This window comes from Falsiroseomonas oryzae (assembly GCF_027856955.1).
GTDB classification, from domain to species: Bacteria; Pseudomonadota; Alphaproteobacteria; order Acetobacterales; family Acetobacteraceae; genus Falsiroseomonas; species Falsiroseomonas oryzae.
Genome location: NZ_JAPSMD010000012.1, coordinates 1 through 43,904 on the forward strand (window position 1 = coordinate 1; position 43,904 = coordinate 43,904).

Sequence of the window (43,904 nt, forward strand, 5' to 3'; positions counted from 1 at the left end):
GCACGGGCGTGCAGCGGGTGGCCCCATTCCTGCGGCGCGACATCGCAGGCCGCGGCCGCGGCCAGCGCCGCCGAGGCGCCGGCGGCGCGCAGCACCTCGCGGCGCGGCGGTTGCGCATCCAGGTCGGCGAAGCGGGGCAGGCGTTGATCCGGGGTCATGCTCCGGCGTCGATCACGGCTGGAAGGGTGGAGGCGGTCGCCCCTGCCCTGACGCCGCGCGGTGCGCGATGGTTCCGCAACCGCCACCGTGCCGGGCACGTTGCCGGGCCGGTCCCTGCGCGGAGCCTGCGTTGCGTCGTGCCCTTCCCCTGGCCCTGCTGGCGATGCTCGGCGCCTGCGATGAGCCGTCCACACCTGCGCATCTTCGGATCGGCGATGCGGACGCCCGGCGTGGCCAGGTGGTGCTGCGCGCCCATGGCTGCGGCGCCTGCCACAGCATTCCCGGCGTAGAAGGCGCGGTGGCCTGGGTAGGGCCGCCGCTGATGGAGTGGGCGCGACGCGGCTATGTGGCGGGACGCCTGCCCAACGTGCCGGAGAACCTGGTGGCGTGGCTGCGCGATCCGCAGGCGATTTCGCCCGGTTCCGCCATGCCGAATCTGGGCCTGACGGAGCGCGACGCGCGCGATGCGGCCGCGTACCTGTTCACCCTGGGCGCGACGCGGGTGGAGCCCGTCCCGGCCGGCATGGTGCTGGGCCCAGGCGAGGGCGGGCTGCGCGCGGCGCCGCGCATCCGGCCGCGGCAGGACCGCCTGTCCGGCCATCAGCCGCAGCCCGGCAGCATCAGCGCCGGCGCGGCCTGGAACAGCACGGCCACCGCGGAATAGGCCGCCGCGGCGGCGGCGAACCAGGCGGTGAAGCGGGGCTCCGCCTCGCCGCCTTCGTCCCAGGGGCCAATGCGGAGATGCGGGCACGCGGATGCGAAGACCAGCGCCAGCGCGCCGAGCGCGAGGACAGTCAGCGCCAGGACGGAGGCCGGTGCCCAGGGAAGCCCGAGCACGCGCCAGGAGGCCCATTCCCGCTCGCACGCCAGCGCGTGGACGGCGTAGATGCCACCGAAATGCGCTGCCCAGATAGCCAGGCCTGCGGTGATCGCCAGCACGCTCGCGATCGCGCGCGGCTGCCGGGTCGCCGTGCCGCTCATGCCAGGACCCTGTGGAAGCCGTGCAGCAGCGCGAGGCCGGCAGCACCCTGGCCCGCCGTGTAGAGCCAGAACAGCATCGTGTTGTCCATGGTGAGCCGCCGTCGGCCATCCAGCTTGCCGGCCAGGGCGCGGGCGAGCGTGTAGGCCGCCATCAGCAGCGCGATGGCGACATGCGTGCCCTGCCAGGCGAACATCGTGAAGGATGCCGCGCCATAGGCGTGGTCCGTGGGACGTATTCCGCCCGCCCACAGCGACCAGCCATCCGCTGCGGCGCCGGCCGAGAACATCGCCATGCCCAGCACCAGCATGGCGCAGACCCAGACCAGCGAGGCGCGGCCAAGCAGCCGGGCCGCGACGAGGATAGCGAGGGCTCCGCCACCATAGAGCGTGAGTGCGAACAGGCCGGGCCATGGCTTCGGCAAGCCCTGGCCGGGCGGCGGCCACATGGCGTCACCGTTCACCAGCCACAGATACATCCAGCTGCCGAGCAGGCAGGCGAAGGCAGTGCCCTGCACGAGCATCAGGGTGACCATCGCCCACCAGGAGGTGGTGATGGGCCCCGTTGCATGGGTGGGCAGCCGGATCGCGTCGCCGATGTCGATGCTGCCGGGCTGGCTCGGTACCGGATCGCTGCCATGCCAGAGCCACCAGAGCATCCCGCCGAGCGCCAGCAGGAAGGCGACCGCGGCCTCCACCAGCAGCGGCACGGTGAGACAGAAGAAGAAGGCGCAGGTGCCGAGCGCCGCGACCACGTGACCCCAGCCGGGAAACGGCAGCACCGCGACGTATTGCGGGATCGCCTCGGCCGGGCTGGTCACCAGCGCCTCGCGATGGCCGGTTGCGGTCATCGGCAGGTAGTGGCCGCCGGCTTCGACCTCCCGACGCAGTTCGGGCTCCGACCACAGCGGATAGCGGTCGCGCACCCGCGGGATGCTGCGCGGGCCGTGGTTGTCGTTGTCGATCCATTCCAGCGTGCCGGCCTTCCACCGATCCGCCTGGTGCCCGCCTGGGCGGAAGTTCCGCGCCACGTCCACCAGCACCACCAGGAAGCCCAGCGCCGTCACGGCGGCGCCGACGGTCGAGAGCATGTTCCAGATCTCGAGGCCGAGGCCCGACGGATAGGTGTAGATGCGGCGCGGCATGCCCATCAGCCCGCTGATATGCATCGGGAAGAAGGTGAGGTTCACACCGCCGAACAGCAGCCAGAAGCCCCATCGCCCGAGCCGGTCCGACAGTGGCGTGCCGACGGAAGGCGCCCAGTAGTAGAGTGCCGCGAGCAGCGGGAAGACCATGCCGCCGATCAGCACGTAGTGCAGGTGCGCGACGATGAAATAGGTGTCGTGCGCCTGCCAGTCGAAGGGCGTGACGGAGACCATCACGCCGGTCAGGCCGCCCAGGACGAAGATGAAGAGGAAGCCGAGCACGTAGAGGGTGGGCACCTCCCACTTCACGCGGCCGCTGGCGAAGGTTCCGATCCAGGCGAAGACCTGCACTCCGGACGGGATGGACACGGCGAAGCCCGCGGCGGCGAAGAAGGCGAGGCTGAGCGCCGGGATGCCCGTGGCGTACATGTGATGCACCCAGAGCCCGAAGCTGATGAAGCCGGTGCCGACCAGGGCGAGCACGACCAGCGAATGCGCCAGCAGGCGCGCGCCCGCCATCGCGGGCACGATCATCGAGACCATGGCCGCGGCGGGCAGGAAGATGACGTAGACCTCCGGGTGGCCGAAGAACCAGAACAGGTGCTGCCACAGCAGCGGATCGCCACCCTGCTCCGGCAGGAAGAACGGCCAGCCGAAAGCACGCTCCAGCTCCAGCAGGGTGGAGGCAACGATGACGGCCGGGAAGGCGAACACGACCATGCCCGCGAAGACCAGCATGCCCCAGGCGAAGACGGGCATGCGTCCCAGCGTCATGCCCGGCGCGCGGCAGCGCAGGATGCCGACGATCAGCTCGATGGCGCCGGCGATCGCCGAGATCTCGATGAAGCCGATGCCGAGCAGGTACATGTCGGTGTTGATGCCCGGCGAATTCTCCTTGCTGGTCAGCGGCGGATACATGAACCAGCCGCCGTCCGGCGCCGCGCCGAAGAACAGCGAGGCGAAGAAGCACAGCCCGCCGATCGCGTAGATCAGGAAGGCATAGGCCCCGAGCCGCGGAAAGGGCAGCTCCCGCGTACCGAGCATGGCGGGCAGCAGCGTGATCGCCACCGCCTCCACGGCCGGGACGGCGAAGAGGAACATCATCACCGTGCCGTGCATGGTGAAGAGCTGGTTGTAGGTGGCGGCATCCACGAGCGTCAGCCCCGGCAGGGCAAGCTGCGCTCGCATGATCAGGGCCAGCACGCCGGCCAGCATCAGGAACAGCAGGGCCGTGCCGACGAAAAGGGGACCGATCAGGTTGTTGTTGAATTCGGTGAGCAGCGCGATGCCGCGCGGCATCCGCCAGACCTCCTTGAGCCGCTCCAGTTCCTCCTCCGGCCGCGGCAGGCGGTTCGGCGTGCGTGACTGGTGCGGGCGCGGCGCGAGGTCGTCCATCAGCGCAGCGCCTCCAGCCAGGCCGCCAGGGCGAGCAGGTCGTCGCCGTCCAGCGCGCGCCCATAGGCGGGCATCGCATTGCCTGGCTTGATGTCCTGGGCGCCGGCGATCCAGCCGGCCAGCGTGCCGCGATGGTTCTCCAGCACGCCCGCTGCGAGGGACAGGCGGGAGCCGACGCGCGACAGGTCGGGACCCAGCCGGCCCTGCCAGGCCGTGCCGCGCACCGCGTGGCAGGCGCCGCAGCCGGCCTCGCCGAAGATGCGCTTGCCCTGCACGAGGCGTGGATCGGTGGGCTCGGGCACCGGCGCCTGCTGGCGCGCCAGCCAGGCCTCGAAGGCGGCAGGCTCCTCGACGACGGCCCAGAACGCCATGAGGCCATGCTGCAGGCCGCAGAATTCCGTGCATTGTCCGCGCAGCACGCCGGTGCGCTGCGCGGTGAAGCGCTGGCGGTTCACGCGGCCGGGAATCATGTCCATCTTGCCGTGCAGGTTGGGGATCCAGAGGCTGTGGATCACGTCGGCGGAAGAGAGCAGCAGCTCCACCTCGCGCCCGACCGGCAGACGGATCTCGTTCGCGGTGACCGCGTCGGCGCCCGCGTCGGGATAGCGCACCTCCCACCAGTATTGGCGGGCGATGACCTCGATGCGGAGCGGGCGTTCCTCGCGCGGCAGAACCAGTGCGCGCGACACGCCGAGGGAGTGCACCAGCAGCGCCGCCAGCGTGATGACGGGAAAGGCGACGCCGCCCGCGAGCACGAAGGAGCGCGACCGCATCGCACCGCGCAGCGTGGCCGGTGCCAGCAGCGCCCAGGCGAGCAGGGCCATCACAAGCACGAAGATCGCAGCGCCGCCGCCGAAGAGCAGCCACGACAGATGCGCGATCCGCTCGGCCGCATCGCCATGCGGATTAAGGGGCGTCTGCACGCCCGTGCAGGCGCCTAGCGCCAGCAGCGGCAGCAGGCGCAGCACGGTCATCGCGCGGCCGGTTCGGCGCGCAAGGCACGTGCCAGAGCGGACAGCGCGAGAAGGGCGAAGGCGAGCCCGCCCGGCACCCACATCAACAGCCCGCCGAGCTGCTGGTCTTCCAGCGGCGTCAGTCCCCAGGGCAACGTCGAGAGCGCATGCGGCACGAAAAGGGGGCGCGGTGTGAAGGTGAGGAGGGCACCCAGCGCCCCCATCTGCGCCGCCGTGGCAAGTCCGGCCAGGATCGCGACCTCCGGGCGACGCGCCGCGCCCAGCAGTAGCCCGTGCCAGAGCCAGGTGGCGGTCGCGACCAGGCTGCCCTGCATGGCCCAGTAGGCGATGTCGGACCGGAAGGTGAGGGCGTAGGGGCCGGGCAGGTGCCAGGCCCAGAGCGCCGCGGCGAAGGCGGCCGCCGCGGCAGCCATGCCCGCCGGTCCGTGACGGTATATCGGAAGCGCCAGCGCGAGCATCGGCGCCGCGACGGCAAGCAGCACCAGGTGCTGCGCGACGCGCGCCGAGAACAGCGCGACCGAGAGGTTGCACAAGGGCGAGATCAGGGTCGAGGCGAGCACGATCCAGCCGACGGCCAGCCATCGCCGGTCGCCGGACGCCCCGGCGAGGCGCCAGGCGAGCAGCAGCCCGGCCAGGAGCGCTGCGCCCAGCATCGGATCGAGGTTCCAGGCCACGCCGCCCGGCGCGGGCGCGGTGCCGCAATAGGGTGTGCTGGCGAGTCCCGGCTGCATCCGTTGCCCTCCCGACATCGTCGCCAACGCGCGGGATGCGGAAAGTTCACCGGTGGCAGGTGGAACACCGCGTCAGCGGCGAGACCTCGATCCCGGCATGGAGGAAGCTCTCATCCGGCCGACGCGCCGCAACCGGCGGCTGCCGATGGCAGTCCAGGCACCAGCCCATCGACAGCGTCTCGGCCTTGACGGTGCGGGGCATCGTCCGGACGTCGCCGTGGCAGGTCGTGCAGTCCAGGCCGGCCGCAACATGCGCCGCGTGGTGGAACCGCACATGGTCAGGCAGCCGATGGACCGATCGCCAGACCACCGCGCCATCCAGCGCCAGTGCCGTCTGCAGCGGCGCGAACTGCGCCGTGACGTTCCACACGCGGTTGTGGCAGCCGAGGCAGGTCTCCGCGGTCGGCATTCCGGCAGCGGCGGCATGCTCCACCTGCGCGTGGCAGAACCGGCAGTCGAGGCCGATCCCGCCGGCATGCACCGCGTGGCTGAAGGGAATGGGCTGCGGCGCCGCAATCCCCACGCCCCAGGCGCGATCGGAGCGCACGAAGGCGAACCCCGCCGCGCCGGCCACGCCGAGGCCGATCGCGGCAAGCCCGAGGGCGATCCTCAAGCGTCGGTCGGCGCGGGGAGAGAACAGTTGAGGCATGCGCGGCCGTTGCGGGGTCGCATGGCGCAACGCAGCGAACCGCCCGCGGTTGTAGGGCCGTGGCGGCGGCCCGCGTCGTTCGGAACCGCGGGTTGAGGCCGCGCGGCACAAGGGGCATGCTCCTGCGGCGCAGCAAGGCGGAGACATGCGGGATGGCGACCTCCGAAGCCGGCCTCCTTCCGGACAAGCTTCCGGTGGTGGACCTGAAGGGCCTGGGCACGCCCGAAGGCGACGCCGCCATCGCGCGTGAACTCGACGACGCCTTCGGCGGCATCGGCTTCGCCTACTTCGCCAACACGCCGATCAGCCAGGCGCAGCAGGACGCGATCTTCGCCGCGTCGCGCGCCTTCCATGCGCTGCCCGATGCCGACAAGCGCGCCATCGACATGAACAGCTTCCACCGTGGCTACATGGCGCCCAAGACGTCGCTGATCCAGACATCCTCGGTGGCGAAGGTCACCAAGCCCAACTACTCCGAATCCTTCATGTTCATGCACGAGGTCGCGCCCGACGACCCGCGCTTCGGCCTGCCGCTGCAAGGCCCGAACCAGTGGCCCGCTGCCCTGCCTTCCTTCCGCGAGGAGGTTCTGGCCTACCAGGCCGCGATGGAGCGGTTCTGCAAGCAGCTGCTGCGGCCGGTCGCGCTGGCACTGGGCCTGCCGGCCGATCACCTCGCCCCGTTCTTCGACAAGCCCACCACCTTCCTGCGCCTGCTGCATTACCCGCCGCAGGCGCCCGACTCTCCGGAAGACCAGTTCGGCTCGGCGCCGCACACCGACTACGGCTTCCTGACCATCCTGCTGCAGGACATGTCGGGCGGGCTAGAGGTACGGAGGAAGGACGGCGTCTGGCTGAAGGCCACACCGATCCGCGGCACCTATGTGGTGAACGTCGCCGACATGCTGTCGCGCTGGACCAACGGACGCTGGCAGTCCACGCCGCATCGCGTGAAGAACCTGTCGGGCGGCGACCGCTATTCCTGCCCCTATTTCTTCGACATGGACATGGACGCGACCGTCGAGGTGCTGCCCAGCTGCACCAGTGCCGAGAACCCGCCGCGCCACCCGCCCGTCCTCTACGGCGACTACCTGCTGGAGCGGCTGAACAAGAACTACGCCTATCGTCAGCCGGCGGCTTGAGCCGTCCGCATCGGGGGCAGCCCGCGCACCCCAGCTTCGGCGGTTGCGATCGTGACCGGGCGTGCCGCCGTGCCGTAGGATGCGCCGATGGCGCATCCTTCGCTCGTGATCCTGACCGGCGCCGGCATCAGCCGGGAATCGGGCCTTGCCACCTTCCGCGACGCGGACGGCATCTGGGCGAAGGTCCGCATCGAGGACGTGGCGACGCCGGAGGCCTTCGCGCGCGACCCGGCCCGCGTGCACGCCTTCTACAACGCGCGGCGCGCCCAGCTGCGCGACCCCGCCATCCGGCCCAATGCGGCGCACCGCGCGCTGGCCGAGCTGGATGCGGCCTGGCCGGGCGAGTTGCTGCTCGTCACGCAGAACGTGGACGACCTGCACGACAGGGCCGGCTCGCGTCGGCTGCTGCACATGCACGGCGAACTGATGAGGGCCCGCTGCATGACGTGCGAGGCGGTGCATCCCTGGCCCGACGACCTCTCCACCGCCACGACCTGCCCGGCCTGCGGCCAGGCGGGCGGCATGCGCCCGCATGTGGTGTGGTTCGGCGAGATGCCGCTGGACATGGCACGGATCGGCGCGGCGCTGGACCGCTGCGACCTGTTCGTCGCCATCGGCACCAGCGGGCAGGTGTATCCCGCCGCCGGCTTCGTGGCCGAGGTGGCGGGCCGCGCGCGCACGGTGGAGCTGAACCTCGAACCCTCCGCCGTGGCCTCGGATTTCGACGAGGCCCTGCACGGACCGGCGACCGAGACCGTGCCGAGCTTCGTCGCGCGGCTGCTGGCGGGCGCATGACGCGCTGGGCGACGGCGCTGCTGCTGGCTGCGTCCTGGTCCACCGCGACGGCGGCGGAGCCGCTGCGCCCGCCCGGCATCGGCACCGCCGATCCCCGGCAGGCCGTGGATGTGCGGGAGGCGCCGTGGCATGCGCTCGGTCGCGTTCAGCGCGGCGGCAGCCTCTGCACCGGCGCGCTGGTGGCGCCGCGCACCGTGCTGACGGCGGCGCATTGCCTGGTCGGGCGGAACACGCGTGGCCTGGTGGAGCCGGAGGCCGTTCACTTCCTGCTCGGCTACCACATGGGGCGCTGGCGCGCCGAGGCGCGCGTCATCCGCTTCGTCGTCGGGCCGGGCTTCGACCCTGCACGGCGCCGGCCCGGGCCGGAGTGGGCGGATTGGGCCCTGCTGACCCTGGACCGCCCCCTGGCCACGCCGGACCAGGTGCTGCCTCTGATGGCGAAGGCGCCCGCCCCGCGCAGCGCGCTGATGATCGCCGGGTATCAGCAGGACCGCCGGGAGGTCCTTCTCGCCGATACGGGCTGCCGGCTCGTCGGTGTCGCGGAGGTCGCGCCCGGCCGGCAGATGCTGGTGCATGACTGCGCCGCGACGCGCGGCGCCTCCGGCGCACCGGTGCTGGCGCGCGGGCCGGATGGCCAGGGCTGGGCCGTCGCCGGGCTGCTGGTCAGCGTCGCGCGCGACATGGCACTCGGCTTCGCGGTGCCGGCCGCCGCGCTGCCGGCGCCGGAGTAGCCTATCCCTGGCCTTCCAGCCGGTCGATGTCGTCGTCCGAGAAGCCGAAATGGTGGGCGATCTCGTGAATCAGCACATTGCGCACCAGGCGGAACAGGTCCTCCCCGGTCTCCACCCATTCCAGCAGGATCGGCTCGCGGTACAGCGTGATGGTGTCGGGCTCCATCGGCGCGTCGAAGACGCTCTTCTCGGTCATCGGCGTGCCGCGGTAGAGCCCGGTCAGCGCCCAGGGGCTCTCCATGCCGAGCTCGGCCGCCGTCTCCTCGTCGGCGACCTCCTCGACCACGATGGCCGCGCCGCGCACCAGGTCGCGAAGCTCCTTGGGGATGGCGGCGAAGGCCTGCTCGGCCATCTCCACGATGTCCTCGAGGGTGGGGGGGTGGTGGAAGCGCGACATGGCGCATCCACCTCAGCCTCATCCATCCCGTCAAGCCGGAGTCCCCGCCATGGTCGATAAACTCGATGCCGCAGCCCGCGCCGCCCTGCCATCCACCCTGCCGAGATGGGAGGTCATGGAGGGGCGCGACGCGATCCGGCGGCAATTCCGCTTCAAGGACTTCTCCGAAGCCTGGGCCTTCATGTCGCGTGTCGCGCTGCTGGCCGAGGCGCAGGACCACCACCCCGAATGGTCGAATGTCTGGAACCGGGTGGACATCGTGCTGAGCACGCATGACGCCGGCGGCCTGTCTGAGCGGGACGTGAAGCTGGCCCGGGCGATCGACGCGCTGCTCTGAGGTGGTTCAGGACCGGTCGGCCGGGATCACGCTGATCGTCCCGTCGGCCTCCAGGACCGCCCAGCGGATCTGCTCGAGCCTTGCAATGCCCTGGCGCTCCCGCGCGGCCTGCAGTACGTCCTCGATGTCGAGCCGGGCGCGCCGCAGCCGGTCCTCCAGGGGCCGGCCATCGGCCACGAGTATCGTCGGCACGCCGTCCAGCAGGCGTCCCGCGGTGGCCGAGCGCTGCTTGAGCAGCGACATCCCGACATCCATCAGCAGCAGCGTGACCACCACGACGACGGCGTTGACCATTGAGAAGTCGTTGCCGAGCAACGCCTGCTGCGTCGCCTCGCCGATCACCAGCAGCAGGACGAGGTCGAAGGGCGTCGTCTCGCGCAGGCTGCGACGGCCGGTCAGCCGGAACAGCGCCAGCAGGATGGCGTAGAGCGCGACGGCACGCAGCACGCTTTCCATGTCACGGCCAGACGAGGACGGGCAGGTCGAGCGACTGCCCGTCCGCGACGATCCGCAGGCGGCGCGGCCCTGGCGCACCGATCGGCTCGGCATGCAACGCGATGCGCGCGACGCCATCGGCATCGCGGCCGAAGCGCAGCACCAGGCCTGCCCCTGCCGTCCCCGTGGAGAGTGGCGGCGGCGTCGTGTCGTGCAGGCGCCAGAGGCGCGGGAAGTCCCCGGCCAGGCGCACATCAGCGTCCCCGCCGCGGGACGGGAGGTCCAGTCGGATCGGGTCGGTCCGACCCAGCCGCTGCATGCGCGCCCAGCTCGCCTGGACATCGCCGATTTGGCGATCCTGGTCGGCGAAGGGGCCGCCGCCGCCGAACAGGCCGAGGCAGGCGGCGACGACCAGCGCGGCCATCGCCAGCCAGGCGACGCGCTGCAGTCGCCAGACGTGTCTCTGGAAGGCGATGTCCCGGTCGATCCGCGCGATCTCCGCCGGCTCCGCCATGTCGAGCCCTGCTTCCGGTCCGGCACCGCAACGCGGCTGGGCGCGCACTGTTCCCGCCCGGCGCGAGGCCAGCGGGCTGTTCCCAGCCGGGGCGATCGCAGGCTAGCCTCCTGCCCAGCGGCGCCGGAGGCGCCGGCAGCAAGGGAGATGAGGCATGCTGAAGCGCAGGACAGTGATGCTGGGGACGCTGGGCGCACCGGCCGTCCTGGCGGGCGGCCGCGGGGCCCTCGCCCAGGCCGGCGGGCCGATCCGTATCGCCACGGCGGGCCCGATGACCGGTCAGTACGCGGTGTTCGGCTCCCAGATGCGCGCCGGGGCGGAGATGGCGGTGGCGGACCTGAACGGCGCTGGCGGCGTGCTGGGCCGGCAACTCGCACTCGAGATCGGCGACGATGCCTGCGACCCGCGTCAGGCCGTCAGCGTGGCGAACCAGCTGTCCGGACGGCGTGTGGCGCTGGTGGCCGGGCATTTCTGCTCCTCCTCCTCCATCCCGGCGCGCGACGTCTACGCCGAGGAGGGCGTGCTGCAGATCAGCCCAGCTTCCACCAACCCCCGCTTCACCGACGAGGGCAAGTGGAACACCTTCCGCGTCTGCGGCCGTGACGACCAGCAGGGCCAGGTGGCGGGCCGCTACATCGCGCAGAACATGCGCGACCGGCGCATCGCCATCCTGCACGACAACACCGCTTATGGCCGCGGCCTGGCGGAAGAGACGAAGAAGGCGCTGAACGGCGCCGGCGTGCAGGAGACGCTGTTCAGCGCTTATACGCCCGGCGAGCGCGACTATTCCGCCGTGGTCTCCCGCCTGCAGCAGGCGAACATCCAGGTCATCTATCTCGGCGGCTACCACACCGAGGGTGCCTTGATCCTGCGCCAGGCGAAGGAGCGCGGGATGAACGTGACGCTGATCGGCGGCGACGCGCTGGTGACCAACGAGTTCTGGCAGATCAGCGGCCCGGCGGGCGAAGGCACGCTGATGACCTTCAGCTCCGACCCGCGCAAGCGCCCGACCGCGGCGCAGGTGGTGCAGCGCTTCCGCGCCCGCAACATCGATCCCGAGGGGTATGTCCTCTACACCTACGCCGCGATCCAGATCTGGGCGACCGCGGCGGCGCGCAGCAACGGCGTGGACCCGCGGCGCATCGCGGCGCTGCTGAAGTCCGGCGGGCCGTGGCAGACCGTGCTCGGCGACATCTCCTTCACGGACAAGGGCGACGTGACGGTGCCGGACTACGTCTTCTACGTCTGGCGGAACGGCAGCTACGCCGAGATGTGACGGGTCGCGCCGCCGCCCGGTTCCTTGGCAGGGCGGCGGCGCGGCATCCCCGGGTTGGCCGAGGGCCGCGCCGGTTCAGGCGCCGGCCCTCGCCAGCATCAGGCCGGCCTGGCCAGCCAAAGGCCAGAGCATGCCGAGCGCGAGCGCCGCGAGCGCCGCGCCGGCCGCCATGCAACTGGCGCGGTGATTCGCCAGCAGCAGGCGGCGTGCCGGCGGGCGGCTGAACACGCAAGCGACCAGGGTGCACCAGGCCAGCGCCTGGGCGGGAACCACCAGCACCGCCACCGCGGCCGCGGGGCTCCGACCGAACGGACCGACGAACTGCGCCAGCAGATAGGCAGCCGTGATCGGATTCGTCGCTGCCGTCGCGCAGCCCGCGACCATGGCCAGGATCGCGATGCGGCGCGAGGCCCTGTCCTGCTGCCGGTCGGGTTCGCCCGGGCGAGGCCGTGGCACGACTGCGATGCGCAGCGCGATCAGCAGCAGCATCCCGCCACCCACGGCGCGGCCGGCCTGCGCCAGGGCGGTGTCGCCCGGCAGGCCGGCGAGCAGGCCGCCCATGACCGTCAGCGTGCCGATCGCCAGCATGTTCGGTCCCGGCACCGCATTCACGGCGAGGTAGCCGAGCGAGAACTTGCCCAGCGGCAGCGCCCATGCGGCGACGCTCAGCGCGACCTCGCCCTTCATCGCACGGTTTCCTGACGCAGCGTACCGGCGAGCGGCGCGGCAGCCGGCATGTCGGCGCGCCCGCCCTCAGGCGCGACTCCGCGGCACGCCCTGAGGTCCGCGGTCCGCATCCGGCCGCAACCCAGGGGCCGGCTCATCGGCGCAGCGGATGATGCCCGGCGGCGCCACCGAAGACGCGCCCGACCAGCCAGGCAGCCGCCCGCCGGAGCGATAGGCCGAGCAGCCTCCAGCCATAGGCACGGCTCAGGCGCTCGACTTCCTGCCAATCGCCGGCGGAGGCGGCGCGATGCATGCTGCGGGCATAGGATTCCGGCGTCATCGTGCGGCACTCCGTTGGCCGGCGAGAAGCCGGGCTTCGAACCAGTCCGCGACCGCCTCGGCAGCGGCGAGGGTTGCGTCCAGATCGGCACGTGCGCGCAGGCGTCCCGGACCAGCCGGGTCCGGAAGTACCGGTCCGGGAGAGGGCCAGATTGCGCCGGGCGCGTCCCAGCCATGCCCGGCGCCCTGCAGCATCCGGATCTCGATCGCGGCGGGGGCGAGGTGTTCGTCGCAGCCCTGCGCCGAGTCGCTGCCCTGGACCACCAGCACGGCCGGTGCGGCTGTCGCGGGCAGTCCATGGCAGCCGGGATAGAGCGCGACCGTCGGCTGCGCGTCCGCGCCTGCGAGCGCCGCCCGGCCGCCGAGGCCGAAGCCGAGCAGGCCGATGCGCGCCGGATCGAAGCCGTTGGCGCGCGCCCAAGCGAGTGCGGGGCCGATCGCGTCGGGCGAGGCAGCCGGCTCGATGGCGGAGGCCGGGGTGTCGAGGTCCTCGCCGAGTCCGAGCACCAGGCTCGCGATGCCGCGCGCCAGCAGCGAGCCGACATAGGGCTCCGACCGTCCATCCTCCCCGAGCGCGTCGGGCAGCATGATCACGAGCGGTGCCGCGACGGTGTCCGGCGGCTGGATGAAGCGGGCGAGCCCGGCCGGCTCCGGCAGCCGGGGCAGTTCGGCCGCCGTCTCGGCCGCGGCTGGCGCGCCGCAGAGCAGCAGCAGCAGCGGAAGGACCCTGGACTGTGGCACCGTCGTGGCCTCCTGCACCGGACGGGTGCAGGAGAGCAGCGGGGCGGGATTCAGGTCCCGAAGCGCGCCCGAAACTTCTCCGAAAGCGCGCCGCGCGGGGCGTGCTAGTCGAGCCGCATCCCGGCTTCGCGGACCACGCGGCTCCATCGCGCGTCGTTCGCGGCGATGAAGGCAGCGGCCTCGCCCTCCGGCGGATCGATGCCCCAGCCGGCCAGGCGCTGGCGCGCCGCATCCGCGGCCACCGCTCCGCGCGCCAGCGCCGCCCAGTCGGCCATCGCCGCCTCCGGCGTGCCGCGCGGGGCAAACAGGATGTTGGCGATGCGCACCTCGAAGCCGGGAACGCCGGCCTCGATGACGGTCGGCACCTCCGGCAGCAGCGCGTGCCGGGCCGCCCCGGACACCGCGATCGCCCGCAGCCGGCCCGACCGCACGAGGTCCGGACCGCCGCCGATCGCCAGGAAGCCGGCGGCGACCTGGCCCGAGACGAGCGCCGTCAGCGCCTCCGCGTTGCCGCGCTGCGGAACGTGTTCCAAGGCCCCCGGCGGCAGGCCGGCGAGTTGCCGCAGGTGCTCCATCGCCAGGTGACCGGGCGAGCCGATGCCGCCGGAGGCATAGAAGGCAGGGTTGCGCCGCGCGCCGTCGAGGAAGGCCTGCAGCGTCGTCGCCGGCTGCGACGGATGCACCAGCAGCACCAGGGCGAAGCTGCCGAGATTGGCCACGGGCACGAGATCGCGCCGTGGGTCGAAGCCGACGTCGCGATACAGATGCGGGTTCACGGTCAGCGCGGTGTCGAGCGCGGCGAGCACCGTCCGGCCATCCGGCCGGGCGCGCGCGACGGCGGCGGAACCGATATTGCCGCCCGCGCCCGGGCGGTTCTCGACCACCACGGTGCCGCGCCCTTCGCGCATGGCGTGCTCCGCGAGCAGCCGGGCCGTTCCGTCGAGCGCGCCGCCGGGCGGGAAGTTCACGACGATGCGCAGCGCGTCGGACTGCGCCCGCACCGGGGCGGACGCGACCAGGCCGGCCGCGGCGAGGCCAAATCGGCGGCGAGTGGTCATCCGGCGCATCCCCTGGCAGTTTCCTGCGCGGGAGGATGCCGGGACATGTCCACGATCCGCAACGTGCTCTTCATCATGTGCGACCAGCTGCGCTGGGACCACATGGGCTGCGCCGGGCATCCCTATCTCCGCACGCCGAACCTGGACGCGCTGGCCGCGCGTGGCGTGCGCTTCACCCAGGCTTATGTCCAGTCCGGCATCTGCGGCCCGTCGCGCATGAGCTACTACACCGGCCGCTACGTCGCCTCGCACGGCGCCACGCACAACCGCGTGCCGCTCTCAATCGGCGAGGTGACGCTCGGCTGGCACCTGCGCGAGGCCGGCCGCACCCTGGCGCTGGCCGGGAAGACGCATGTGCTGCCCGATGCGCGCGGCATGAAGCGGCTGCAGATCGACGGGCAGCACGACCTGAAGGCGCTGCTGGACGAGGGCTGGTTCACCCTGGTGGACCGCCATGACGGCCACCACGCCGAGCCGGACAGCGCCTACGCGCATTGGCTGCGCGCCCAGGGCTACGACAGCAAGGACCCCTGGACCGACTACGTGATCGCGGTGGAGGACGAGCAGGGCCGCGTGCTGAACGGCTGGAAGATGCGCAACGCGCGCCTGCCGGCGCGGGTGCAGGAACGGCACAGCGAGACCGCCTACACCACCGATGTCGCGCTGGACTTCATGCGCCGCCAGGGCGGCGCGCCCTGGGTGCTGCACCTGTCCTACGTGAAGCCGCACTGGCCCTACATCGCGCCTGCCCCCTGGCACGCGATGTATTCCGAGAACGAGTGCCTGCCCGTCTCGCGCCACCCGGATGAGCGCGGCGACGCGGCGCATCCCGTGCTGCGCGCCTGGCAGGACGAGGAAGTGTCGCGCAGCTTCCAGGACGATGCCTGCATCCGCACCGTGCGCCCGGCCTATCAGGGGCTGATCTCGCAGCTGGACCACCATCTCGGCCGCGTGTGGGAGGAGATGGAGCGGCTCGGCCGCTGGAAGGACACGCTGGTGGTCTTCTGCTCCGACCACGGCGACTATCTCGGCGACCATTGGCTCGGCGAGAAGGAGTTGTTCCACGACTGCGTCCAGCGCATCCCCTTCCTGCTCTACGATCCCGCGCCCGAGGCCGACGCCACGCGCGGCACGGCGGATGACCGCTTCGTCGAGGCGATCGACGTGGTGCCGACCATCCTGGACGCGCTGGCGCTCGATCCCGCGTTGCACGTCGTGGAAGGTCGGTCGCTGCTCGGGCTGACGCGGGGCGGTGCCGCGTCCTGGCGCGACGCGGTGTTCAGCGAGCTGGACTGGACCTTCCGCGGAGCGCGGCGGCGGCTCGGTCACCCGGCCGGGCAGCACCACGCCTGGATGGTGCGCGATGCACGCTGGAAATACGTCCACTGGAGCAGCGGCTACCGCCCGCAGCTGTTCGACCTCGCGGCCGATCCGCGCGAGTTCCACGACCTCGGTGCCGACGCCGCGCTGGACGGCGTGCGGGAGGCGATGCGGGAAAGACTGCTCGCCTGGTTCTGCGGCCTGAAGCGCCGCACGACGCTCACCTGGGCCGAAGCCGAGTTCCGCACCGACCGCCACAAGGCCGCCGGCGTGTTCTACGGCGAGTGGTAGCGCCGGGGCGGGATCAGGCCAGCACGCCGACCGGGTGGTAGTCCCGCCCGTACCAGATCAGCGCGCTGGCGGCCGTGCCCTGGCGGATCGCCTCGATTTCGGCGAACAGCACGCTGTGGGTGCCCTTCTCCAGCACCTCGGTGATGCGGCAGTCGAAGGCGACCACCGCCGCGTCGTCCAGGACCGGCGCGCCGGTGACCAGCCGGCTCCAGCGCGCCAGGGCGAAGCGGTTGTCGGTGTCCAGCCCGCCGCGGCCGGCGAAGGCGTCCGACAGCGCGTGCTGGCCGGCGGCCAGCGTGTTCACGCACAGCACGCCATTCGCCTTCACCAGAGCATTCACCCGGCTCTTGCGGTTCAGGCAGACGAGCAGCGTTGGCGGATCGTCGGTCACAGAGCAGACGGCGCTGGCGGTGAAGCCGGCACGACCGGCAACGCCGTCGGTGGTGACCACGCTCACAGCCGCGCCCAGCCGGGCCATGGCGTCGCGGAAGTCGTGGCTGTTCACGGTCATGCAGGGAGAAGGCTCATGTCTTGCCCGCCGGAGATGGGGGCTGCTGTGCCCGTTGCAAAGCCGGGACGGGACGGCGGTCCTCAGCGGCAGGGCACCAGCCGGATGTTCTCCACCTGGGCATCCACCCGCGCGCCGGTGTCCTCGACATCGGTGGACACGACGATCTCCAGCATGGGCGGCACCTCGTGTGCGCCGAAGGCGGCGCGCCAGTCCGCGCCGAGGTCCACGCGCTCCTCCACCCATTGGCCGCGCTGCGACTCGGCCGGGCGCAGGACGCGGACCTTGGTGATGCCCGGAGTCCAGGGGCTGGAGAAGAAGCTGCCGGGCTGGCCGTGGCCCTCCCGCCCGGTGCCGCCCCAGACATAGGTCAACGCACTGCGCGGCAGCGTCACCTGGCCGGCCGAGGCCTGCGCCACGGCATGTTGCGCCCGCAAGGCGAAGCCGGCGGATGGCGCGAAATTCGCGAAGCCGATGGAGATCGCGACCGCCCGGTCGTCGCCGCCGCGCCGTGTCAGGTCGGTGGCGGGCGGACCGGCATCGACGCGCCAGCGCCAGGCGAGGCAGCCAGGGGGACCCTGGAGTGGGCGGGCAATGAAGCTGCCCTCGCCCTGCGCGCGCACCCGGACCCCGCCGGAGGGCGTCGCGCTGAACTCCGCCGGGCGGATGCCGTGCCACTCGACCTTCCGCCAGCCGATGGCCTGAAGCTCCGGCGGCGTATGCCCCGGTGCGGCAGCACCGCCGACCAGCGGAGCGAGGGTGGCGGCAGCGAGTGCCGGGCGCAGGCGTCGCATGAGGCTCCACTTGGGCGATTCAGACCTGCGTTGCAAGCATGACGTCGTTATCGAAGCGTTCATGCCGCGATCAGGCGCCAAGTCGGCTGGCGATCCAGCCGGCACGGTCGATCCCGTAGAGCAGGTGGGGCCGCAGCGGATGGCCCTCCGGCACGCGGGGATGGTCGAAGAGCCGGTCGCGCCGCATGCCCAGCTTCTCCATCAGCCGCCAGCTCGGTTCATTGGCGGGCGGCGTCCAGGCGACGATCCGGTCGAGCCGTGCCGGACCGAAGCCGTAGGCCAGGGCAAGGCGCGCCGCCTCCTCGGCCAGGCCGCGGCGCTGGAAGGCGGTCGCGATCCGCCAGCCGATCTCGACCGCGGGGGTGAACTCGGCCTCGAAGGGGGCCGGCTTGATGCCGACGGCGCCGACCATCCCGGCCCCGGGCAGATCCACCGCCCAGAACCCCCAGCCACGGCTGTCCAGGTCGGCAGCGATCCGGCGGCCCCAGTCGTCGCTTTCGGCACGGTCCATGGTGTTCAGGAAATGCCGCATCGCCTCCGGGTCGCCGTTGATGGCGGAGAGCGGCCCCAGGTCGTCGGGCAGCCGCCAGGGTCGCAGGGTGACGCGGGGTCCGGTCAGGACGACGGGCTCGGGCATGACGGATCCTCTAGCATGACCGGGCGGCGCTGCCTTGGCCTCGGCCGCCCTGGCCATTAGGGTCCGCCCCGGCAAGGAGCCCCGCATGACGCCGATCCCCCTGGAGGCCATGGCCGCAAGCGTGCCGGACGGCGCGATGCTGGCCCTGCCGCCGGACTACTCGCTGCCGCCCTGCGCGCTGGCCCGCGCGCTGGTCCGCCGGGGTGCCAGGAACCTCCGGGTGCTGGGCGTCCCGATCACCGGCTACGTCACGGACCTGCTGGTCGGGGCCGGCTGCGTGGCCGAGGTGGAGTCGAGCGCCGTGACGCTCGGGGAGGCCGGCTTCGCCCCGCGCTTCACCGCGGCCGTCCGGGCCGGGCAAATCCGCATGCGGGACGCCACCTGCCCCGCGATCCACACGGCGCTGCAGGCGGCCGAGAAGGGCGTGCCCTTCATGCCGCTGCGCGGCGTGATCGGCAGCGACATCCTGGCGCACCGCCCCGACTGGAAGGTGGCCCCCAACCCCTTCGCCGCAGCTGGCGAGGAGGATCCGATCCTGCTGGTGCCCGCAATCCGGCCCGACATCGCCGCGTTCCACGCCGTGATGGCCGATGCCCATGGCAATGTCTGGGTGGGGCGCCGCCGGGAAGTGGCGACCATCGCGCATGCCGCGCACCGCACCCTGGTCACCGTTGAGCACGTCGTGCCCGGCAACATGCTGGAGGATGAGCGGCTGGCGCCCGGCTGCATCTCCGCCACCTATGTCGAGGCGGTCGCCGTGGCGGCGCGCGGCACCTGGCCGAGCGGCCTGCTCGACGAACACGCCGCCGACGCGGCGCATCTGGCGGAATACGCCCGCCTGGCGAAGACCGAGGAGGGGTTCCGCCAGTACCTCGACCGCCATGTCCTGACCGCACCCGCGCAGGCCGCCGAATGACCATCAGGCCGGAAGAGCGCCTGGCGGCCGCGGTGGCGCGGCTGATCCTGGATCCCGCAGCGCCCGCGGCGCGTCACGCCGCCGTGGGCAACGCCTCCGCCATCCCGGCCGCCGCCTGCCTGCTGGTGCGCGCCCTCGGCCATCCCCTGCGGGTCTCCCTGCTGACCCGGCCACGCGGCAATGCCTTCACGGAAGGCTCGCGCGAGCTCTTCGACCTGGCGGGGCAGGGCCGCGTGGACCTGTTCTTCCTCGGCGGTGGGCAGATCGACGGGCAGGCCAACCTCAACCTTCTGGGCACCGGCGCCTGGCCGGGTGTCGAGACGCGCTTCCCCGGCAGCTTCGGCAGCGCCTTCATGTATTTCATGACGCCGCGCACCATTCTGTTCCGGGAAGAGCATTCGCCGCGTGTGCTGGTGCAGCGGGTGGACATGGTCTCCGCCCCCGGCGTCTCGCCGCCCGGCGTGTTCCGCCGCGGCACGGCGCAGGCGCTGGTGACGGGCCGCTGCGTCTTCCGCTTCCATCCCGACCGTGCGCGCTTCGCGCTGGAGAGCGTGCATCCCGGGGAGAGCGTGGCCACCATCCGCGCCGCGACCGGCTTCGACTTCGATGCCGCAGAGGCCGTCCCCGAGACGCCCGACCCGACGGAGGCCGAGCTGGCGCTGCTGCGCGGCCCGGTCTGCGACGAGATGCTGGAAACCTACCCGGAGTTCTGCGCCCGGGTCTTCGGAAGGAAGCATGCGGCATGACCGACGCCGTCCCCACCACCGAAGGCAAGGGCCTCGCGCTCTCGCCCGGCGCGCTGGCCGGGCTGAAGGTCATCGACCTGACGCGCGTGCTCGGCGGCCCGTACTGCACGATGATCCTCTCGGACCACGGCGCCGAGGTGATCAAGATCGAGCCGCCGCAGGGCGACGAGGTGCGGGACTGGGGCCCGCCCTTCCACGCCTATGGCGATGAGGGCGCAGACGCCAGCTACTTCATCGGCGTGAACCGCAACAAGCGGTCCCTGGCGCTGGACCTTTCGAAGCCTGAGGGGCGCGCGGTGCTGCTGCGCCTGCTCGACGGCGCGGATGTGCTGGTGGAGAACTACAAGCCCGGCAGCATGGAGAAGTGGGGCATCGGCTACGACACGCTGGCCCAACGCTTCCCGCGCCTGGTTCATTGCCGCGTCTCGGGCTTCGGCGGCGACGGGCCGCTCGGTGCGCTGCCCGGCTACGACGCGGTGATCCAGGCCATGGTCGGGCTGATGTCCATCAACGGCAACGACGAGACCGGCCCGCTGCGCATGGGCACGCCCATCGTCGATCTCGCCACCGGTCTCTATTCCTGCATCGGCATCCTGATGGCGCTGCAGGAGCGCGAGCGCAGCGGCCGCGGGCAGTTCCTCGACATGACGCTGCACGACTGCGGGATGGCCCTGCTGCATCCGCAGGCGGCCAACCACTTCCTGAACGGCAGGCGGCCGAAGGCGACGGGCAACCCGCATCCCAACATCAGCCCGTATTCGAAGTACCGCACCAGGACCTGCGAGATCTTCGTCGCCGTCGGCAACGAGCCGACCTTCCGGCGCTTCTGCGATTTCCTGGGGTTGCCGGACCTGCCGAAGGATCCGCGCTTCACGACCAACGCGCTGCGGGTGACGAACCGGCCGGAGCTGGATGCGATCCTGGATGCGCGGCTGGCGGAGGAGGACGGGCACGAGCTGACGGACCGCCTGCTGCGCAGCGGCGTCCCGGCCGGCCCCGTGCTGCATGTGGACGAGACGATGGCGGCCGCGCACACGGCGCATCGCCAGATGGTCACGGAGCTCGGCTGGTACCGCGGCCTCGGCACCCCCATCAAGATGAGCCGCACCCCCGGCGGCACCCGCGCCGCCCCGCCGCGCTTCAACGAGCATGGCGCCGCGATCCTGGCCGCGCATGGCTTCACGCCCGAGCAGATCGCGGAACTCGCCGCGAGCGGGATCGTGGTGGAGAAGCGGCGCTGAGCTTGATCCACGTCATGGGCGCCACGGCGGCCGCGGCGCAGAAGGGCGGCATGGACTGCGATATCGCCGTGATCGGCGCCGGCCCCGCCGGCCTGTCCTTCGCGCGTGCCCTGGCGGGAAGCGGCCTCGACGTCTTGGTGGTGGAGCGCGCGCCGGAAGCCGCGCTCGCCGATCCGGCCTTCGACGGGCGCGAGATCGCGCTGACGCATCGCTCGCAGGGCATCCTGGAGGAGCTGGATGCCTGGTCACGAATTCCGGCCAACGAGATGTCGCCCTTGTGGCAGGCCCGCGTGCAGGACGGCGCCTCGCCTTTCGTGCTGGACTTTGCGCCCGGTGGGGAGCGGCCGCTCGGCATGCTGGTGCCGAACCACCTGATCCGGCGCGCGCTGTTCGATGCCGTGCGGGAGGCCGGGTGCGCGCGCCTGCTCGCCGGTTGTGCGGTCGCCTCGGTCGAGACTTTGCCGCGGGGCGGCATGCTGCGGCTGGCCGATGGCAGGACGATCGCGGCGCGGCTCGTCGTTGCGGCCGACACCCGCTTCTCCGAGGCGCGGCGCCAGATGGGCATCGCGGCGCGGATGCGAGACTTCGGCAAGTCCATGCTCGTCGCCCGCGTCGCGCATGACAGGCCGCATGGCGGCGTCGCGACGGAATGGTTTGGCCGCGGCCAGACGGTGGCCATGCTGCCGCTGAACGGCACGCTCTCTTCCATCGTGCTCACCCTGCCGCCGCGGCAGATCGAGGCGCTCATGGCCGCCTCCCCGGAGGACTTCGGGGCCGAGGCGACGCGCCGCACCGCCGGCCGCTGGGGCGCGATGCGGCTGGTCGGCTCGCGGCATGCCTATCCGTTGGTCGCGACCTATGCCCAGCGCTTCGTGGGCACCCGGTTCGCATTGATCGGCGATGCCGCCGTCGGCATGCATCCTGTCACCGCGCACGGCTTCAACTTCGGCCTGGCCGGCGCGCAGCGGCTGTCGGCCGAGATCCGTTCGGCACTGGCCCGCCGTCGCGACATCGCCGATCCCGGCGGCCTGCTGCGCTACGAGATGGCGCACCGGCGCGCCACCTTCCCGCTCTTCACCGCCACCAACGCGATCGCCTCCCTCTACACGGACGACCGCGCCCCGGCCCGGCTGGTCCGCGGCGCGGTGCTGCGCCTGGGCAGCGCGCTGGGACCGGTGCGGCGCCTGGTCACGGCGCAGCTGATGGAGGCCTCGCCCGCCTGAGCGCGCATGGCGCAGGCCGCCTGGACGGCATGGCGGCTGCGCGCAACGGACGGATGGCGCCCGCGGCCTGACCCGGGCGAGACAGGGTCATGCCCGGCCCGATGACACCGCGAATCTGGGGGGTGCTGATCGCGCTGTCCGTCGTCTGGGGCACGTCCTTCTTCTTCGCCGCCGTGTCGCTGACGGGCTTTCCGCCCTTCACCATCGTGCTCGGTCGGGTGGCGATCGCCGCGGCCGTGCTGGCCGTTGCCTGCCACATGCTGGGGCTTGGCCTGCCGCGCGGCCGCGACGCCTGGCTCGCCTGCGCCGGCATGGGGTTCCTGAACAATGCGCTGCCTTTTTCCCTGATCATTGCGGGGCAGCAGCACATCCCGTCGGGTCTTGCGGCGGTGGTGAACGCGACGACGCCGGTCTTCGCCGTGCTCTGTGCGCATGCGCTGACGCGGGACGAGAAGCTGACCGCGAACCGGCTGGCCGGCGCCCTGACCGGCCTGGCGGGCGTCGCGCTGCTGGCTGGGCCGGCGGCCTTCGCGGCAGGGCATGGGTCGGAGCTGCTGGGCATCGCGCTATGCCTCGGCGCCTCCCTCTCCTACGGGCTGTCGGGCGTCTGGGCGCGGCGCGTGCGGCGGGCCGGGCTTGCGCCCATCCCGGCCGCGACCGGGCAATGCGCCTGCTCCCTGCTGATGATGCTCCCGCTGGTCCTGGTCTTCGACCGGCCCTGGCAGCTACCCGCGCCGCCGGGCGCCGCGGTGGCGGCGCTGATCGCCTTCGGCCTGCTCTCCACGGCGCTCGCCTATGTCCTGTTCTACGCGATCATCGAGAAGGCTGGCGCGACCAACGCCATGCTGGTCACGCTGCTCGTCCCGGTCACCGCGCTTCTGCTGGGCACCGCCGTCCTGGGAGAGGCGCTGGCGCCGCGACACCTGGCGGGCATGGGGGTGATCGCTCTGGGGCTGCTGCTGATCGACGGGCGCGTCTTCAGGGCCAGGTGAAGCTGCGGGCCATGGCCTGCTGCGCCTCGGTTTCCGCGGCATGCGGCAGGTAGTGGCGGCGCACGTAGTCGAGGGCATCGCCTTCCACCCCTGCGGCACGGGCCAGGCAGGCCAGGAACAGGCCGGTCCGGCCAATCCCGGCGCGGCAGCCCACATGGACGGGCCGCTCCGGCTCCGCCGCAAGCTGTGCCAGCACCGCGGCCACGGCCTGCTTCAGGGCCACGGGGTCCGGCAAGCCGAAATCCGGTGTGGGCAGCGGCACGTCGGCAAGCCAGGCCTTGCTCGCCGCCGGTTCCAGGCAGACGCCGAAGGCGCCGTCCGGAATCGCGTCGAACGCGCCGCCGGTGATTGTCACCGCGCGGCCTGCGACGACCAGCGGCAGGCTACCCTTCACCCTCACGGCAGCGACGGGATGCTGCGGAGATAGGCGACGAGGTCGGCAAGATCCTGCTGGGTCATGTTCCGGTAGGCCCAGAACGCCATGGGCGGCGCGAGCTGGCGGCCGTCGCGCGAGATCCCCTCCGTCACGGCGCGAACGATCTCGGTATCCGTCCAGCCGCCCAGCCCGTTCGCATGCGGCGTGATGTTGCGCGCCACCGAGACGCCCCAAGGGCCCCGGAACTCCATGCCGCCCGCCCCCAGGCGGGTCATGTCGGCGTGCCCGCCCTGCATCGGCGTATGGCATTCCATGCAGTGCGCCACCGCCCCCGCAAGATAGGCGCCGCGGGCGACCGGGTTGTCGGCGGGGGGAGCGACGCTCGCCACCGGCGGGCCATAGGCGGGCGGGAGCTGGATCCGGTAGACGCTGCGCTCCGCAACATTGCGTAGCGCAGGCACCGTGCGGAGATAGGCGACCATGGCTGCGATGTCGCGGTCGGAGAGTCCACGATAGAACGCGAAGGGCATGGGCGGGCCGATCAGCGTTCCATCAGGCCGGATGCCTTCGCGAATGGCTCGGGCGATCTGGGCGTCGGTCCACCGGCCGATGCCGGTCTCCGGGTCCGGCGTGATGTTGGAGGCGACGGCGCGGAATGGCGGCTCGTCGAAGACCGTTCCGCCGGCCAGGTGGCGTCCCGGCAGCGGGCCCTGCGGCCCCATCGGCGTGTGGCAGTTGCCGCACGCACCGGTCACCTCGACCAGATAGCGCCCACGCTCCAGCAGGGCCAAGTCCTGCGCCATGGCAGGCGCAGACAGCCATAGGGCGGCCAGCGCCGCGCACAGCAGACGGTTCATGCTGGACCTTCCTCATCCTGTTGCGCCTGGGGCGCCGCCAGGATGCTGCAACACTGTAGGAAGGTCGGCAACGTTGCTGCGCCGGAAGGCGGGTTCCCGAGCGTTGCGACCGGCCCCCCGCGTCGGTCGGCAAGCGGCCCAGGACCGCGGCCGCTTGCCGGCCGTCAGGGGGCGTTCGCGGCGGCCTTCGGGCCCGGCTCTGTCACCTGCTCGATCATCGCCTCGGCTTCACGTCGCAGCGCCAGATAGGACCGCACGGAGAAGGGCAGCATGCCGAGATAGATGATCCCGGCCGCGGCCAATGCCGCCCAGGGTTCCGCGACCAGCAACGCGACATAGGCGCCGACGCCCAGCAGCAGCGGCAGGATGGCGCTGCGCGGCACCTTGAAGTTCTTGAAGCTCCAGGTTGGCAGCGTGCTGACCATCAGTCCGCCGACACCGACCAGGACGATCCCGACCAGGACCGGGTGCCGGATCGCGTTCGCGAAGCCCTGCCAGCCCCATTCGCCGAAGGCGATGGCGGCGAAAAGTGGGAACAGCGCGCAGCCCGCACCCGCCGGGGCCGGCACCCCGGTGAAGAAGTTGTAGGCATAGGCCGGCTTCGGCTTCTCCAGCCCAATGTCGATCGAGGCGTTGAAGCGCGCCAGCCGCAGCGAGGAGCAGACCGCGAACAGCAGGCACGGCACGAAGCCGAGCGGCCCGACCGTCTGCATGGTCCAGAGATAAAGCACCAGCGCCGGCGCGACGCCGAAGGAGAGGAAATCGGCCAGGCTGTCGAACTCCGCGCCGAAGCGCGACGTGGCCTTGAGCAGCCGCGCCAGCCGTCCGTCCAGCCCGTCGATGACCCCGGCGACCACGATGAAGGTCGCGGCCTGCGGCCAGCGGCCATCGATGGCGAAGCGGATCGCCACCAGCCCGGCACAGAGGCCGAGCATCGTCAGGATGTTGGGGATCAGCCGGTTGAAGGACAGGCCCTCGAAGCGGGGCCGGGTTCGCGGACGCAGGCGCCGGCGGAGCCGGTGCAGCGGCTGCGCCCGGGCCTCGCGAACGGGCCGGGCCGCCCCGCCATGGCCGGGAGCTTGCGCCGCCGGGCCACGGTCCGATGGGGGCGCGCCCTCGCTCATCGGGGCGCCACCAGCGGCGGGAGTTCGGCGATCACCGTCTCGCCCCCGATCATCGTCTGGCCCTCCGAGACCAGCGGCCGCACGCCTTCCGGCAGGTACAGGTCGGTGCGGCTGCCGAAGCGGATGATCCCGAACCGCTCGCCCGTCGTCACCCGGTCGCCCTCCCGCACGGAGCAGACGATACGGCGCGCGATCAGGCCGGCGATCTGTACCACCGCCAGGTCCCGCCCGTCCGTGGTGCGGATCGCCATCGCGTTGCGCTCGTTGTCGTCGCTTGCCTTGTCCAGCGCCGCGTTGAGGAAGGCACCGTGGCGGTAGGCGATGCGGGTGATCCGGCCCTCGATCGGGATGCGGTTCACATGCACGTCGAGCACCGACAGGAAGATCGCCACCCGCCAGCGCGGTGCATCGCCCAGGCCGAGTTCGGTCGGCGGGACGGCGGGAGCGACGGACACGACCCGGCCGTCCGCCGGCGCCACGACGGCGTTGTGGCGCGTCGGCACCACGCGTTCCGGGTCGCGGAAGAAATAGAGGCAGAACCCGGTGAACAGGGCACCCAGCCAGAACAGCCAGGAACCGAGGAACAGCCACCCGATCAGAGCAGCGGCCACGCCGCCCCAGATGAAAGGTTTGCCGACGGGATGCGGCTTGGCGAGGACGAGGCGGACGGTGGAGGCAAGGCTCATGGCGCCGGTTATGGTCCCTTCACCCATCCTGGACAACATTCGGGCATGGACGCCCTGGCCGTTGCTCCCCCCACCCTTCCCAGGACGCCGGATGGAGCGGTTCCGCATGGGCCCTTCCTGATCACGGCCGAAGGAGAGCTGCACCCGCAGCGCGTCCCCGCCCTTCGCTTCGCCTGGCGCGGGCGCAACTGCGAGGCGCGACTGGCCGATGGCACGGTCCGGCTTTCCGCGGGGGGCGGCGCCGTTCCCTACACCGCCGAGCGGCAGCAGGATCGTGCCGCAGCGCTTGCGGAGGTGGGCCGGTTGCGGGCCGACTTGGCCAGCGGCTGGCGGCTACGGGTGATGCCGGATCTCCGGCTGTGGCTGGAGGCCGACGCGCCCTGCCCGGATCCCGTCACCGCAACGGGACTGGTGGCGGCGATGGTGGGCTTCGTCCTGGCCCTGGATCCCTACCTGGACCGGTTGGAGGCAGCCGGAGTCCCCGCATCGCCCGTCGGCATGGCGAAGACCTGACCTGGGAAGATCAGGTTCGGGTTGCGGATCTGCTCCCGGTTCGCCTCGTAGATCACGGTGAAGCGCGTGCCGCGCCCATAGGCGGCGCGGGCCATGCGCCACAGGTTGTTGCCCGGCTGCACCACGACCCGTCCTTCCGGCACCATCCCGTCGGGCAACTGGTCGCGCTGGAACGGGAGCTCGATCCGCGCCGCGACCGCGCCAGCTGCCGCCAGCTGATCGAGCCGCAAGCGGTGTCGGCCGACGGCGATCGCCTCCTCTGGCGCCAGGGCCCAGCGGCCCTGGCCATCGGCGCGCGCGTCACCCGCATGGCGGTCGTTGACATATACCCGGACCGTGGCGCCCGGTGCTGCGCTGCCGGCGAAGCGGATGGCGCCGGCGTCGTCATAATCCACTTGGCCAAGCGCGAGGCCCTGTTGTGGTGTCGGGCCCTGTAGCACGCGCGGCGGCGCAACGCTGGAGGGCAGCAGGACGACCAGGGGTTGTCCCAGAGGAGGGGCCGCATCCCCGCTTCGCGCTGACTCGCCACGGGCGACCTCGGTGACAGCGGGGTCCTGGCGTAGCACGGCGGGCGCCGAGGCGCCGGATTGGACGGAGGTGGTTGGTTCGGCGCGCGGGCCGTTGGCGCCTTGCTGCGCCTCGGTGACCATGGCCGGCGGATCCGGCACCAGCACGACAACCACGTCCGGTCCCGACAGTTCGGCCCCGCCGAGACGTCCAAGCAGCGTGAACTGCCGCGAGCCCGGCCGCAGCGGCTCGGCTGGGAGGATGACCCACTCGCCGCGGCCATCGGCACGCGCCCGTCCGATCTCCCGCCCATCATCGAGCAGGGCGACCTCGGCGCCGGGCGCGGCGCGCCCTGCCACCACCACGGCACCTCGCGCGCCGACCCGCACGACGTCGAACCGCGGCGGCTCGACCGCGGGTGCGGCGGCCTCGGCCGCAGGGGCCATGGGCGGGGACATCGACCCTGCGGAACGAGGCTCGTTCGCGACCGGAGGCGGCGGAAGGGCGATGCGGCCGGGCGCCGGTGCCGCGGGGGCGGCCAGGAAGCGGCTCGCGACGAATGCCGCGAGGCCGGCGGAGACCGCCACGACGATGAGGAGCGCGCGCGCGCTGGCCGTCATGGGCTCGTAACTAGGCAGTCCTGTCGTGAGACGACAAGGTGCCAGATCAAATCACGCGGCGTCATGACAGCGCCCCGGCAAGCGCCGCCGCCGCCCCACCCGCCAGTACGGCACCGAGCGGCGGTCCCAAGCGCGTCGCCACCCGTCCCCCGAGCGGTGCCCCGACCCAGAGTGCGGCAATCGGGGCGGCTGCGATGGCCCAGTCGGCCGGTGTTCCGCGCGCCATCACCGGCAAGGCGGCGACCGCTGTGAGCGCGCCGGCCAGAGGCAGTGCTGCCAGCGGTGGGGGCAGCGTGCTGCCCCTCGGCGGCGGAACCATCGCCGCAGCCGCGGCAGCGGCCAGCGCTGCCGTCGCGAGCACGAGCTGCGGTCCTGGCGCCGGCACGAAGGCCAGGCTTGCGACCAGCGAAGCGGCTGCGACCGGTGCGGCCCAGCGCGGCGTGCCTCCGAAGGCGAGCAGCGTGGTTGCCGCGGCTGTGCCGATCAGCACCGGTGCCGCGCGTTGCAGGTCTGCCGCCACTGTCGGCGCGCCCGACATCCACCAGCCGACCCACAGGGCGCAGGCGGCGACGGCTGGCAAGGCCAGAACGCGCCAGCGCGTCGCCAGCGCGCCCAGAGCCGGAACCAGCATGACCAAGACGAGCATCAGCAGCGGCAGGCGTTCCGGCAGCTGCCGCGGCGTCGCGGTCAGCAGGCCGAAGGTGAACCACCATCCGGCCAGCACGCCGATCCCGGCCGAAACGCCGAACAGCAGGCCGCGGCGCAGGTGGCGCGCGGCCAGAGCCGCTGCGACGGCAGCAAGCAGGCCGACGACCGCACCGAGATGGGGCATCAGCGACTCGGGCAGATCCATGTTGCCCTCCTGCCGTGCACGGGCGTCCGGGCGCAACCGTCACAGCCGGAAACTTGCCTGCTCCCGACCGGCGCCGCCAGATTGCGGCTGGACAGGATGGATGGCGACATGACGATGCTGGAGCGAGGCGTCTCGGGCGGACGGCTGAAGGTGTGGGATCCCTGGGTCCGTCTGACTCACTGGGCGATCGTCCTGCTGCTGCCGTTCTCCTGGTGGACCGCGGAGACATCGCGCTTCGACCTCCATTTCCTGTCCGGCTACGCCATCCTGTCGCTGGTGCTGTTCCGCATCGCGTGGGGCATTGTCGGCTCTGACACCGCCCGCTTCGCCCGCTTTCTCAAGGGACCGGTCGCGGCGATGCGGCATCTCGCGCATCTGCGTCGCCGCGAGGCGCCGGTGGACATCGGCCACAACGCGGCCGGGGGATGGATGGTGCTGCTGCTGCTCGGCCTGCTGCTCGTGCAGGCGATCGCCGGGCTGTTCTCGGACGACCTGATCTTCACGCGCGGGCCGCTGGCACGGCGCGTGGACGAGGCCTGGAGCAGCCTCGCCACCTCGGTCCATCTGCGCGTGTTCTGGGTGATCGTCGCATGCGCGGTGCTGCATATCTTGGCGGTGGTGGCCTATCGCGTCCTGCTCGGCAGGAACCTGGTGCGCCCGATGGTGACCGGGGTGTTGCAGGCGCCCGGGCTCGACCGCGCCCCGCCGCCGCGCATGGGAAGCCCGCTGCTGGCTCTCGTCCTGCTGGCCGGCGCCTCGACCTTCAGCTGGTGGATCAGCACGCTCGCGCCGCTGTCGGCCTTTTAGCCGCAGGACCGCTTCCTGCGGCCGCGGCCGCCCGCCTCTGGACAAGCTTCGCGTCGGCGACCTAGTGCGGGCGCATGTCCCGCACCTGGATCGCTCTCGGCGCCGTCTTCGGACTCGTCTCAGTGGCCATGGCAGCCTACGCCTCGCACGGCCTGCCGCCTGAGCGCGCAGGACTTGCGATGACGGGCGCCTCGCTCGGGGCGTGGCACGGGCTTGCGCTGATCGGCACCGGCCTGTTGGCCGAGCGGCGAGCCGGGCGCCTGGTTCACGTTGCGGCGCTGCTCTTCGTCGCCGGATCGCTGATGTTCTGCGGCGGTGTCTTCCTGCGCGCGCTGGGCGACATATCCCTCGGCCTCGTCACGCCGGCCGGCGGTATCGCTCTGCTGACGGGATGGGGCGTGCTTGCCGCGGCGGCGCTGGTCTCGCCCGCGCGATGATCGCCAGCGCCTACCTGGCGGCCGCCGGGTTCGAAGCGGAACTGGCGGAGGAGTTGCGTCGCAGCGGCCGGGCCGTGTCGGCATGGCATGGTCGCCTGGCCCTGTCGCCGGACGGTCCCGGGCCCGCGGCCTGGGCCCTGGATGTCTGGAGCGATCCGCGGGAGCTTCCGGCGCCTTCGGTGAAAGCCTCGGCCGACGCCTTGCGGGCCATGCAGCGGAACTGGGCCGGCTACACGGTCGCCCATCATCGCCGGAGCGCGCTGATTGCGGAGCGTCTCCCGCCGGTCAGGGCGCGGCCGCTGGCCTTCCCCGAAGCGCCCCCGGCATCGCATCTCGGCGCCTGGACACTCCTTGCGGCGGATCGGCTGCTGGCGTCGCCGACCAAGACGAGTCCCTTCGTGAATGGCGAGGTCGCGTTCATCGAGGACCGGGAGGGACCACCCTCCCGCGCCTATCTCAAGCTGTGGGAGGCGCTGACGCGCCTCGGCCGCCATCCAGGGCCGGGCGAGCGTTGCCTCGACCTCGGCGCCTCTCCTGGCGGCTGGACCTGGGCGCTTGCCCGGCTGGGGGCGCTTGTCGAGGCGGTGGACAAGGCGCCGCTCGATCCGCGCGTCGCCGCCATGCCGGGTGTCTCCGTACGGGCCGAGAGCGCCTTCGCGCTGGATCCGACGAAGGAGGCCGCGGTCGATTGGCTGTTCAGCGACGTGATCTGCTACCCCGCGCGATTGCTGGCCCTGGTGCGGCGCTGGATCGCGGCGGGCGCGGCGCGCAACCTTGTCTGCACGGTGAAGTTCCAAGGTGCGACGGACCATGATGTCGTCGCGCAGTTCGCCGCGATCGAGGGCGCCGTGCTGTTCCACGGGGCCCACAACAAGCACGAGTTGACCTTTGCCCGGCTCGCCGCGTGACCTATAGCCGCAGCGATGCGGCCCGCCTGGCGGAACGGTAGACGCAGCGGACTTAAAATCTGTCGCCCTTGCGGGTGTGGGGGTTCGAGTCCCCCGGCGGGCATCTTCTCAGCGCTTGCCGATCAGCCGAGCCGTCAGCTTCTCGGCAATCGGCCGGCGTGGCAGGTCGAACAGCCGGGAGAGGCTCCAGCGACCGTGCCGCACACGCGCGCGCATGTCCGAGAATTCCAGGAAGCCGGCGCGGCCGTGGTAGCGCCCCTGGCCCGAGGCGCCGACGCCACCGAAGCCCAGCGCCGGGAAGGCCGCGTACTCCACGGCCCGGCCCGTGACGATCGCACCAGACCGCGTGGCCAGGGCCACCCTGTCCTCCTCGGCCCGGCTGGCGCCGAACAGGTAGATGGCGAGCGGTGGTGTGCGTGCGTTGATCCAGGCGAGCGCAGCGTCGAGGTTCGACACGGCCTCCACGGCGAGGACCGGTCCGAAGATCTCCTCGCGACCGAGTTCCGAATCCGGTGTCGTCTGCGCCAGGGTCAGCGCACGATGCCGCATCGGACCGTCCGGGCCAAGCGGTGTGAGACGCGCGCCCTCGGTCAGGGCAGCAAGCCGCTGCATCTGCACGTCCGACGCAACGGCCCCCTCGGGCATCGCGATCCTGCTGTCGCGGCAGGCTGCCGCGAAGGCCTCCGGCGCATGGCCGACCAGCAGCACGGTGTCGGGCGCGATGCAGGTCTGTCCGGCATTCACCGCCTTGCCGACCAGGATGTTGCGTGCCGCCGCGGGAAGATCCGCGCCGGGCAGCACGATGGCCGGACATTTCCCGCCGAGTTCGAGCGTCACCGGCACCAGGTTGCGCGCCGCCGCCTCCGCTACCTTGCGTCCTGTCGCCGTGCCGCCGGTGAAGACGAGATGATCCCAGGGCTGCGCGGCGAAGTCGGCGGCGACGGTCCGGTCGCCCTGGACGGTGCGCGCGATGTCCGGGCCCAGCGCCTCCTCCAGCACGGCGGCGACGAGCGCTGCGGTGCGCGGTACCGCCTCGGAGGGCTTCACGGCCACGCGGTTCCCGGCGGCGAGGGCATCCACGACAGGCCAGAGCGCCAGTTGCACCGGGTAGTTCCAGGGCGCGATGATGCCCACCACGCCCTTCGGTACCGGCTCCTCCCATGCTGAAGCCGGCCAGAACGGGAAGGGCACGTAGGCGCGCCGTGGCCTCGCCCAGCTGCGCAACCGCCGCCGGGAGTAGCGGGCGGCGTCGGCGACGACGAGTACATCCGCGAGCAGCGTGTCGAAACGCGAGCGGCCACCATAGTCTGCGTCCAGTGCGCCTGCGAAGTCCTCGGCCCGCGCCAGCAACCGCTGAGCCAGACGCGCGAGCAGGTCGCGCCGGCGCTCAAGGTCGAGCCGGCCATCCCGCATCTCCGCGGCGCGGAGTGCAGCGAGCGCCGCAGCGGGGGTCACTGGTCCCTCGGCAGCGGCGCGCTGAGCAGGGCCGCGGCTGCCGCCTCGCCGGACCGGATCGCCGCCTCGATCGTCGCGGGCAGTTCGGGCAGCGTCCAGTCGCCGGCCAGTGCCAGGTTGGTCAGCGGCCTGCGGGGCGGCCGCGGTCGGGGCGACAAGGTGTGTCGCGGCGTCGCGCGCCGTTCCCGCACCGCGCGCGCGGGCGGCGGAGCGACCGGCCATGTGCCCGGCAGGCCGAAGCGGGTCGCAGCTTCCCGTACCTCTGGCCAGATGCGCACGGCCGCGGCCTCCTCCGAGAGGCTCACGGCATTATCGGCCGCACTCACCGTCACCGAGATGCCGGCGGGACGCACCAGCACCCATTGCGCGAGGCCGCCGAGCAGACCGATGAAGCGAACCGGTCCTTCCGTTTCATGCGCGAAGTGGAGGTTGAGGATCGGCGCGTGCACCTGGGGCGTCTCGATCTCCGGCAGGAGCCGCCCGGTTTCCCAGGGTGGGACGGCGAGCAGCACGGAGTCCTCGGGTTGCAGTGCCATCACCTGCTCGCCGAAGTCGAGTGCGGCGACGCGATCGCCCTCGCGCACGAGGCCGCGCAGGCGCAGTCCGGCGCGGACGGTCGCGCCGTGGCACCCAAGCGTCGCCACGGCGGGGGCGACGAGGTCAGGCCCCAGCCCGCGCATCGCGACGTAGAGGCGGGCGGCACCCGGACCGGCAAGCCGGCGCAACACGTTGCCGAGCAGGCGGGCCGAGGCTTCCTCCGCCGGCGTGTTCAGCGCGGCGACGGTCAGTGGTTCGACGAGGGTCCGCAACAGCGACGGATGAGCTGCGAGGGCCGCGGCCACGGTGCGGTCGGCGCCCGGCAGCGCGAGACGTCCGAGGGCGAACAGCCCGCCCAGCGTCAGGCCTACCGGCCGCCTGGCGCCGCGGATCCAGCCGAAGGGCGACAGCGCAACCTGACGTGCCGTGTGATCCGCGAGGTCAAGCACAGGCAGGCCATCAGGCTCCGGCTCGATCCAGGCGTCACGCGCGCCGATGGCGGCCAGGAAGCGCAGCGCCACGCGGTTCGCACCGAGCAGCGCATGGGTGCCGTTGTCCGTGCCGTCCGGTAGTGCACGTGCGCGGCCGCCGGGTGCCGGTGCGGCTTCGTAGAGCGTCACGCGATAACCGCCGCGCGCCAGCGCGAGCGCGCCGGCAAGCCCCGCCACGCCACCGCCGATCACATGGAACGTCATGCCGGCGCCATGGCGACGAGCGCCATCCGAAACCGCTCCGCCGCGGTCAGCCTGGCGCGCTCGCGCGGCGCCTTGAAGCCCCGGCTCAGCATGCGGTCCAGGAGCCGGCGGTAACCCCACATCATGACCTTCGCCGGCTTCAGCGCGCGGCTGTCGTGGCGTGCAAGGTCGGCATCGGCCTCCGCGAAGCCCTCCAGCGCCTGTCGTGCCAATGCCTCGCAGCAGGCCACGAAACCGGGATGCGCCACGATCGCGGCCGCGTCGTCGGTCGCCACGCCATGCCGATCGAGCAGACTGCGCGGAACATACACGCGATCGATCGCCGCATCCTCCTCCGCATCACGGAGGATGTTGACAAGCTGGAAGGTGCGGCCGAGCGCCAAGCCGAAGCCTTCGGCTTCGGGTGCGCCGAAGATGCGCACGGCCATGGCGCCCACGCTGCCGGCCACACGACGGCAATACAGGTCGAGCGCGGTCTCGTCCGGCAGCCGCACCCGGCCTTCGGCATCCGTCTCCATGCCCGCGATCATCGCCGCGCATTCGCTGACCGGCAGAGCGAATTCACGACAGGCCCAGGCGAGTTCGACCGAGAGCGCACAATCCGGTGTCGCCAGCTTGCCGCGCCACTCGGCCAGGAAGCGACGCTTCTCGGCAAGAGGCATCGCGGCATCCGCGATGTCGTCCACCGCGCGGCAGAAGCCGTACACCGCGAAGAGTGCCCGGCGCCGTTCGCCCTTCAGCACGGCCATGCCGCGCGCGAAGGACGATTTGGCGCGCGCTACCTGCGCTCGCACCACGGCTGCATCGGATGGCGGTCGGAAGACCAACGCGGCGAAGGCCGATGCGAAGTCGGAGCGGTCCAGTGCGACGCGGCTGTGCACCGGGTCGGCGGCGCGCAGGCGACCCAGGAGCTTCCAGGCCAGACCGAGCGTCACGGCCGACTGGTGCCGAAGCCGCGAGCGGAGAAGACGCGGCAGTGGCGCTGCGACGTTCAGCGTCGCTTCCACCCTGTCCAGCGCGGCATCCAGCACCGCACGGCGCCGCGGGTTGTCCGTGGCGAAGAAGGCTGACTCGCCGCCGGCCAGCGCTATCCAGGGCTCCGGCAGGTAGATACGGTCGAGCGTGTCGCGATCCGGCACAAGATCCTGCAGATGGTTCAGGATTTGCAGGGCGGTGCACAGCGCGTCGGAAGCGCGGTATGCCGCCGCGCTCTCGCCGTGCAGCCGCAGCAGCATGCGACCGACCGGCTCGGCGGAGCGGCTGCAATAGGCTTCAAGCTCCGCCCAGTCCGCGTAGCGGCGCTGCGTCGCATCCTGGCGAAAGGCGGACAGCATCGCCCGCGCCTCGTCGGTGCCCACATCGGCCAGCGTAACGTCGAGCGTGGCCTCGAGCGCGTCCAGGCGCCGCAGCTTCTCCTCGGCCGTCAACGACGCGGAATCGGCGATGTCGTCGGCGGTCCGAACGACGCCGTAGAAGGCAAGCACCTTGGCGCGTGCCGCGCGGGGCAGCAGCAGCGAGGCGACCGGGAAGTTCTCTGAATCGTGGTCGCGTGTGGGCGGGCCGACCGCGATGGCCGTGGTGCCCTCCATGCGGATCTCAGGCCGTTCCATCGGGCTGGTAGGCGCGGCCCTTCCAGCCGGCCGGCTTGCCGAGCAGGCCGCGCACCAGCGCCGTCCACTGGATCGCCAGCGCCACCGCGACGGCGGCGGGGTGCAGGGGAATGGTCCACCACGGCTCACGCACCCGCAGCGTGACCGCCGCGCGCAGTGCAAGACCGAGGGCGAGGGCGAGGAAGGCCCAGGCTTCCGGCAGCAGGGCGATGGGCCAGAGGAAGGCGCCGGCCAGCATCACGGTCCAGATCGGCAGACCGACCGGCGTGGCCATGCCCTCCCGGGCATTCTTGATGAAGCCGGCCCAGCTCTGCGCGAAGCCTGCATACATGCGGCATGTGGCGAGGGATGCGCCCTCCACCACTTCGGTGCCGAAGCCGGACGCCCGCATTCTGCGCGAGAGCTGCAGCGCATCGTGCAGGACGCCGCGGATCGCCGCATGACCGCCCGCGGCTTCGTAGGCCTTGCGCTCGACCATCATGAGTTGCCCGCAGGCCGCGGCCATGTCGGGACGCCGGGTGAAGGCGCGCCCGCCGCCAGGCAGGTAGCAGAACAGCAGGAAGTTGATCATCGGCACGGTCACTGCCTCGCCGAACGACCCGATCTCCTGCCGCGGCACGCCGGTGATCATGGCTGCCCCGGTGCGCGCCGCATGACCTGCCATGGTGGCCGCCGCGTCGGGCTCCAGCCGCACATCCGCATCGATGAACAGCAGGTGGGTTCCGCGCGCGGCCTCTGCCAGCCGCGCGCAGGCATGGACCTTGCCGGTCCAGCCAGGGGGCAGGGCGGGGGCCGTCTCGAGCCTCACGCGCGGGTCGCGCGTGGCGAAGCCGCGGACGATCTCGGCCGTGCGGTCGGTGGAGCCGTCGTCCATCACCACGACCTCAACCTCCACCCCGCGCGCGGCCAGCGCATGTTCGAGGCAGGTGGCGATGTGGGCTTCCTCGTTCCGCGCCGGCACCAGGATCGACACCAGCGTGCCGCCTGCGGGTGTGCCGCGCGGTGGACGCACGAAGAAAAGGTTGGCGACAGCCATTGTCGCCGGGAAGGTCGCCAGCAGCAGCGCGATCCACGCCCAGGTGAAGTCTAGGTCCATCAACCGGCCTCCTGCCGGGGGTCGTGACGTGGATCGTAGCGCTCGCCACGAAACGTCGCGGTCACGCGACGCCAGAGCTGAAAGATGCCGCCCATGCCCTCGCGGCCACGCAGCAGCGTCTCGAAACGCGCCGGGTCGCGCGAGATCGCGTCCGTGGCAAGCCGGTCCATTGTGGCGCCGAGCGCCGCCGAAAAGGCGTCGGCGCGCGCTTCGCGGTCGAGGGCTGCCAAGTGCGTGCCCTCGATCGGCTCGCCGAAGGCGCACAGCATCTCTGCCTTGCGCTCGGTCCAGAACGGGTAGTCGAGGGCGAGCGGGAGGAAGACCGCATCGGGGGCGAACTCCGGCAAGCGCGTCATCCCCGGCGCGATCGGCACCGGACGCTCCCGCACATCGGAAAAGCGGCCGGGCGCGTTCATCCAGAGCATGCGCCCGGGGTCGGAAAGCACCTCCTTCGCCAGGCGCAGGAAGGCGATGGCGCCGCGCGGCGTGCCGGTCTCGACGCCGAAGACGCCGAGCCTGCGCATGAAGGGATAGCGATCCAGCGCCGCCTTATCCATCGGGATATACATGCGGCGCGACCGGAACAGCGCCTGCGACAGCAGCATGAAGGCGACGCCGTCCCACCAACCCGGATGGTTGGCGAAGACGACGAGCGGGCGATCGCCGTAGTCCCGCGGCATGCCCCAGCGCGCGATCCGCACGGCGCGCATGTGCTTGCGGAAGAAGCGCGAGAAGATGAAGTGGAAGAACGCCATGCGCCGCGGATCGAAGCGGCCGACGGGGTCTTCCGTCGGTGGCCTGGTCTCCTTCGGCGCGATGGCGTTCACGGCATGGCTACTCCGCCGCCGCGGCGAGTTCCGCGTCCCGCCGCCCGGCCTGCCGCGCGCGCTCGCTCATGCCACGGCCGCCGGCATCCTGATCCATCGAGTCTGCGGCGATCCAGCCGGACATCATCACCATCGGCATGCCCGGTCCGGGATGTGCGGCGCCGCCGCAGAGATAGAGACCCTTCACCACCTTGCTGCGGTTGCCCGGCTTGAAGGCGCCCATGAAGGTGCCGTGGCTGGCAAGACCGTATATCGCGCCATCCAGCACCTTGTAGCGGTTGTGGATGTCCACCGGGGTCAGTTGGCTCTCCACCACGATCCGCTCCTCGATGTCCTCCATGCCGCCGGTGCGCTTCAGCTTGTCGAGGATCTTCTGGCGATAGGGCGCGAACATCTTCGACCAGTCGTGGTGCGGACGCAGGTGTGGCGTGTGCACCAGGACATAGAGCGCTTCGCCGCCCGGAGGGGCGGAGGTGTCGTCGCTGCAGGACGTGGCGGCGAGATAGGCGGTGGGATCGGGTGCGGGCTCGCCCTTCTTGTAGATGGCGTCGAACTCCTCCTCCGCGTCGCGGGAGAAGACGAAGCAGTGATGCGCCAGGTGGTCGTAGCGCTTCTTCAGCCCGAGATAGAGCACGACGCCGCTGCAGGCGGGCTCGAAGCCCTTGCGGTCGTATTTCCGCGCCGGTTCGCCGCCGACCAGCTCGCGATAGGTGCGGATCGCATCCATGTTGGAGATGACGGCATCGCAGGCGATCCGCTCGCTCCCGGCAATGACGCCCTTCACGGCGCCATCCTGGATGTCGAAGCCCGTCACCTCGACGCCGGGCCGGAGATCGGCGCCGAGGTCGGCGGCGAGCTTGGCCAGTGCCTCCGCCACCGCTCGCGTGCCGCCGACCGGATACCAGACGCCCTCCGTCGCCTGCATGTCGGCGATCGAGGTCAGGACCGCCGGCGCCAGGTAGGGCGAGGACCCGACATACTGGCAGTAATGATCGAGCATCTGGGCCAGGCGGGCGTCGGGCACGTGGCCGCGGATCACCTTCGCCACTGTGCGGCCCATCTTCAGGCTCAGCACGTCCTTCAGCGTGTCGGGGTTGAGGTTCGCCTTGAAGTTCAGCGTGTCCGACATGCCTTCGACGGAGCGCCAGAAGAAGAAGCGCTCCGAGACGCCGTGCAGGTTCTCGGCCTCGGCCTGGAGCCGCCGATAGCCCTCGCCCATGCCCTTGCCGGGTACGAAGCGATCCATCTCGGCCGCCATGCGGTCGACATTCTCCATCAGGTCGATCCGCGTCCCGTCGTCGAAGAAGCATCGCCATTGCGGGTCCAGCCGGATCAGTGGCAGGTCCTGCGCCTGGTCCCGGCCGGCCTCCGCGAAGATCCGCCGCAGCACGCGCGGCACGGTCAGGATCGTCGGCCCCATGTCGAAGCGGAAGCGGCCGGAGCCATCCGGGGCATCCAGATGCAGCACCGCCGCCTTGCCGCCCAGCCACGGGTTCTTGTCGAGCAGCGTCACCTTGTGGCCGCGTGCCGCAGCCACCGCTGCCGCTGCCAAGCCACCCAGGCCACCGCCGACCACCACAACCCGCTCGGCCATCAGTTCCACTCCCCTGTCCGGGACCCAATCATGAATAGCACAACGGCTCGTCTCGCCACCGGCCGAGGCCGCGGAGATTGTCTCAGCGGTCCGGGCTGTAGGCCGCCGCCGGGGTGGCCGCCGACAGATCGCCGGCGGCGGCCGGACGGCTCGGCGCGCCTGTCAGGCCGAGGTCTTTCGCCATCAGACCTGTCGTGATCCGCGCGCCCTCGTAGATCACCGGCAGCCCGCTGCCGGGATGGGTTCCGCCGCCGACCAGATAGACCCCCTCGACATCCCGGAACCGGTTGCCCGGGCGGAAATAGAGCATCTGCGGGAGTTCGTGCGAGAGGTTGAAGGTTGCGCCGAAGCCCACGGCATAGTCGCTCTCCCAATGCTGCGGGGCGACGACGCGCTCGTATCGGATGTGCGGCCGCAGATCGGGCAGGCCCAGCGCCTTGAGGCGGTCCAGCGCGACCTCCCGGTAGCGGGCCGTCTGTGCAGGCCAGTCGGGCTGCTTCAGCAGGTTCGGCACGGGCACCAATACGTAGAGCGCCGTATGTCCCGCGGGGGCCATCGTCGGATCGGTCGCACCGGCATGCTGCACGTACATCGAGGGTACTTCCGGGATGGTGCCCCCTTCGATCTCCGCGATGTTCTCGCGGTAACCCTCGCTGAGCAGCACCGTGTGGTGCGCGAGTTCGGGGCATGGCCGGTCCAGCCCGAGATACAGCATGAAGGTGGAGCAGGAATACCGGGCCTTACGGATCTTCTCGTCCGACCAGTCGCGCCGCAACTCGTCGGGGATGAGCCGCGGCGCGGCATGCGCGAAATCAGCGTTCAAGACCACCGCATCGGCGTCGTGCCGTGTGCCACCGCAATCCACGCCGCGCGCGCGCCGTCCCTCGAAGGCGATACGGTCCACAGCGGAGGACAAGCGGATCTCCACGCCCAAACGCTCCGCCACGCGCGCCATGGCGTGCGAGACGGCGCCACAGCCGCCGATCGGGTGGAAGATGCCGTGATCGTATTCCAGGTAGGACAGGATGGTGAAAAGGGACGGGCAGCGGAACGGGCTCATCCCGAGGTACTTGGTCTGAAACGAGAAGGCGAGACGTACGCGCGGGTCGCGGAAGTGGCGGGCCAGGTCGCGATCCACGGTGGACCACGGGCGCAGCAGCGGCAGCGCACGAATCATGTCCCACTTGACCATGTCGAGCGGCCCTTCGAAGGCGCGCTCAAGGACCGGGCGGAACACATCGAGCTTGGCCCGGTTCTCCGCCATGAACGGGCGCAGCCCCTTGGCATCCCCGGGGGCGAACTTCGCGAGCTCCGCCTGCATCCGGTCGAGGTCGGACGAGCAGTCCAGCTGCGTTGCGCCGCCACCGCTCTCGAACACCAGGCGATACTGCGGATCGAGGCGCCGGAGATCCACCTCCGCCTCCAGCTCCGCGCCGCAGCGCTGGAAGATTTCCTTCAGGATGCGCGGGTACAGGAAGAAGGTCGGCCCGAGATCGAAGCTGTAGCCTTCCGGCGATGTGAGCGTACGGGTTCGGCCGCCGATCACGGCGTCCTTCTCGAAGATCGTGACGCGGGCCCCGGACTCGGCCAGCAGCATCGCGGCGGCAAGGCCGCCGGGGCCGGCTCCGATGATCGCAACCTTCGTGCGCGGGCGGTGGAGGGCAGGTGAGGCGAGAACGGTGTTCATGGGGACCCGCAGCCAGATGCCCCCGGCGCCGCAAGGCGCAAGGGGCACGATCCCACGTTCATGCCGCAGCCGGCCGCGTTGCGGAAGGGGAGGTGCCGGCCGCCTGTTCGATCTCCAGGCAGCGCGCTGCGGCGCGCGGCAGCAACCGTGTCAGGTAGAACGCGGCCAGAGACTCGCGATCCGGGTCTGCGGCTGCTGCGCGGGTGAGCATCCAGCCACCCAATGTCCAGCCGCAGGCCTCCAGGTAAGCGACCGCCAGCGATTGAGCGGCGTCCGGATCGCGGGCTTGCAGCGCGATCATCGTGTCGGTTGCGGCGCCCAGCTGTGCAGCGGCGGCAGCCAGGCGCGGCTCCCCTGCCAGATCGGCAAGCAGCGCGCGCATGGCGACCCCGCCGTCCTTGGCGACCTTGCGCACCACCAGGTCGATCGCCTGGATCCCGTTGGTGCCCTCGTAAATGGGGGCGATCCGGGCATCCCGCAGGACCTGGGCGGCGCCGGTATCCTCGACGAACCCCATGCCGCCATGCACCTGGATGCCGAGCGAGGCGACGTCCACCCCGCGATCGCTGCACCACGCCTTCACGACGGGGATCAGCAGCGCGAGGCGCTCCGCGGCCGCCGCATCGCCCAGCATGTGATGGCGGTCGAGCGCGGCGGCGGCCTCCAGCGCCAACAGGCGGCCCGCCAGGGTGACCGCCCGCATTTCCATCAGCATCCGGGCCACGTCCGGGTGCTGCGCGATGGTGCGTCCGCCCTGCACCCGCTGCGCCGCGTAGTCCTCTGCAAGCTTGAGTGCGCGTGCCCCTTGCCCGACGCCCTGGACCCCGACCGCCAGCCGCGCCGCGTTCATCATGGCGAACATGGCCTGCAGGCCGCGGTTCGGTTCGCCGACCATTTCCGCCTCGGCCCCCTCGAACAGCATCACGCAGGTCGGCGAGGCGTGGATCCCCATCTTCTTCTCGAGTCCCCCGCAGCGCAGCGCGTTGCGCCGTCCGTCCGGCAGAATGCGGGGGGCAGCGAACAGCGAGATCCCGCGCGAGCCCGGCGGCGCGTCCGGTAGTCGGGCCAGAACCAGGTGGAGGATATTCTCCGTGGTCTCATGCTCGCCCCAGGTGATGTAGATCTTCTGACCATGCAGCGCGTAGCGCCCATCGCCCAGCGGTTCGGCACGCGTGCGGATGGCGCCCAGGTCGGACCCGGCCTGCGGCTCCGTGAGGTTCATCGTGCCCGGCCACGCGCCGGAGACGAGCTTCGGCAGCCATCGCGCCTGCTGGTCGGGGGAGGCGAAGCCGGCCAGGAGGTCGATTGCACCGGCTGTCAGGATCGGGCCGAGGAAGAATGCCATGTCAGCCGCGGAGGCGAGTTCGACCAACGCGGTCCAGATCGCGTGCGGCAGGCCCTGACCGCCATGCTGCTCCGGCGCCGCCACCCCCTGCCATCCGCTGTCAATCCAGGCACGCATCACCTCGTGGTAATGCGCTGGCACCGTGACCCTGCCATTGGCGTACGCCGCGCCCTCGCGGTCAGCCTGCTGCCATCCCGGCGCGAGCACCTCCGTGCAGAAGCGGTCCGCTTCGCGCAGCAGCGCCTCGATGTCGTCGCCGCCGAGTGGGGCGCCGGCCGCCGCCGTGAGCCCGGGCAGATCGACCACGCGCGTGAGCCCGAGGATGAGGTCGTCGGCAGCCGTCGGGAGTGTCATGCCATCTGGTCCTGTGTGATCTCGTCCAGCAGCCCCGCAGGTGGTGCCGCCTCGCCGGCCGCCCATCCCGGCAGCGCAGCGGCAATCGATGGATCGCTCAGGCTGCGCGCAAGCGCGAGGCCGAGCAGCGGACCGAACTTGAAGCCGTGGCCGGAGAAGCCGGACATCACCCAGCTTCGGTCGCTGATCGGCTCCAGGATGAAGCGCTCGAGCGGCTCCACGTCATACCAGCAGGCCGAGGCCGATACCACGCGATAGCGCTCCAGATCACGGATCCGATGGCGCGCCAGGTCAAGGATCGCGTCCGATTCGGCGGGCGTGACGCTGCGTGGGCCGTCCGGGTCCGCGGTCGCCGCGAAGCGATGATCACCGATCTTCAGCGGCGTGCCGGCGACCGGCGGCACGGCGTAGAAGCCGCCATTCTCTGCCAAGTCCAACAGCATGGGAGCGCACGCCCAGGCTTCGGCACGGTCCGGCGGCGGGGCGAGCCGCACGACCACCTGCCGCGTCGGCCTGACCCGTCCCGCAATCCCTGGCAGAAGGCGCGGCCCCCAGGGACCGGCGGCAACGACGAGCAGGTCGGCCGACCTCGTGGTGCCATCGTCCAGGGCGACAAGTGCGCGGGCGGCGTCCACGGATACGGCGCGGCCACGCTCGATCGGGACACCTCGGTGCCGGAGCAGGCGCGCAAGCGTGTCCACGATCTTCCGGGCCAGCAGGACGCCACCCGACGCGATGCGGAAGGCATCCGCGATGCCGTCTGACCGCAGGAAGTCGTAGGCCACCGCGACGTCGTCGGCCGCCAGGCTCTCGACAGCGTATCCGTCCGCCAGCAGTGCCGCGCGGCTTGCCGGCAGCCAGCTGCCGGTCGATCCCGCAAGGGCTAGGACTCCCGTCTGCACATAGTGGCGCTCGCCGGCTTCGCGGAACAGCAGGTCCCAGGCGCCGTACGCCGGGTCCACCATCCGCATGTAGCCGGTATGGGCGCCATAGGCGTGACGGATCAGCCTGTGGTCGTCCACCGAGGAGCCGCGCGGATTGGGGACGTCGTCCTGCTCCAGCAGGCGGACGGCGAAGCCCGCACGCGCCAGCGCCCAGCCGGCAGAGAGCCCCATGATTCCCGCGCCGAGGACAAGAGCCGTTCGCATGGGCTCAGTCTTGCCTGATGGACGTCCCTTGGCGAGAGGGGAGGGCCTGCGGCCCGCCGTCCGCCGCGTCCGACCCTTTGGCCGGCGGCGAGGCGGACATTGGGCCCGCCCCGCCATCCGTCAGCGCCGCCTGACCCGCGAGCCGTCCGGGTGTGCCCACCGAAGCTGGGCATGACGCAAACCATGAGTCGCCGGGCCACGGGATGCAGACCGGAATCGCCCTGAGCGTGCCCAGGACGATACCGGTCTAGTGCATGCGGCCGCGGCCCGCGCCGCCGCCGCGGGTCGATCCGCCGCGGCTGCCCGCACCGGATCGCGCTGCCTTGCCGCCCGTGGTTCCGCGCCGCGTGGTCGATGCCTTGGTGCTGCGCGCCGAAGCGGTCTTCGCGCCATTCGAACGCGCCGTGGCCTTCTTGGTGCGGCTGGTGCTCCCTTTCGTGGTGTTCCGGCTGCCGCGGGTCGAGGTCGTCGCCGACTTGGCCCGCGTGCTGGACGCGGACTTCGTGCGGCTGGTCGCCGCCGTTTTGCCGCGCGCCGCCTTGGATCCGGCGCGCTTGCGGGATCCAACAGCCCCGGCGGTCTTGCGCCCACCCGCTGCCGTGGTCTTGGCGGCTGCCTTGCGCGTCGTCGACGCCTTGCGCGCCGCTGCCCCGCGCGTGCCCGCGCCGGAGGACGCCGCCTTGGCGCGCGTGCTTGCGCTGCTGCGCCCGCCCTTTGCGGCCGCAGCCGTCCGCCCGGCCG

47 protein-coding genes and 1 tRNA gene are annotated in these 43,904 nt (G+C 71.7%); 18 read left to right on the plus strand and 30 right to left on the minus strand.

Going from position 1 to position 43,904, the window contains the following annotated elements:
* Positions 1-289 precede the first annotated feature (289 nt).
* Positions 290-823 (plus strand): c-type cytochrome, encoded by a 534-nt coding sequence (locus OZN99_RS03145; RefSeq protein WP_270933714.1) that lies wholly within the window; start codon positions 290-292, stop codon positions 821-823.
* On the opposite strand, the gene OZN99_RS03150 is transcribed toward OZN99_RS03145, so the two are convergent.
* From OZN99_RS03150 to OZN99_RS03170, 5 genes are read right to left on the minus strand one after another with little or no spacing between them, the layout of a single operon-like run.
* The gene (locus tag OZN99_RS03150; RefSeq protein ID WP_270933715.1) at positions 760-1,140 is read right to left on the minus strand and encodes a hypothetical protein; all 381 of its coding nucleotides are present in this window, start codon (positions 1,138-1,140) and stop codon (positions 760-762) included. The two genes, OZN99_RS03145 and OZN99_RS03150, sit on opposite strands and share 64 nt — an antisense overlap.
* A complete protein-coding gene (locus OZN99_RS03155) occupies positions 1,137-3,677 on the minus strand; it encodes a cbb3-type cytochrome c oxidase subunit I (RefSeq protein WP_270933716.1) in 2,541 nt (846 codons plus the stop codon). The genes OZN99_RS03150 and OZN99_RS03155 overlap by 4 nt, the downstream gene beginning before the upstream one ends.
* Positions 3,677-4,651 carry a cytochrome c oxidase subunit II gene (locus tag OZN99_RS03160; protein ID WP_270933717.1) on the minus strand — a complete coding sequence of 325 codons (975 nt, stop codon included), beginning with the start codon at positions 4,649-4,651 and terminating at the stop codon, positions 3,677-3,679. Before OZN99_RS03160 ends, OZN99_RS03155 begins: the two co-directional genes overlap by 1 nt.
* A complete protein-coding gene (locus tag OZN99_RS03165) occupies positions 4,648-5,382 on the minus strand; it encodes a cytochrome c oxidase assembly protein (protein WP_270933718.1) in 735 nt (244 codons plus the stop codon). The genes OZN99_RS03160 and OZN99_RS03165 overlap by 4 nt, the downstream gene beginning before the upstream one ends.
* A 46-nt stretch (positions 5,383-5,428) precedes the next feature.
* The gene (locus OZN99_RS03170) at positions 5,429-5,995 is read right to left on the minus strand and encodes a cytochrome c3 family protein (RefSeq protein ID WP_270933719.1); all 567 of its coding nucleotides are present in this window, start codon (positions 5,993-5,995) and stop codon (positions 5,429-5,431) included.
* Positions 5,996-6,183: 188 nt separating this feature from the next.
* On the opposite strand from OZN99_RS03170, the gene OZN99_RS03175 reads away from it, so the two are divergent.
* The 3 genes from OZN99_RS03175 (at position 6,184) to OZN99_RS03185 (ending at position 8,696) form a co-directional block, all read left to right on the plus strand.
* Entirely contained in the window at positions 6,184-7,170 is a 987-nt protein-coding gene (locus tag OZN99_RS03175) for an isopenicillin N synthase family dioxygenase (protein WP_270933720.1), read from the plus strand.
* 87 nt (positions 7,171-7,257) lie between these two features.
* The gene (cobB, locus tag OZN99_RS03180) at positions 7,258-7,965 is read left to right on the plus strand and encodes a Sir2 family NAD+-dependent deacetylase (RefSeq protein ID WP_270933721.1); all 708 of its coding nucleotides are present in this window, start codon (positions 7,258-7,260) and stop codon (positions 7,963-7,965) included.
* On the plus strand, positions 7,962-8,696 hold the full coding sequence (locus OZN99_RS03185) for a trypsin-like serine peptidase (protein ID WP_270933722.1): 735 nt from the start codon (positions 7,962-7,964) through the stop codon (positions 8,694-8,696). Before cobB ends, OZN99_RS03185 begins: the two co-directional genes overlap by 4 nt.
* 1 nt (position 8,697) lies before the next feature.
* Here the strand turns inward: OZN99_RS03185 and OZN99_RS03190 are convergent, their stop codons facing one another.
* The gene (locus OZN99_RS03190) at positions 8,698-9,093 is read right to left on the minus strand and encodes a metallopeptidase family protein (protein ID WP_270933723.1); all 396 of its coding nucleotides are present in this window, start codon (positions 9,091-9,093) and stop codon (positions 8,698-8,700) included.
* A 49-nt stretch (positions 9,094-9,142) separates the two neighbouring features.
* Here OZN99_RS03190 and OZN99_RS03195 point away from each other — a divergent pair, with 49 nt between their 5' ends.
* Positions 9,143-9,430 carry a 4a-hydroxytetrahydrobiopterin dehydratase gene (locus OZN99_RS03195; RefSeq protein ID WP_270933724.1) on the plus strand — a complete coding sequence of 96 codons (288 nt, stop codon included), beginning with the start codon at positions 9,143-9,145 and terminating at the stop codon, positions 9,428-9,430.
* Positions 9,431-9,436: 6 nt separating this feature from the next.
* On the opposite strand, the gene OZN99_RS03200 is transcribed toward OZN99_RS03195, so the two are convergent.
* Positions 9,437-9,877 carry a DUF421 domain-containing protein gene (locus OZN99_RS03200; RefSeq protein WP_270933725.1) on the minus strand — a complete coding sequence of 147 codons (441 nt, stop codon included), beginning with the start codon at positions 9,875-9,877 and terminating at the stop codon, positions 9,437-9,439.
* Between the two features lie 10 nt (positions 9,878-9,887).
* Complete coding sequence (locus OZN99_RS03205) at positions 9,888-10,379, minus strand: hypothetical protein (RefSeq protein ID WP_270933726.1); 492 nt, start codon at positions 10,377-10,379, stop codon at positions 9,888-9,890.
* A gap of 154 nt (positions 10,380-10,533) precedes the next feature.
* On the opposite strand from OZN99_RS03205, the gene OZN99_RS03210 reads away from it, so the two are divergent.
* Positions 10,534-11,655, plus strand: coding sequence for a branched-chain amino acid ABC transporter substrate-binding protein (locus OZN99_RS03210; protein ID WP_270933727.1), 1,122 nt, complete (start codon positions 10,534-10,536; stop codon positions 11,653-11,655).
* Positions 11,656-11,730: 75 nt separating this feature from the next.
* Here OZN99_RS03210 and OZN99_RS03215 read toward each other — a convergent pair whose 3' ends face one another.
* The 4 genes from OZN99_RS03215 to OZN99_RS03230 form a co-directional block, all read right to left on the minus strand.
* The gene (locus tag OZN99_RS03215; RefSeq protein ID WP_270933728.1) at positions 11,731-12,342 is read right to left on the minus strand and encodes a hypothetical protein; all 612 of its coding nucleotides are present in this window, start codon (positions 12,340-12,342) and stop codon (positions 11,731-11,733) included.
* A 133-nt stretch (positions 12,343-12,475) separates the two neighbouring features.
* Positions 12,476-12,661 carry a hypothetical protein gene (locus OZN99_RS03220; RefSeq protein ID WP_270933729.1) on the minus strand — a complete coding sequence of 62 codons (186 nt, stop codon included), beginning with the start codon at positions 12,659-12,661 and terminating at the stop codon, positions 12,476-12,478.
* The gene (locus tag OZN99_RS03225) at positions 12,658-13,401 is read right to left on the minus strand and encodes a hypothetical protein (protein ID WP_270933730.1); all 744 of its coding nucleotides are present in this window, start codon (positions 13,399-13,401) and stop codon (positions 12,658-12,660) included. Before OZN99_RS03225 ends, OZN99_RS03220 begins: the two co-directional genes overlap by 4 nt.
* Positions 13,402-13,505: 104 nt before the next feature.
* Positions 13,506-14,459 carry a Bug family tripartite tricarboxylate transporter substrate binding protein gene (locus tag OZN99_RS03230; protein ID WP_270933731.1) on the minus strand — a complete coding sequence of 318 codons (954 nt, stop codon included), beginning with the start codon at positions 14,457-14,459 and terminating at the stop codon, positions 13,506-13,508.
* 45 nt (positions 14,460-14,504) lie between these two features.
* Between OZN99_RS03230 and OZN99_RS03235 the strand changes: the two genes are divergently transcribed.
* A complete protein-coding gene (locus OZN99_RS03235; protein ID WP_270933732.1) occupies positions 14,505-16,070 on the plus strand; it encodes a sulfatase-like hydrolase/transferase in 1,566 nt (521 codons plus the stop codon).
* Positions 16,071-16,083: 13 nt separating this feature from the next.
* On the opposite strand, the gene OZN99_RS03240 is transcribed toward OZN99_RS03235, so the two are convergent.
* From OZN99_RS03240 to OZN99_RS03250, 3 genes are all read right to left on the minus strand, one after another.
* Positions 16,084-16,581, minus strand: coding sequence for a flavin reductase (locus OZN99_RS03240; RefSeq protein WP_270933733.1), 498 nt, complete (start codon positions 16,579-16,581; stop codon positions 16,084-16,086).
* Positions 16,582-16,661: 80 nt separating this feature from the next.
* A complete protein-coding gene (locus tag OZN99_RS03245) occupies positions 16,662-17,372 on the minus strand; it encodes a DUF3047 domain-containing protein (RefSeq protein WP_270933734.1) in 711 nt (236 codons plus the stop codon).
* Positions 17,373-17,442: 70 nt separating this feature from the next.
* Entirely contained in the window at positions 17,443-18,009 is a 567-nt protein-coding gene (locus OZN99_RS03250) for a GNAT family N-acetyltransferase (RefSeq protein WP_270933735.1), read from the minus strand.
* An 85-nt stretch (positions 18,010-18,094) separates the two neighbouring features.
* Here OZN99_RS03250 and OZN99_RS03255 point away from each other — a divergent pair, with 85 nt between their 5' ends.
* The 5 genes from OZN99_RS03255 (at position 18,095) to OZN99_RS03275 (ending at position 23,127) form a co-directional block, all read left to right on the plus strand.
* A complete protein-coding gene (locus OZN99_RS03255) occupies positions 18,095-18,925 on the plus strand; it encodes a CoA transferase subunit A (protein ID WP_270933736.1) in 831 nt (276 codons plus the stop codon).
* Complete coding sequence (locus tag OZN99_RS03260) at positions 18,922-19,671, plus strand: CoA-transferase (RefSeq protein ID WP_270933737.1); 750 nt, start codon at positions 18,922-18,924, stop codon at positions 19,669-19,671. The genes OZN99_RS03255 and OZN99_RS03260 overlap by 4 nt, the downstream gene beginning before the upstream one ends.
* Positions 19,668-20,912 (plus strand): CaiB/BaiF CoA transferase family protein, encoded by a 1,245-nt coding sequence (locus tag OZN99_RS03265; protein ID WP_270933738.1) that lies wholly within the window; start codon positions 19,668-19,670, stop codon positions 20,910-20,912. Before OZN99_RS03260 ends, OZN99_RS03265 begins: the two co-directional genes overlap by 4 nt.
* A gap of 14 nt (positions 20,913-20,926) precedes the next feature.
* Positions 20,927-22,135, plus strand: coding sequence for a 5-demethoxyubiquinol-8 5-hydroxylase UbiM (ubiM, locus tag OZN99_RS03270; RefSeq protein WP_408611804.1), 1,209 nt, complete (start codon positions 20,927-20,929; stop codon positions 22,133-22,135).
* Between the two features lie 101 nt (positions 22,136-22,236).
* Positions 22,237-23,127, plus strand: a complete 891-nt coding sequence (locus tag OZN99_RS03275; protein ID WP_270933739.1) for a DMT family transporter — start codon at positions 22,237-22,239, stop codon at positions 23,125-23,127.
* Here OZN99_RS03275 and OZN99_RS03280 read toward each other — a convergent pair.
* From OZN99_RS03280 to OZN99_RS03295, 4 genes are all read right to left on the minus strand, one after another.
* Positions 23,114-23,527, minus strand: coding sequence for a protein-tyrosine phosphatase family protein (locus OZN99_RS03280; protein WP_270933740.1), 414 nt, complete (start codon positions 23,525-23,527; stop codon positions 23,114-23,116). The genes OZN99_RS03275 and OZN99_RS03280 overlap by 14 nt on opposite strands.
* On the minus strand, positions 23,524-24,360 hold the full coding sequence (locus OZN99_RS03285; protein WP_270933741.1) for a c-type cytochrome: 837 nt from the start codon (positions 24,358-24,360) through the stop codon (positions 23,524-23,526). Before OZN99_RS03285 ends, OZN99_RS03280 begins: the two co-directional genes overlap by 4 nt.
* 164 nt (positions 24,361-24,524) lie before the next feature.
* Entirely contained in the window at positions 24,525-25,484 is a 960-nt protein-coding gene (locus tag OZN99_RS03290) for a CDP-alcohol phosphatidyltransferase family protein (protein WP_270933742.1), read from the minus strand.
* On the minus strand, positions 25,481-26,170 hold the full coding sequence (locus tag OZN99_RS03295) for a phosphatidylserine decarboxylase (RefSeq protein ID WP_270933743.1): 690 nt from the start codon (positions 26,168-26,170) through the stop codon (positions 25,481-25,483). The genes OZN99_RS03290 and OZN99_RS03295 overlap by 4 nt, the downstream gene beginning before the upstream one ends.
* Positions 26,171-26,215: 45 nt before the next feature.
* Between OZN99_RS03295 and OZN99_RS03300 the strand changes: the two genes are divergently transcribed.
* On the plus strand, positions 26,216-26,683 hold the full coding sequence (locus OZN99_RS03300) for a hypothetical protein (protein WP_270933744.1): 468 nt from the start codon (positions 26,216-26,218) through the stop codon (positions 26,681-26,683).
* Here the strand turns inward: OZN99_RS03300 and OZN99_RS03305 are convergent.
* Both OZN99_RS03305 and OZN99_RS03310 read right to left on the minus strand, forming a co-directional pair.
* On the minus strand, positions 26,620-27,636 hold the full coding sequence (locus tag OZN99_RS03305; protein ID WP_270933745.1) for a LysM peptidoglycan-binding domain-containing protein: 1,017 nt from the start codon (positions 27,634-27,636) through the stop codon (positions 26,620-26,622). The genes OZN99_RS03300 and OZN99_RS03305 overlap by 64 nt on opposite strands.
* A gap of 235 nt (positions 27,637-27,871) precedes the next feature.
* Positions 27,872-28,663, minus strand: a complete 792-nt coding sequence (locus tag OZN99_RS03310; RefSeq protein WP_270933746.1) for a hypothetical protein — start codon at positions 28,661-28,663, stop codon at positions 27,872-27,874.
* 108 nt (positions 28,664-28,771) lie between these two features.
* Between OZN99_RS03310 and OZN99_RS03315 the strand changes: the two genes are divergently transcribed.
* The 4 genes from OZN99_RS03315 (at position 28,772) to OZN99_RS03330 (ending at position 30,918) form a co-directional block, all read left to right on the plus strand.
* Entirely contained in the window at positions 28,772-29,470 is a 699-nt protein-coding gene (locus OZN99_RS03315) for a cytochrome b/b6 domain-containing protein (RefSeq protein ID WP_270933747.1), read from the plus strand.
* Between the two features lie 74 nt (positions 29,471-29,544).
* A complete protein-coding gene (locus tag OZN99_RS03320; protein WP_270933748.1) occupies positions 29,545-29,907 on the plus strand; it encodes a DUF423 domain-containing protein in 363 nt (120 codons plus the stop codon).
* Positions 29,904-30,815 carry an SAM-dependent methyltransferase gene (locus tag OZN99_RS03325; protein WP_270933749.1) on the plus strand — a complete coding sequence of 304 codons (912 nt, stop codon included), beginning with the start codon at positions 29,904-29,906 and terminating at the stop codon, positions 30,813-30,815. Before OZN99_RS03320 ends, OZN99_RS03325 begins: the two co-directional genes overlap by 4 nt.
* Before the next feature lie 20 nt (positions 30,816-30,835).
* Positions 30,836-30,918 (plus strand) — tRNA-Leu (locus OZN99_RS03330).
* A 5-nt stretch (positions 30,919-30,923) separates the two neighbouring features.
* Here the strand turns inward: OZN99_RS03330 and OZN99_RS03335 are convergent.
* From OZN99_RS03335 to OZN99_RS03375, 9 genes are all read right to left on the minus strand, one after another.
* On the minus strand, positions 30,924-32,270 hold the full coding sequence (locus OZN99_RS03335) for an aldehyde dehydrogenase family protein (protein WP_270933750.1): 1,347 nt from the start codon (positions 32,268-32,270) through the stop codon (positions 30,924-30,926).
* Complete coding sequence (locus OZN99_RS03340) at positions 32,267-33,502, minus strand: hydroxysqualene dehydroxylase (RefSeq protein WP_270933751.1); 1,236 nt, start codon at positions 33,500-33,502, stop codon at positions 32,267-32,269. Before OZN99_RS03340 ends, OZN99_RS03335 begins: the two co-directional genes overlap by 4 nt.
* Positions 33,499-35,091 carry a squalene/phytoene synthase family protein gene (locus OZN99_RS03345; RefSeq protein WP_270933752.1) on the minus strand — a complete coding sequence of 531 codons (1,593 nt, stop codon included), beginning with the start codon at positions 35,089-35,091 and terminating at the stop codon, positions 33,499-33,501. The genes OZN99_RS03340 and OZN99_RS03345 overlap by 4 nt, the downstream gene beginning before the upstream one ends.
* 7 nt (positions 35,092-35,098) lie before the next feature.
* Positions 35,099-36,208 carry a glycosyltransferase gene (locus tag OZN99_RS03350; protein WP_270933753.1) on the minus strand — a complete coding sequence of 370 codons (1,110 nt, stop codon included), beginning with the start codon at positions 36,206-36,208 and terminating at the stop codon, positions 35,099-35,101.
* On the minus strand, positions 36,208-37,035 hold the full coding sequence (locus tag OZN99_RS03355; RefSeq protein WP_270933754.1) for a lysophospholipid acyltransferase family protein: 828 nt from the start codon (positions 37,033-37,035) through the stop codon (positions 36,208-36,210). Before OZN99_RS03355 ends, OZN99_RS03350 begins: the two co-directional genes overlap by 1 nt.
* A 7-nt stretch (positions 37,036-37,042) precedes the next feature.
* Entirely contained in the window at positions 37,043-38,629 is a 1,587-nt protein-coding gene (locus tag OZN99_RS03360) for a phytoene desaturase family protein (RefSeq protein WP_270933755.1), read from the minus strand.
* An 82-nt stretch (positions 38,630-38,711) separates the two neighbouring features.
* Positions 38,712-40,316 carry a phytoene desaturase family protein gene (locus tag OZN99_RS03365; RefSeq protein ID WP_270933756.1) on the minus strand — a complete coding sequence of 535 codons (1,605 nt, stop codon included), beginning with the start codon at positions 40,314-40,316 and terminating at the stop codon, positions 38,712-38,714.
* Between the two features lie 58 nt (positions 40,317-40,374).
* The gene (locus tag OZN99_RS03370; RefSeq protein WP_270933757.1) at positions 40,375-42,015 is read right to left on the minus strand and encodes an acyl-CoA dehydrogenase; all 1,641 of its coding nucleotides are present in this window, start codon (positions 42,013-42,015) and stop codon (positions 40,375-40,377) included.
* Entirely contained in the window at positions 42,012-43,163 is a 1,152-nt protein-coding gene (locus OZN99_RS03375; protein ID WP_270933758.1) for an FAD-dependent oxidoreductase, read from the minus strand. The genes OZN99_RS03370 and OZN99_RS03375 overlap by 4 nt, the downstream gene beginning before the upstream one ends.
* A 323-nt stretch (positions 43,164-43,486) precedes the next feature.
* Here OZN99_RS03375 and OZN99_RS03380 point away from each other — a divergent pair.
* A partial coding sequence (locus OZN99_RS03380) for a hypothetical protein (RefSeq protein WP_270933759.1) occupies positions 43,487-43,904 on the plus strand: 418 nt, incomplete at its 3' end.

What these genes read in the sequence shown, in the direction of transcription:
- OZN99_RS03150 (WP_270933715.1), bottom strand. Translation starts at nt 1,140, where the DNA reads ATGAGCGGCACGGCGACCCGGCAGCCGCGCGCGATCGCGAGCGTGCTG.
- OZN99_RS03155 (WP_270933716.1), bottom strand. Translation starts at nt 3,677, where the DNA reads ATGGACGACCTCGCGCCGCGCCCGCACCAGTCACGCACGCCGAACCGC.
- OZN99_RS03160 (WP_270933717.1), bottom strand. Translation starts at nt 4,651, where the DNA reads ATGACCGTGCTGCGCCTGCTGCCGCTGCTGGCGCTAGGCGCCTGCACG.
- OZN99_RS03165 (WP_270933718.1), bottom strand. Translation starts at nt 5,382, where the DNA reads ATGCAGCCGGGACTCGCCAGCACACCCTATTGCGGCACCGCGCCCGCG.
- OZN99_RS03175 (WP_270933720.1), top strand. Translation starts at nt 6,184, where the DNA reads ATGGCGACCTCCGAAGCCGGCCTCCTTCCGGACAAGCTTCCGGTGGTG.
- cobB (WP_270933721.1), top strand. Translation starts at nt 7,258, where the DNA reads ATGGCGCATCCTTCGCTCGTGATCCTGACCGGCGCCGGCATCAGCCGG.
- OZN99_RS03185 (WP_270933722.1), top strand. Translation starts at nt 7,962, where the DNA reads ATGACGCGCTGGGCGACGGCGCTGCTGCTGGCTGCGTCCTGGTCCACC.
- OZN99_RS03190 (WP_270933723.1), bottom strand. Translation starts at nt 9,093, where the DNA reads ATGTCGCGCTTCCACCACCCCCCCACCCTCGAGGACATCGTGGAGATG.
- OZN99_RS03195 (WP_270933724.1), top strand. Translation starts at nt 9,143, where the DNA reads ATGGTCGATAAACTCGATGCCGCAGCCCGCGCCGCCCTGCCATCCACC.
- OZN99_RS03205 (WP_270933726.1), bottom strand. Translation starts at nt 10,379, where the DNA reads ATGGCGGAGCCGGCGGAGATCGCGCGGATCGACCGGGACATCGCCTTC.
- OZN99_RS03210 (WP_270933727.1), top strand. Translation starts at nt 10,534, where the DNA reads ATGCTGAAGCGCAGGACAGTGATGCTGGGGACGCTGGGCGCACCGGCC.
- OZN99_RS03215 (WP_270933728.1), bottom strand. Translation starts at nt 12,342, where the DNA reads ATGAAGGGCGAGGTCGCGCTGAGCGTCGCCGCATGGGCGCTGCCGCTG.
- OZN99_RS03220 (WP_270933729.1), bottom strand. Translation starts at nt 12,661, where the DNA reads ATGACGCCGGAATCCTATGCCCGCAGCATGCATCGCGCCGCCTCCGCC.
- OZN99_RS03230 (WP_270933731.1), bottom strand. Translation starts at nt 14,459, where the DNA reads ATGACCACTCGCCGCCGATTTGGCCTCGCCGCGGCCGGCCTGGTCGCG.
- OZN99_RS03235 (WP_270933732.1), top strand. Translation starts at nt 14,505, where the DNA reads ATGTCCACGATCCGCAACGTGCTCTTCATCATGTGCGACCAGCTGCGC.
- OZN99_RS03240 (WP_270933733.1), bottom strand. Translation starts at nt 16,581, where the DNA reads ATGACCGTGAACAGCCACGACTTCCGCGACGCCATGGCCCGGCTGGGC.
- OZN99_RS03245 (WP_270933734.1), bottom strand. Translation starts at nt 17,372, where the DNA reads ATGCGACGCCTGCGCCCGGCACTCGCTGCCGCCACCCTCGCTCCGCTG.
- OZN99_RS03250 (WP_270933735.1), bottom strand. Translation starts at nt 18,009, where the DNA reads ATGCCCGAGCCCGTCGTCCTGACCGGACCCCGCGTCACCCTGCGACCC.
- OZN99_RS03255 (WP_270933736.1), top strand. Translation starts at nt 18,095, where the DNA reads ATGACGCCGATCCCCCTGGAGGCCATGGCCGCAAGCGTGCCGGACGGC.
- OZN99_RS03260 (WP_270933737.1), top strand. Translation starts at nt 18,922, where the DNA reads ATGACCATCAGGCCGGAAGAGCGCCTGGCGGCCGCGGTGGCGCGGCTG.
- OZN99_RS03265 (WP_270933738.1), top strand. Translation starts at nt 19,668, where the DNA reads ATGACCGACGCCGTCCCCACCACCGAAGGCAAGGGCCTCGCGCTCTCG.
- ubiM (WP_408611804.1), top strand. Translation starts at nt 20,927, where the DNA reads ATGGGCGCCACGGCGGCCGCGGCGCAGAAGGGCGGCATGGACTGCGAT.
- OZN99_RS03275 (WP_270933739.1), top strand. Translation starts at nt 22,237, where the DNA reads ATGACACCGCGAATCTGGGGGGTGCTGATCGCGCTGTCCGTCGTCTGG.
- OZN99_RS03285 (WP_270933741.1), bottom strand. Translation starts at nt 24,360, where the DNA reads ATGAACCGTCTGCTGTGCGCGGCGCTGGCCGCCCTATGGCTGTCTGCG.
- OZN99_RS03290 (WP_270933742.1), bottom strand. Translation starts at nt 25,484, where the DNA reads ATGAGCGAGGGCGCGCCCCCATCGGACCGTGGCCCGGCGGCGCAAGCT.
- OZN99_RS03295 (WP_270933743.1), bottom strand. Translation starts at nt 26,170, where the DNA reads ATGAGCCTTGCCTCCACCGTCCGCCTCGTCCTCGCCAAGCCGCATCCC.
- OZN99_RS03300 (WP_270933744.1), top strand. Translation starts at nt 26,216, where the DNA reads ATGGACGCCCTGGCCGTTGCTCCCCCCACCCTTCCCAGGACGCCGGAT.
- OZN99_RS03305 (WP_270933745.1), bottom strand. Translation starts at nt 27,636, where the DNA reads ATGGCCCCTGCGGCCGAGGCCGCCGCACCCGCGGTCGAGCCGCCGCGG.
- OZN99_RS03310 (WP_270933746.1), bottom strand. Translation starts at nt 28,663, where the DNA reads ATGGATCTGCCCGAGTCGCTGATGCCCCATCTCGGTGCGGTCGTCGGC.
- OZN99_RS03315 (WP_270933747.1), top strand. Translation starts at nt 28,772, where the DNA reads ATGACGATGCTGGAGCGAGGCGTCTCGGGCGGACGGCTGAAGGTGTGG.
- OZN99_RS03320 (WP_270933748.1), top strand. Translation starts at nt 29,545, where the DNA reads ATGTCCCGCACCTGGATCGCTCTCGGCGCCGTCTTCGGACTCGTCTCA.
- OZN99_RS03325 (WP_270933749.1), top strand. Translation starts at nt 29,904, where the DNA reads ATGATCGCCAGCGCCTACCTGGCGGCCGCCGGGTTCGAAGCGGAACTG.
- OZN99_RS03340 (WP_270933751.1), bottom strand. Translation starts at nt 33,502, where the DNA reads ATGACGTTCCATGTGATCGGCGGTGGCGTGGCGGGGCTTGCCGGCGCG.
- OZN99_RS03345 (WP_270933752.1), bottom strand. Translation starts at nt 35,091, where the DNA reads ATGGAGGGCACCACGGCCATCGCGGTCGGCCCGCCCACACGCGACCAC.
- OZN99_RS03350 (WP_270933753.1), bottom strand. Translation starts at nt 36,208, where the DNA reads ATGGACCTAGACTTCACCTGGGCGTGGATCGCGCTGCTGCTGGCGACC.
- OZN99_RS03360 (WP_270933755.1), bottom strand. Translation starts at nt 38,629, where the DNA reads ATGGCCGAGCGGGTTGTGGTGGTCGGCGGTGGCCTGGGTGGCTTGGCA.
- OZN99_RS03365 (WP_270933756.1), bottom strand. Translation starts at nt 40,316, where the DNA reads ATGAACACCGTTCTCGCCTCACCTGCCCTCCACCGCCCGCGCACGAAG.
- OZN99_RS03370 (WP_270933757.1), bottom strand. Translation starts at nt 42,015, where the DNA reads ATGACACTCCCGACGGCTGCCGACGACCTCATCCTCGGGCTCACGCGC.
- OZN99_RS03375 (WP_270933758.1), bottom strand. Translation starts at nt 43,163, where the DNA reads ATGCGAACGGCTCTTGTCCTCGGCGCGGGAATCATGGGGCTCTCTGCC.